Below are 54,758 nucleotides of genomic sequence, written 5' to 3'. Positions count from 1 at the left end.
CTCCCAGAACTCCCCGCAGGGGTTGAGGGCGTACAGGTGGAGGGTGGTGTCCGGCAGCGGGGCGAAGGCCTGGAAGATCTGCTGGTAGGCCTGGGCCACGTGGGTCAGCCCGAAGGCGTGGATGGCCGGGGGCAGCTTCACGCCGTCGAAACCGGAGCCCCTCACCCATTCCAGCAGGGTGAGGTGGCCCGCGGGCCCCTGGGCGCCGGCGGCGCCGTCCAGGACCCGCACCGCCTCCCGCCAGAGGCGGGCCTGCCAGGCCTCCAGGCCCGGGTCGGCGGTGGCCTTGCGCCCCGCGCGCCACGCGTCGATCCAGTCCGGCCGGCTCATCTGGTATTCCTCGAAGACCCGGGCCAGCTCGGAGGCCAGCTGCACCCGCTTGAGCTGCCCCGTTTCGGCGCCCAGGTAGTCCCGCACCGGCTTCATGTCCGCCTGGGCCAGCAGGGCCCGGTCCCCCAGGAGGGCCAGCAGGGCCGCCCGGAGGAGGTCGAAGGAGAGCGGCCTGCGCCCGTCGTCCGCCAGCAGCTCCTTCCACAGGCCGTCCAGGTAGGTGAACGCGATGTTCGCCGCCACCCCCAGTTCCCGGGCCAGGGCCTGGCGCAGGTATTCCTTGAGGAGGGGGCTGGGGGCCACCAGGTGGATGGGCTTCCACACCCCCTGCGCCGCACGCTCGGCGCGCACCCGGTCGGCGAGGATGCCGAGCAGGGCTTCGGTCCGGTTGGAATAGGTGAGTTCGAGCATGGGGTCCCGGGGGCGGATTCCATTAGACTACGCGGCAGGGGCCGGGGGAAATGGGCGTCCCGGGGGCCTCTACATCATTTCGTCCGCGGCGCCAGGACGGCGATGGTGAGCCTCGATACGCAGGTGAGGTCGCCGGCGTCGTCCCGCATGTCGATGGCCCACACCTGGGTGGTGCGGCCCAGGTGGACGGGCCGGGCCACGCCGGTCACCCACCCTGAGGAAACGCTCTTGATGTGGTTGGCGTTGATGTCGATGCCCACGGCGGAGTGCCCCGCGGGCGCCACGAAGCCCGCGGCGCAGGAACCCAGGGTCTCGGCCAGCACCACGCTCACACCGCCGTGGAGGATGCCGAAGGGCTGGCGGGTGCGGTCGTCCACGGGAACCCGGGCCGTGAGGTGGTCCTCCCCGATTTCCAGGAACTCGATGCCGAGCCACTCGACGGTGGTCTTCCGGCACAGGGCGGTGAGGATGTCGAGGGAGATGGGCTGCTTCCAGATGGCCATGGGGGTCCTTGGGGTTCAAGTTGTCGCATTCAAAGGTTAACCCTTCCGGCGCCGCTTCGGCCGGGAACCGGGGACGGGGCCCTTGATCATGACGCATCCGGGGACCTTCCAAGGGGCCTTATACTGGCCTCGATGAATGCCAGCGAGGAGCCGGGATGCCGAGTCGGGAAGAGACCAGCACGCTGCTTGACCGCCTGGAAACGATCCTGGGCCGCATGGAGGCCGACATGCCGGTCATGAACGACGGCATCGCCCTCCTGGTCCAGCTGGAGTCCACCCTGCAGCGCCTGGACCGGGCGGCGGTGCTGTCCCGGGAGGGCTTCGCCCTCCGCCTGGGGGCCCTGGCGGCCCAGGGGCGCCTGCTGGAACGCCACCTTTCCGAGGCGCTCCGGGAAGCGGAAGGGTTCACATCCGAAGGAGCTTGACCTCGCCGGGCTGGAAGCTCATGGAGAGGTTCCCGTGGGCGTCGAAGTCGTGCACCTCCCGGGCGGGGCCGTGGGTGGAGAAGAGCTGGGAGCCCCGCCGGGCGGTGTTGCCCGAGACCCGGCGCAGGGCGTCCAGGTGCACGGTGAGGTACTGCGGGTTGTGGACGTCGGTGTTGGCCACCGCCACGAACACGCCCCCTTCGGGCACCGGGGTCCCCCGCGGGCCGTCGTCCACGAAGCCGAAGGCGATGCCCGGGTCCCGGGGCGAATTGAAGCCCAGGGGCACCGAGTTCTCCAGCCGGGTGAAGGTGGCGAGGTGCTCCCGGCGGAAGGTGGTCAGCCAGGCCAGCTGGTCGGGCAGCTCCCACCGGCCCGGGTTCAGGTAGTGCAGGGCGTACCGGTCGAACAGGGCGAGGCGGCCGTAGTAGGGGTCCTTGGGGTCCAGATGGTAGGCCTCGTTGGGGCGGCAGTCCAGGCCCGTGTTCATGGGCTGGACCTCGAAGACCTCCTGGCCCGAGTTCAGGAACGGAACGCCGTTGGGCATGAAGAGGTTGAGGATCGTGAGCATGCGCGACAGGGACCGGCCCCCTTCCCGCGCGGCCAGCCTGGGGGTGTCGTGGGTCTCGCCGCAGGCGTACACCGGGCACGGGAGGTTGCGGGCCTCGTACATGAAGTGGTGGGTCTTGAACTCCAGGACCCGGGGCTCCCGCAGGAAGCCGTCGCCCAGGATCATGTTGTAGCCCAGTTCCTTGGCGGTGGCGGCCCGGTCGATCTCCATCTCCTCGGCGATGAAGCAGAACTGCGGGTCCACCTGGCGCGCCCCGCGGATGATGCGCTCCACCAGTTCCCGGGGCAGGGCGTGGCCCATGTCGATGCGCGCGCCGTCGATGCCGAACTGCTTCTGATAGAAGGGGATGATGCCCGAGAGCAGCTCCCACAGGGGCTCGTTGCGCACCTTGCCCTGGTAGAGGTTGGCCTTGATGACGTCGAACAGGATGTACGGCGCGTAGTCCCGGTCCAGGTGGGGCACGGAGGCCACGGGGTGGTCCAGGTACATGCGGAAGAAGGTGACGTCGTTCCAGGCCGGCTGGGGGTCGTTGATCTGGTCCGAGAAGGCCGGCGCGACGGTGAGCCCGAAGCGCTCCTGCACGGTCTCCATGACGCCGGCGTCCGGGTTGGCCCGGAGGTGGGCCTGGAGTTCGGCCCAGCGCCCGGGGTCCGCGGCGCCGGGGTTCTCCACGAACTTAGCCAGGTGCTGACGCACCTCGGTGCTCTGGTACACCACCGGCAGGAATTCCGCCTTGGGCCGGATCTGCACCCCCAGTCCCGGAACGTAGGGGGGACGGTAGCCGGCCAGGTCCGCGTGCCGGATCCAGTAGAACCAGTCCGGATGCTCCAGGATCAGCTCCGAGTCCACGGAATTGGTCCGGGGGATCAGGTCGATCATCACGTGCATGCCCAGGATGTGGCAGGCCTCCACGAAGGCGCGGAACTCGTCCTCCACGGTGAAGTCCGGTCCCGCCACGGGGTCCTTCAGGCCCGGGTCCAGGGTGAAGAAGCTCGACACGCCGTAGGGCGAGCCCAGCTCGCCCTTCTTGTCGCGCAGGCTGAATTTCGAGATGGGCAGGAGGTACACGCAGGTGACGCCCATCTTGTGGAGCAGGGAGAGCAGCGCGATGGACTTCACGAAGGTGCCGGTCTCCCGGAGGCCGTAGAGGTCCTGGTCCTCCAGCGCCCCGGAGCGGTCGTGGTCCCAGGCGGTGGAGGTGCGCACCATCATGGAATACACGCAGGCGCGGCGGATCCAGTCCCCGCCCTCCAGCCCCGGCTCCACCCCCTGGTGGCGGCTGAGGGGCCTGCCCCACGTGCGCACGCGCCCCATGCGGGGCTCCACGAACTGCCGGATGGCGTCCCGGTAGAAGCGGTAGGGGTTCACCACCAGCTCACCCCAGGGCGTCTTGCGCAGCTCCTCGCCCTGGTAGTCGAAGCAGTTCCACAGGTCGGGGACGGTGTAGTTGAACACCTGGCCCTGGGTCCGCGCGACCTGCCCGTCCAGGATCCGAAGTAGTTCTAGCAGCTTGCTCATCCGCAGCTCCCGGCTTTCGGTGGTTGGCACAAGTCTAGCGCAACTCCTGCACGGCCCGGAGCTTCTGGCGGAGCGCCGGAAGCGCGTAGGGCTTGTGGAGGAGCCAGACGCCCGGGAGCTTCCTGGCCAGGTCCTCTACGCCCTCCTCCAGGAACCCGGTGGAGAGGATCACCGGGAGGTCGCCCCGCAGCGCCTTGAGGCGCACCAGGGTCTCGGCCCCGTTCAGGCCGGGCATGTTGTGGTCCAGCAGGACCAGGTCCACCTCGAGGCCCGCGGCCACCTGGTCCAGGGCCTCCTGGCCCCGGGAGGCCAGGAAGACGCTGTGGCCCAGGAAGCCCAGGACTTCGGGCAGGGTGCCCAGGATGATCGGGTCGTCGTCCACGAGGAGGATCCGCAGGGGTGGGCCCGGGTGCCCATCGCCTTCCTCGGCCTCGCCGGCCCAGGCGGGGCCCGGTTCCATCGCGGGAAAGCGCAGGATCACCCGGGTGCCCTGCCCCACGCGGCTGTCGATCTCCAGGGTGCCGCCGTGGGCCTTCAGGGTGCCGTACACCCCGGCCAGCCCCAGCCCCGTGCCCTTGCCCACGGCCTTGGTGGTGAAGAACGGCTCCACGGCCCGGGCCGCCACCTCGGCGGGCATCCCGTGGCCGGTGTCGGCCACCACCAGCACCACCCGCCCGTGGGCGTCCACGCCGGTGCTGAGCGTCAGCGCGCCGCCCTGGGGCATGGCGTCCACGGCGTTGACGCACAGGTTCATCAGGGCGTTGCCGAGGGAGGAGGGCTCGCCCAGCACCCGCGGGAGGTGCGGGTCCAGTTCCGTGGAAAGGCGGATCCGGGCCAGGGTGGTGCCCTGGAGCAGGTCGATCTGCGCGCGCACCAGGTCGTTGAGGTCCACGGGCCGCGCGTCGTCCAGCCCCTTGCGGGCGAAGTCCGTGAGCCCCCGCACCAGGCGGCTGCCGCGCTCTCCCGCGAGCAGGATGGTCCCCAGCGCCTTGGCCAGGGGGGCGTCCCCGGCGTACTGCTGCTGGAGGGTCGAGCCCAGGGCGATGATGGCCGCCAGGATGTTGTTCATGTCGTGGGCCACGCCCCCGGCCAGGCTCCCCAGGCTCTCCAGCTTCTGGATGTGCTGCAGCTCCCCCTCCAGCCGGCGCCGCTCGGCCTCCGCGTCCCGGGTCGCGGTGAGGTCCTGGCTCAGCACCAGCAGGCAGGCCTCGCCCCCCAGGTCGAGCACCCTGGCCGAGAGCAGCACCGGCACCGGCGACCCGTCCCGGCGGCGCACCTCCATGGCCACGGGGGCCAGGCCTCCGGTGGCCTCCACTTCGGCCCTGAGCCCGGCGCGGTCCGCGCCGGGCATCCAGAGCTCCAGTTCCGCGGTGCTCCGGCCCAGCACCTCGGCCCGGGACCAGCCGTAGACGCGGCACCAGGCCTCGTTCACGTCCAGGAAGCGGTCGTCCGCGAACCGGCTGATGGCGATGGGCTCGTGGGAGAGCTGGAAGACCTTGGTGAAGCGCTCCTCCTCCCGGGAAAGGGCCCGGTGGGTGTGTTCCAGGCCCCGCAGGAGCAGGGCGATGGGCAGCGAGATGAACGCGCTGAGGAACAGGGCGTTCACCGACACCACCCCCCAGGTGGCGAAGGCGTTGGCGGGGTTCACGGTCATGGGCCCGGCGTCGATGAGCCCCCGGGCCACCCCCGCCGCCCCCGCGGCCAGGGTGGCCGCCGCCAGCCCCCAGCACACCAGCGCGGCCCGGGGGCTGAGGAGGATGGCCGCCATCACCGGGAAGGCGCTGAGCCAGAGCATCCCCGCGCCCGCCGAGCCCAGCCGCGTGAGGAGCACCAGGGACAGGACGTACAGCAGGGCCAGGAGCCCCCACGCCCGGGTCCGGTAGGTCCATCGCGGCGCCAGCGCCGCCGCGAGGATCCACCCGTAGGCCAGGAGATCGATGACCGCCACGCTCCAGAGGCGCACCCGGACGGAGAGGAGGAAGCTGGGCACCAGCACCAGCGGGCCCAGCAGCGCCCCCGCGGCCATCATCCGCTCGAGCACCCGCAGCCGCCAGAACGCCACGTCGCCCTCGCCCATGGCGGGAACCTGGAGCGATTGCCGGAAGAGGGCCCGGAGGGAGCGGAAAGGCATCTTGGGTCCTGGCGCATGGGTGAAGATTGCGCCCATTGTGAGGCCATCGGCAGGCCTGTCCACAGGAACCTGGGGGAAAAACGACCGGGCGTGGAGACCCGGGGCCGGATGGCCGTCACAACTCCCCGGGCCGGGCTGGTCCCGGCCCCCCCTCCCGGGCGACACTGGAGCCGAGGAGCCCGCCATGTCCTGCTGTTCCGACCCGAAGGGTTCCTGCTGCGGCCAGCCCCAGGCCCTGCCCTGGTTCTCCGCGCTTTGCGACCCGGTGTTCCGCCGGCGTTTCCTGGCGCACTACGGGCGGGAGCTGATCGCGGGCGCCCTGGCCGGGGCCCTGGCGGCCTACGCCGCCCTGGCCCACGGCGACGGGATCGGGGCCCTGGGCCCGGTGCTGGGCGGGTCCTGGCTCCACCTGCACGCCGTGGCCGTTGCGCCGGCCACCCTCGCGGCCGGGATCGCCCTCGCCCTGGCCCCCAGGCCCCGGTTCGCCGCGGTCCTGCGGGTGGTGGTCTGTCTGGCCCTGGGTGGGGGCCTGAACGCGCTCCTGGAGGGCGGCTGGGCGTCCCTGGCGGTCTTTCCGGCCCTGGGGCTGCCGGCCATCGGGCTCGCCTGGTTCGTGCTCGCCAAGCTGATCACGCGCCGCTGACGTCCCCGTCCTCGGGCGCCGGACTCCCCAGCCCCAGGACGTCCTCGCTCTCCAGCAGGGGCAGTTCCTGCACGTCCCGCAGCCGGCGGCCGATGACCCGCGTGCGCCGCGCGGCCTCGTCCACGGTGGTGGATGCCTGCTGGAGCTTGCGCTGGACCTTGTCGAGCACGAGGGCGTAGCTGGTCCACTCGGTCTTCACGGCGCCCAGGAGGTTCCACACGTCGCTGGAGCGGCGCTGGATGGCCAGGGTGCGGAAGCCCATCTGCAGGCTGTTCAGGATGGACCACAGGGTGGTGGGGCCGGCGATGACCACCCGGCTGCGGGACTGCACGTGGTCCAGGAGGCCCGGGCGGCGGATCACCTCCGCGAAGAGCCCTTCCGTGGGCAGGAAGAGGATGCCGAAGTCGGTGGTGCGGGGGGGATTCAGGTACTTGTCGGCGATGTCCTTGGCGCACTGGCGGATGCGCAGTTCCAGCTGGGCCCCGGCCTCGCCGGCGGCCACGGGGTCCGCGCGCTCCTGGGCCTCCAGGAGGCGCTGGTAGTCCTCCACCGGGAACTTGGCGTCGATGGGCAGCCACACCACCTCGTCGCCCTGGCCGGGCATCTTCACGGCGAACTCCACCCGCTCGCCGCCGCCCCGGGGCGCGACGTTGGCTTCGTACTGTTCCGGGCCCAGCACCTGCTCCAGGAGCGCGCCCAGCTGCACCTCGCCCCAGGTGCCCCGGGTCTTGACGTTGGTGAGCACCTTCTTCAGGTCCCCCACCCCCGCGGCCAGGGCTTGCATCTCCCCGAGGCCCCTGTGGACCTGTTCCAGGCGCTCGCTCACGAGGCGGAAGGATTCGCCCAGGCGCTGCTCCAGGGTGCCCTGGAGCTTCTCGTCCACCGTGGCCCGCATGAGCTCGAGCTGCCCTTCCACCGTCGCCTTGAGGGCGTCCAGCTCCTTGCGCTGCGCCTCGGCGAGGCCCCCGAGGATCCGCAGCACCGAATCGTTGGCGTTCCTGAGCCCGGCGCCCACCTCCTCCCGAAGGGCCCTGGCGGAGGCCAGCCCCTCCTGGCGCGCGGCCTCCTGGCGGGCCTCGTTGGCGCGCACCAGGTTGGCGAACTGGGTGGAAAGCGTGTCCACCAGGACGTTCAGCGACGCGGCCAGTTCCTGGCGCGCCTGGCGCGCGGCGCCCGAGGCCTCCTCGCGGTTGCGGGCGAACTCCTCGCGCAGGGCCCGGTCCCCGGCATCCCGCCCGCGGCGCAGGAGCACCGCCTGGGAGGCCGCGACCAGCACCAGCACCAGCAGGATGGCGGCGAGGAGGATCGTGGTCACTTGGAGGCTGTCCATGTATTCTTCGGCCCCGCGATGATGGCACCGGCCATGGCAAGACAAGGCACGCGAGGAGAGCGATTCGGGTAATCGTTCGACGAGCGTAACGCGGGATTGCCGTGGCCGCTGCCATCACCCGTAGGGCGGCGCCTGGAAGCCCGCTTCTCGTGTGCAAGCCCCTTGAAAATATGACCTATATTTCCTGCGGGACTTGCGCTCGATAATCGGGCTTCCAGGCGCCGTCGCGAGGCCGAATAATACATGGACAGCCTCCTAGCGCCTCGCGGGCTTGCGCGCGACGCCCGGGGCGCCGGAGCCCTTGGTCCAGTACCCCTCCTCGTGGGCGAAGCAGACGTTCTCCAGGTCCAGCACCTTCTCCTGCAGGAAGGTCCGGGCGTCGGAGACGGCCTGGTTGTAGACGCTGGGGGCGATCTCCTCCAGGCAGAACTTCAGGAACATGGAAGCCTTGAGGTCGCCCACGTCCTCGCCGAAGGCCTCGGCGAGATACCGGCGCGTCGAGGCGGTGAGCCGTTGTTCCAGATCCTTGGGCAGCTTGATGACCATGCGCGCTCCGGCTACCAGGATAGGGCATCCGCCGCCTCCCGGAGGGCGTCCGGGGAGGGACGGAAGTCCAGGCCCTCGGCCCGGTCCACGATCCGCACGCCCCGCAGGGCGCTCACCAGGCCCAGGGACCGGGCCCGGGCCAGGTCCTCCCAGGCGAGGGGGGCCTCCCGCACCAGGCCCGCCTCCAGCAGGACCCGCCGCCCGACGCCGGGCAGGGCGCCGTCCTCCAGGGGGGGCGTCAGGAGGGCACCGTCCAGGTGCGCCACCAGGGTGCTCCGGCCGCCGTCGCTGAGGCGCCCCGAGGGCGTCGGGGCCAGCACCTCGTCCAGGTTCCGCGCCCGGGCCTCGGCCTGGAGCAGGTGGTTTTCAAGGTAGCTGGTGGTCTTGAACCGGGTGAGGGGGCCGGGGTGGCGCAGGATTCCGCGGGCGAGGCCGATGCGCAGGCCGGCGCCGGGCGCGGGCGTCAGGGGGCCGGTCCAGGCCAGGAGGCGCCCGTCGGCGGCCAGGAGCCGCAGGACGCCTTCCCGCGGCAGGGCGAGCCGCGCCTCCAGGTCCGGCGGGGGCGGGTCCAGGCCCAGGAAGGCGCAGCCCGCGGCCAGGCGCTCCAGGTGCAGCGGCAGCCACCGCGCCCGGCCTCCCTGGACGCGGATCGTCTCGAACAGGCCTGCCCCAAAGCGCAGGGCGCCCTGGGCCAGGTCCACGCGGGTGTCCGTCACGAGCTCAAGCATTGGACGAGGCTCCTTCCCTTGTGCACGGTCTCCTCGTATTCCGCGGCGGGGTCCGAGTCCCACACCACGCCCCCGCCCAGCCCCAGGCGCAGCTCGCCCCCCGCGGCCCAGGCCGAACGGATGAGGAGGGCGAACGCCCCCTGCTCCAGGTCGCTGCGCAGCCAGCCCAGGGTCCCGGTGTAGAGCCGCCGCGGCGCCGGCTCCAGCTCCCGGATGAGGGCCATGGCCGCCAGTTTCGGGCAGCCGGTGATGGAGCCCCCGGGGAAGAGGGCCTCCAGCAGCCCCCCGAAGGTCCACCGGGGCGGCAGCGCGCCGGAGACGCCGGCCACCAGGTGGTGGACGTTGGCGTAGCTCTCCAGGAGGGGGAAGCCGTCCACCCGCACCGGAGGCGTCCCGCAGAACCGGCCCAGGTCGTTGCGCAGCAGATCCACGATCATGGCCAGCTCCGCACGGTCCTTGGCCGAGGCCAGGAGGCCCTGGGCCGCGGCCAGGTCCAGGGCGGGGTCGGCGTGGCGCGGCGCGGTGCCCTTGATGGGGCGCGTGAGGATGCGGCCCCCCTCGATGCGCAGGAAGCATTCGGGGCTCGAGGACACGAGGGTCCACGCGGGGTCGGCCACCAGGGCCGACCAGGGCGCCGGGTTCGCCGCGTGGAGCCGGCGCGCCAGCTGGTCCAGGGCCCCTTCGAAGGCCCAGGTCTCCTGCCGGGCGAGGTTCACCTGGTAGACGTTGCCCCGGGCGATCTCCTCCCGGATGCGGGCGACCTTGGCCATGTGGGTGGCGGGGTCCCCGGTGTCGCCGGTCTTGCGGGCGCGGAAGAGCCCGCGGCCCAGGCCGTGCCGGGCCGGCCCGCCCTGGACGCCTTCGCGCACCGCCTCGTGGAGCACCCCCCGGGCGCGGTCGAACACGCGCATGCGCCGGTGGAGGGTCAGGCGCACGTCGGGAATGGGGTCCGGGTGCGGGGGCGGCGCGGGCAGGGCGGGATCCAGGGCGTAGCCGTGCTCGTAGGCCGCCAGGGCCACCAGGTCGGGCAGCACGCCGGGGGCCTCGCCCCGGCGGTGGAAGCGCAGGTCCCCGGGGGCCAGGTCCTGGAGTTCCAGCAGGGGATCCTCCCCCAGGATCAGCCAGCGGCCCTGGCCGTACAGGAACGCGAAGGGCGTTTCCGGCAGGTCCGCGAAGAACGCCGCCTCGTCCAGGACGCAGGGCCGCGCCCGCCAGGTCTCAGAGATGTCCCAGGAGCGCATTTCGGAAGATCTCCAGGCCCAGCGGCGTCAGGAAGGAATCGGGATGGAACTGGACCCCGGCCAGGGGCAGGCTGCGGTGGCGCATGGCCATGACGAGGCCGTCCTCCGTGCGGGCGCTGATCTCGAAGCCGGGGGCGCGGGTCACCACGAGGCTGTGGTAGCGCCCGGCCTCCAGGGGATCCGGGAGCCCCCGGAAAAGCCCGCGGCCGTCGTGGCGGATGGTGAAGGCCTTGCCGTGCACGGGCTCCGGCGCCCGTTCCACGCGGCCCCCGTGGGCCACCGCCAGCACCTGGTGGCCCAGGCACACGCCCAGGATGGGGATCCGGCCGGAAAACGCCCGCACCGCCTCCAGGGCCAGGGTGGCCTCCCCGGGCGCCCCGGGGCCGGGGGAGATCACCAGGAACTCCGGGTCCGCCTCCAGCAGGCCCTCCAGGGAGACGCGGTCCCGGCGCCGCACGTCCACCGAGGCCCCGGCCTGGACGAGGCACCGGGCCACGTTGTGGGTGAAGGAGTCCAGGTTGTCCAGGAGCAGGACGCGGCGCATGGCCCCCATCCTACGACCGCTTCCTCCAGGTTTCCGCGGCCCGTTTCTGCCCTTCGGCCACCGCCTCGGGGGGCAGTTCCCGCTCCAGGCGCTCCACGAACTGGGCCGAGGGCGCGTCGCCACTCGCCTTGGCCAGCAGGAACCACACGTAGGCCTCCTGGGGGTTCTTCGAAACCCCTTCCCCCGCCAGGAAGGCCGAGCCCAGCAGGGCCTGGGCCTGGGCCAGGCCCTGGTCGGCGGCCTTGCGGTACCACTGGATGGCCTCGGCGGCGTCCTTGCGCAGGCCGGCGCCCCGGGCCAGGAGCGCGCCCAGGTGGCACTGGCCGTCGGCATTGCCCGCTTCGGCGGCCTTGCGGGTCCACTTGAGGGCCTCGGCCGGATCCTTCCCGGCGCCTTCGCCCCGCTCCAGCATCCAGCCCAGGGCGGCCTGGGCCGTGGCGTTGCCGTGCTCGGAGGCCTGGCGGTACCACTTCACGGCCTGGGCCGCATCCTTGGCCACGCCCGTGCCCGAGGCGCACAGGGCCCCCATCTGGCCTTCCGCAAGGGGGTCGCCCTTCTCCGCGGCCTTGCGGTACCAGGTGACGGCCTGGGCCGGGTCGGCGGCGACGCCCTCTCCGGTCTCGTACATCCAGCCCAGCAGCGACTGGGCGCCCGCGACCCCCTGCCCCGCGGCCTTGGTGAGCAGGGCCACGGCCTTGGCGGGATCCTTCCGGCCCCCCTCGCCCCGGGCGTAGAACCAGCCCGCGAGGTACTGGGCGTTGGGGTCCCCCTGGTCCGCGGCCAGCTTGTAGTATTTCAGGGCCTCGGCAGCGTCCCGGGCCACCCCTTCGCCCTTGTCGAGCATGACGGCCAGGTTGTACTGGGCCAGGGCGCTGCCCTGGGCCGCGGCGAGGCGGTAGAACCGCGCGGCCTCGGCCGGGTCCTTCGCGACGGCCTCCCCCTGGGCGCACATCCAGGCCATCTGGACCTGGGCCTTCAGGACGCCCTGCTCCGCGGCCAGGCGGTACCACTTGGCGGCCTCGGCCATGTTGCGGGGCACCCCGTCACCCCGGGCGAACATCTCCGCCAGCGACAGCTGGGCCCGGCCGACGCCCTTTTCCGCCAGCGGACGCCAGAGGGCCATGGCGGCCGCGTAGTCCTGGCGCTGGAAGGCCTCCATCCCCTGCTTGAGCTCCCGCGGCTCCCGGGAGCACGCGAGGACCAGAAGCAGGGCCATGGGGCAGGCGGTGGAATTCAACTTCATGGGTTCTCCGGGCGTTTTTCCTATGCTGACACCCCGGAGGGGAAAAGCCTACAGGCCCATGAGCCGGCGCACGAACCTGGGAGCCAGGGTTCCGAACCCGAGGATGCGGTCGTGGTAGGCCTTCTGATCGAAGGGCCTGCGCTCGCGCCTGGCCTGGGCCTCGGCGGCGGCCCGCAGGTCGTCCATCTCCGCCGCGCCCACGAAGTAGGTGCTGAGCTGCGTGGAGGTCAGGCAGGCCCGCTTCCACTTGCCCACGGCCTCCCCCTCCTCCTGGAAGCCCTCTTCCATCATGAGCTTGAGGGCCTCGGGTTCGGTCATGCCGGCGGTGTGGATCCGCTGGTCGAGGATGGCGTTGATGGTCACGCGCAGGCGCATCTTGAGCTGCTGAAGGCGCACCTCCGGGCCTCCGAAGCCCATGCGGGCCATGACCTGCTCCCCGTAGACCGCCCAGCCTTCGGCGAACAGGCCGCTGGAGAAGACCGCGCGCACCAGGGTGGGGCCCTGGTAGAGGTTGGCGATGGCGCCCTGGAGGTAGTGCCCGGGCATGGCCTCGTGGACCGTCAGGTCCTTGAGCATCGCGTCGTTGTATTCCCGGAAGTAGGACGCAGCCCGGGCGGGGCTCCAGTCCGCGGGGGTGGGGTCGATGCAGTAGAAGGTGGTGCCGTTCTTCTCCAGGGGGCCCGGGGTCTCGCAGTAGGCCCCGGCGACGCCCCGGGCGTACTCGGGCGTCACCTTGACCCGCACGGGGCTGGTGGGCAGGGTCACCAGGTCGTGGGCGCGCACGAAGTCGGTGGCCTCGGCCAGGTCCCGGGTGGCCTGGGCGACGATGGTGGCGTTGTCGGGATGGCGCTGGGCGATGCGGTCGAGCACGGCCTTGACCACCTCGCGGTCCGCGGCTCCGGCCCGGTCGGGGAACCAGGCGCGGTGGAGGGGCCGGGCCACCTCGGCCATCTCGGCGTGGATCGTCTTGAGGCTCGCCTCGGCCCGGGCCAGGATCGCCTCGGGCGTCAGGCCCGAGGAGAGGGTCGTGCGAAGGCGCTTGCGGAAGGCGGCCCCGCCGATGCGGAAGTCGCCCTTGGACCGCGGCAGGAGGTCGGCCTTGAGCCACGCGATGAAGCCCTCCAGCGCCTGGGCCGCCTGGGCCTGGGCCGGCGCCAGGTCCTCCTTCAGTCCGGCCTGGGCCGCGGCCTCGGTCACGCCGTCCCGCACCAGCCCCAGGGTGCCCTGGAACTGCTGGATGGCGGTCTCCGTGAAGATCCGCGGGGGGTTGTCCAGATTGGCCTTCGCCGCCTCCAGGAGGGCCGGGATCGCCCGCAGCCGCCCTTTCACCGAGGCCAGCCGCTGGCCCGGGGTGGCGAAGTCCCGGGAGAGAAGCCCGTCCAGGGCGCCGCCGGGGTTGTACATCAGCGGATTGCGGCGCCACACCTCCAGCTCGGCCAGGTCCTGCAGGGTCCCGTCGAGGGTGTCCAGGAGGATCTCCCGGTCCACCCGGTTCCCGGGGGAGAGCTGCCCGGGCCGGATGCCCCGGAGCAGCCCCGCCATGTGGCGGGCCCAGGCCACCTGGGCCGCGACGCCCCGGGCGCTGAGGTCCTGGAGCCGGTCATCCCAGCGGTGGTCCCCCAGCTGGGTGGCGCCTTCCGGGGAAAACCGCAGGGTGTCCTCCACGATGATCCGGGCCAGGGACTGGAAGGTGGCGTCCTGGGTGGGGGCGGCCTGGAGGACAAGGCCGGCGAGGCAGGCTGGGAGCAGGGATCCGAGGCGCATGGGCAATCTCCGGGGGGTACCCGCAAGGATACCAAACGAAGCGAGGTTCATAGACCCCCCGCCCCCCGGAACCGCCCATTTCCCATCAAATTGATTTCACCAATCAATTTGATGTCCGGTCCCGGGGCCCAAGGCCTTTGGAATCCAACCCGCACGGGGGCGGCACACCCCTTGCACCCTCCAACCGTGACATCGGCCGATTCAGGCCCTCTTCATGGAATCCGGCAGGAGGCTTCCCCATGGAACAACGTACCCTCAACCCCCGCACCCGCGTGGAAAGGCGGGCCGAACCCCCCACGTATCGCCAGCAGGTCACCCGGGCGGTCGACCCGGCCACCTTCGAGATGATCGGCGCCGTCCCCCAGACCCCCGAGGCCCTGGTGCCGACGTTCGTGGAGCGGGCCCGGCGCGCCTCCGACGCCTGGGGCCTCGCGGGCTGGGACGAGCGGGCCCGCGCCCTCGGCAAGCTGCGCGCCCTCATCGCCGGGCGGTCCATGGAGATCGCCGGCACCATTTCCCGCAGCATGGGCAAGCCCCTGCTCGAGGCCCTCCACTTCGACGTGGCCATGGTGCTGGACGCCCTGGACGACTACATCCAGCACGCCGAGCTCTACCTGGCCGACGAGAAGGTGGACCTGCCCCCGGGCTTGGACCGCCACAAGACCGCCCTCATCCGCTACGCCCCCCGGGGCGTCGTGTGCGTCATCTCCCCCTGGAACTTCCCCTTCGAGCTGGCCATGTCCCCGGCCGTGGCGGCCCTGGCCGCGGGCAACGCCGTGATCCTCAAGCCCACCTCCGCCGCGCCCTTGGTGGGCGATCTCATCGAGAAGCTCTTCGTCGAGGCCTTCCCGGAGTGGCCCGGACTGGCGCAGGTGGTCCACGGGCCCGGCAAGGTGGGCACGGTCGTCGCCACGGCGCCGGGGGTGGACTTCGTGTGCTTCACGGGCTCCACCTCCGTGGGCCGGGAGCTCCAGACCCGCCTGGCGCCCCTGCTGCGGCCCTGCCTTCTGGAACTGGGGGGCAGCGATCCGCTCATCGTGTGCGCCGACGCCAACCTGGAGCGGGCCGCCAACGCCGCGGTCTTCGGGCGCTTCAGCAACAACGGGCAGGTGTGCGCCGCCGTGAAGCGGGTGTACTGCCATGAGTCCATCAGCCGCTCCTTCGTGGAGAAGGTGCTCGCCAAGGTGGCCGCGCTCAAGGCGGGCCCCTGGGACGATCCCGCCTCGGACGTGGGCCCCCTGGCCAACGACCGGGCCATCAGCAGCCTCCGGTCCCTCCTGCACGACGCCCTGGACAAGGGCGCCAAGTTGGCGGCGGGAGGCTTCCCGGCCATCCAGGCCGGCTGGTACTGGCAGCCCACGGTGATCACCAACGTGGATCATTCCATGCGGATCATGAAGGAGGAGACCTTCGGGCCCATCCTCCCCATCTGCACCGTCAAGGACGACGAGGAGGCCATCGAGCTGGCCAACGACAACGACTACGGCCTGGACGCCTACGTCTTCACCAACGACATGCGCCGCGCCCAGAAGATCGCCAACCGCCTCCGGGCCGGATCCGTGGACATCAACGACGTGGTGGTCAACTACGTCATCCGGGACCTCCCCTTCGGAGGCGTGAAGCAGTCCGGCCAGAACCGCCACCACGGGAAGATCGGCCTGCGCCTGTTCACCGACTACAAGGGCATGGTCATCGACGACGGCTCGGCCGACACCGAACCCGGGTGGTTCCCCTACACCGAGGCCAAGCTGGAGCAGGCGAAGGAGCGGTGTTCCCGCCCTTGACCCCGGGTCGGCCCCCCCTGTTGGTGCGCAATGGCCTAGACTAGGAACCAAGGGAGTTCCATGGCGCACAAGGGTGTCCTCGTCATTTCAGTCGAACCGGAGAGCCTGGCCTGGGAGGCCGGCCTCCGGGCCGGCGACACCCTGTTGGAGATCAACGGGGAGCCGGTGCTGGACCAGCTGAGCTACCAGTTCCTCATCAGCCAGCGGGACGAGACCCGCCTGGACTTCAAGCGCCCCGACGGGAGCCTCGGCTCGGCCCTGGTGGAGAACGGGGAGAACGGCATCGGCCTGGACCTGGCCCAGGACCAGGTGAAGGTCTGCAAGCAGAACTGCATCTTCTGCTTCGTGCTCCAGATGCCCAAGGGGTACCGGAAGTCGTTGTACCTGAAGGACGAGGACATCCGGCTCTCCTTCCTGTACGGGCATTTCAGCACGCTGTCCTCCAGCGACGACGCGGAGCTGGACCGCATCGTGCGCGAGCGCCTCTCCCCCATCCACGTGAGCGTCCACGCCACGGACCCCGTGGTGCGGGCGAAGGTGGTGGGCAACCCCCGGGAGGGGAACATCCTGCGCAAGATCGACCGGCTCCTGGAGGGGGGCGTGGACATCCACACCCAGGCCGTGCTGGTGCCCGGCATCAACGACGGCGAGGTGTGGGAGCGCACCGTGCGGGAACTCTGGGAGCGGCGGGCCTACCAGACCGAGGGTCCCTGGGCCGGCAAGGGCGGGGTCCTGAGCCTGTCCTGCGTCCCCGTGGGGCTCACGGCCCACCGGGACGGCCTGCCCACCATTCCCGACGTGGACCCCGCCTTCGCGGCGGCGTGGACCCGGCGCTGGATCCCCGAGGTGCGGCGCCACACGGCGGAGAACCACGGGGAGCCCTGGCTGCTGCTGGCCGACGAATGGTTCACCCGCGCGGACATCCCCGTGCCGGGCCGGGCTTTCTACTCCCAGTCCTGGGCCCAGCTGGAGAACGGCGTGGGCCTCGTGCGCAAGTTCCTGGAGCACACCCGGCGCTTCGTCCGGACCCCCAAGGCCCGGGCCTTCGGGGGCCGCAAGGTGCTGGTGCTCACCGGCAGCAGCTTCGCCCCGGTGCTCAACCGCACCCTGGCCCAGGTGAACCGTCTGTGCGGCAGCGAGCTGCGGTCCGTGGCGGCCGCCAACAACGCCTTCGGCACCAATGTGACCGTGGCGGGCCTGTTGTGCGGCCGGGATCTGGCCTACGCCGCCCACGCCGACCGGGACGCCCACGGCGGCAACCCCCGCTGGGTGGACGCCGTGGTGATCCCCAGCGCGTCCCTGCGGGTCCACACCGGCCCCACCGACCAGTACGCCCTGGACGACGGCAGCGAGCCCACCCCCGCCAACCAGTTCCTGGACGACATGACCCTGGCCGAGCTGGAGCGCGAGGTGGGGGTCCCCGTGGTCCCCAGCGGCGCCAACCTCTCCCAGCTCCTGGACCACCTCCGCGCCAGCGACCGGTTCCACACCGCCGGCATGAACCTGCCCCAGGGGGCGTACAACCCCTAGGCGCCTGGCAGCTGTCAGGGCCGGGCTCCTCCATCCCGCCCCGTTTCGTTGTCGCCGGCAAGCCGGCGCCAACGATTGAATTGGCCAGGGATAGAGGGGATGGACGAGGGTGAGGAAGGATAAGGGAGAATCAAAATCAGCTTCGTTTCAGGCTTTCCCGCGAAAGCCCAGCCGCCGGCCCTCCGAATCCCCTTGATCCCGTGGGCGTTCGGCGAAAAAATACCCATCGCCCCCCGGCAAGTTCAACGCGCGGTCCAAACCCGGCCGGATTCCCCTTCGGGAACCCGGGCCGGCCCACCGGAGACAGGTCCATGACCCCCGACGCCCTCCTCGCCTTCATCATCGTGGCCTCCCTGGCCGCCATGGTCCTGGTGCTGGCGGTGGTGTTCGGCAACAACCGCCGCCGCCGGGAGCGCCGGCGGCGGCGGCTGTTCGCACCCATCGAGCGCCGCAAGAAGGCCCGGCGGCAGAAGTCCATCGGCCCCTACCTGGCCTGGCGGGTCAAGCTCCTGCGCGGCCGGAAATGAGAACGGGCCGGAAGATTCCGGCCCGTTCCCTCGGATCCCTGGGGATCGTCTAGCTGGTGGGGGTGCGCTTCTTGACCGCGGCCACCACCTTCACGTCGCCGCCGTCCAGGCCGGTGCCGACGAATTCCGGACGGAGGGCGGTTTCCCGCTTGGCCCGGTCGCTGGCGACCTTGATCTGGTCGAGGACGTTGACGGCATACTGGTACGCCTGCTCCTCATCCACCCGCAGGAAGACCTTGCGCATGCCCGAAGGCTGCAGCTGGACCACGGGGGAGAGCTTGTCGGCCAGCTCGGAGAGCTGGATCTTGTCGTTCTGGAGCATGAGATCGCCGTTCTGGTCGATGGTGACGACCAGAGGGGGATTCTTCGGATCGGGCGGGGTGGGACGATCCACCTTCACCACCTGGGGCACCACGACGGGCAGGGCCTTGGAGAGGCCGGGCACCATCACGATGAACACGATCAGAAGCACGAGAACGATGTCGATGAGGGGCGTAACGTTGATATCGCTTTTGGCTTTGCCCTTAGGGCCACCGGCGTCCATTATTTGGCCCCCCCAGTGCTCTTGTCCTCGCTGGTGACGATGGAGGCCTCGTCGGCCCCGCCCTCACGGCAGATCTGGAAGAGCTCGTCCACGTTTTTGAAGGGAATGTCGGCGTCGGCCTTGATGAACACGCGCCGATCGGAAAGGTACATCATCGACTGCTTGATGTATGCGATGAGCTGCTGCTTCTTGGCGTCATCCTTGTAGGTGAACGTCAGAGCGTTGCCCTTGGCATCCTTGGCGTCCTTGTCGTCCACCATGATCGGGGCCGGGCCATCGATGACGCCCTTGGCGTCGCGGTGGGCGGGGAGGATCAGGGTGAGGTACTTGGCACCTGCCTGGGTTTCGGGTTTCAGACTGTGCTTGGACAGCGGGAGCCGCACAGCGTTGTTCACGGCGGGCGTGATCACGATGAAGATGATCAGCAGCACCAGAACGATGTCCACAAGTGGGGTTACGTTGATATCCGCTTTAACCCCAGACTTGCCACCACCACCTGCATCCATGGTGACCTCCTAGATAGGTCCGGGGAATCCTTCTCAGGGTTCCCCGGGACCGGGGTTAAATTCTTAGGCCTGCTGGCTCTCGCGGCGGATGAACTCGTCGATCATCTGGCTGGCGGCGTTGTTGATGTTGGTGACCATCTTGTCCTGCTGGGCGGTGTAGAGGTTGTAGATCCACACGGCGGGAATGGCGGCCATCAGACCGAGGGCGGTGGTGCCCAGGGCCTCACCGATGGAACCGGCCAGGGCGTTGATGTCGCCGGCGCCCTTGGTCTTCAGGTCGGAGAACACCTTGATGATGCCGATGACGGTGCCGAGCAGGCCGATGAAGGGGGCCAGGGCGCCGATGGTGGCCAGGCCGAGCATGCCCTTCTTGAGCAGGTCGGTGACTTCGGCGGTGCCGCGGACGATAGCGCGCTCAACGGGCTGGATCACGTCGTGGGACTCGTGGAGGGCCTTGAGCTGCTTCTCGTACTGGAAGATGTCCAGGCCGTGCTTGAGGACCAGGGCGATGTGGCTCTTGTTGTGGGTGGTGGCGGCGCGCTTGGCGGCCTCGAAGTCACCGCGGCGGAGGGTGTCCATGAAGAGCTTGAGGAACTTGCGGGAGGCGGCGTTGGACTGGGCGTAGACGATGCCGCGCTCGATGGCCGTGTAGATCTGGAGGAGGATGAGGAGGATCAGGATGCCGATGATGACCTTGTTCACCGGGGAAGCGGCTTCCCAGATCTGCTTGGGGCCGAAGGCGTTTTCAGCGGCTTCTGCGATGGCGAGGAAGAAGGGGGAGGCAAGCAGGCTCATTTGGATTCCTTATGGGATGAGGTGGCTTGAGAGGGGGCCTCGGGAGAGGCGGAAGGTTGCGTTCTGGAGTCCTGGATCACGGGATCCAACGTGGGCGCGGGGGCCTGTGAGGGTGCCGGTTGCAGGTTCAACGCACCGGGCTTCGAGGCGCCGCCGCCGAAGGCGACGAGCGTTGCTGCGAGGGCGATGGCTAGACCAGCACCCAACCATGCGGGACGGGACATGTTCGGCACGTCCCTACTTCAGCCTGAAGGGCATGGTCAGCTTGAACCGCGCCGTCTGCGCCACGCCGTTGAGCATGGCGGGCTCGAACTTCCAGCCCATGGCATAGTTCTCGGCGGTCTGCCGAAGCTGGGCCGGGCCTTCCACGGCGTGGGCGGCGATGGGGATGCCATCGGGACCCACGGTGATCTCCACCACCACGGTGCCCTGGATGCGGGCGATCTTGGCGAGGGCCGGATACGGGGGCGCGGGGGGCTGGAACTTGATCTTCATCTGGCTGAAGTCGAAGTCCACCACGTGCGAGGTGCCGGCGCCGGCAACGGACATGCCGCCGGTGGCGGGGCCCGCCGAACCGCTGACGCCGCCGCCCGGAACGCCGGAGCTGGAGCTCTGGCTGGAGGCGTAGCGCAGGGTGAGGTCCTGCTTGGGAAGCTCCCGGGGCGCGACCTCAGGCACCATATCCTGGTTGGGATTGATGGGCGGCGGCGGAGGCGCCTCCTTCATCTGGATCTTGGGGGCCGGGGCGGCGGGGGCCGCGGGGGCCGGCGGGGGAGGCGGGGGGGGCGGCGGCGGCGCTTCGGCCTGCTCGGTCAGGTCAACGCCCATGGTCTTGATGACCTTCTTGCCGGCCTCCGTCTGGGTCGCCAGCATGTACCCGAACGCACCGAAGACGGCGTAGGACACGAGGGTCATGGGGATGGTGACCAGGGGACTCGCGCCGTGCACGGCCGAGTTCCCCGAAGACAGGTTGGACCTGTATACGAGGTCCTCCAGGGTCTCCTTGGAAGCGCCGTTGGGAGGAGGGTTGGTCTTGGGGTCTTTGCTCATGCGACTCCCGAAAAAAGCTGAAATGAGAAAAAAATGGAGCCGGATCTGTCTTGAGAACAGAAACGGCTCTTAACCAAAGGTCGAATGATCCGGGGCAGGCCCAGCGGTTAAGATTACAAGCTGCCTGATCGGCGTCAAGTGCTGAAATCCGCATTGGCAGGGGATTTAGGACGTTCGCCACACTTTTTCCAACATCGTGACACGGACCCCCATCCTGGGGCATTTCCGTGATATTCACGTGACAGTTCATAGGGGTTTGTCACAGACATGTCACATGCCATTTCAAGGTTCATCCAGGATTCATCTTCCGGCGACGCCCGGTCCGGCCGTTTCGACACGACCCGGGGCCCCGTGCTCACGCCGGCCTTCATGCCCGTGGGCACCCAGGGCACCGTCAAGGGCATCACGCCCGCGCAGCTGGCGGAGATCGGCCCCCAGGCGATCCTGGGCAACACCTACCACCTGGGCCTGCGCCCCGGGGACGGGCTGGTGCGCGACCTGGGCGGGCTGCACGCGTTCATGGCCTGGCCCGGCCCCATCCTCACGGATTCCGGCGGCTTCCAGGTCTTCTCCCTGGCCTCGCTGCGGCGGATCAAGGAGGAGGGCGTCACCTTCCAGAGCCACATCGACGGCTCCACCCACTTCCTCTCGCCCGAACGGAGCATGGAGATCCAGCGCAACCTCGGCTCGGACATCGTCATGGCCCTGGATGAATGTCCGCCCGGGCGCCTTGACCGGCCCGGCCTGGAGCTGTCCATGGCCCGCACCACCCGCTGGCTGAAGCGCTGCCGGGACTTCCCGCTGGGGGAGCGCCAGGGGCTCTTCGCCATCAACCAGGGGGGCGTCCACCTGGACCTGCGTTCGCGCCACCTCGAAGAGATCCTCGAGATCGACGCGGCCACGCCCTTCCAGGGCTTCGCCGTGGGCGGGCTCAGCGTGGGCGAGCCCAAGGAGGAGATGAACGCGCTCCTGGCCGACTTCGTGCGCCTCATGCCCGCCGACCGGCCCCGCTACCTCATGGGCGTGGGCACCCCCGAGGACCTCCTCTTCGGCATCGAGCACGGCGTGGACCTCTTCGACTGCGTCCTGCCCACCCGGGAGGCCCGCCACGGGACCCTGCTCACCTCGCGGGGACGTGTGAAGATCAAGAACGCCCGGCACCGGGAAAGCGACCGCCCCCTGGATCCCGATTGCAACTGCTACACATGCAAGACTTTTTCCCGCGCCTACCTGCACCACCTGTTCCGGGCGGGAGAGATGCTGGCATCCACCCTCAACAGCATCCATAACCTGAGCTACACTGTTGGGCTGACTCGAGCCGCGCGGCGGGCCATCCAGGAGGAACGGTTCCCGGATTTCGCCAACCGCACCAGGGAACATTGGAACCAAGAGGAGCCTTGAATGAATCTAGCCCTTCTACAGCAAGCCCAGCAGGGATCCCCCTTCGGTCCCATCATCCTCTTCGGCGGCATGGCCCTGCTGTTCTATTTCCTCCTGATCCGCCCCCAGAGCAAGGCCCGCAAGCAGATGGAGGAACGCCTCTCCAAGCTCAAGGCCGGCGACGAGGTGCTGCTCACCTCGGGCTTCTACGCCGTCATCGACCGGGTCGAGGACAAGAACATCTACCTCAAGCTGGGCAGCTCCATCGTCAAGGCCCGCCGCACCGCGGTGGCGGCCCTGGCCGCGGAACCCGCCCCCGAGCAGAACTGACCCCTTGATCATTTGTCTTGCCGAGGGCGGGGATTCACGTTCCCGCTCTCCTTTCGTCGGAGCCCATTCGTGACCAAGCGGAGCCTCTGGCGCCTGATCTTCACCACCCTGATCTGCGGCGCCTGCGCGTACTTCTTCGTCCCCCTCTCCAAGGTCCGGCTGGGCCTTGACCTCAAGGGCGGGGTGCACTTCGAACTCGAGGTCCAGGGCCACGAGGCCCTCGAGGCCGACCTGCGCGACACCCGGGACCGGCTCGTGGACCGTCTTCGCGAGAAGGGTTTCGCCGAAGCCGTGGTCCGCCTGGAGGGCATGACCCTCAAGGCCCAGGGCGTCCCCGCGGACCGCCAGGCCGAGGTCCAGAAGATCCTCGCCGGGTTCAGCGGCTACGACGCCGCCTTCTCCGGCGACACGGTCGTGCTGACCCAGAAGACCGGGTACCAGAAGAGCCTCAAGGACGACGCCAACAAGCGCGCCCAGCAGATCATCGAGAACCGCATCAACCAGTTCGGCGTGGCGGAGCCCGAGATCACCCCCACCGGCGCCGAAGGCAACCGCATCGTCGTGGAACTGCCCGGCGTGGGCGACGCCGAGCGCGAGCGCATCAAGGGCCTGCTCACCACCCCGGGCCGCCTGGAGCAGCGCCTGGTGGCCAAGCAGGACACCACCAACGGCATCGGCTGGCGCACCCGCGAGGAGGCCATGGGCCACTTCGCCGGCAACCTCCCCGCCGGCACCGAGCTCCTGCCCCTGCCCCTTTCGGAACGCGAAGCCCGCCGCGAAGGCAGGTCCTTCCAGGCTCCCGCCGCCGGCCAGGCCGAGCCCATCCGCTCCTGGGTCCTGGTGGAGGAGAAGGTCTACGTGGACGGCGCCGACATCACCAAGGCCGACCCCACCGTCAACCCCCAGACCGACCAGTACGAGATCAGCTACGTCCTGAACAAGAAGGGCGCCGACGACTTCTACAACCTCTCGGGCATCGCCTCGGAGGAGAACCGCCGCATCGCCGTGGTGCTGGACCGCAAGGTCGTGAGCGTGCTCTGGTGCAAGGAGAAGATCCCCGGCGGCGCCGTGCGCATCACCGGCCAGTTCTCCAAGGAGGAGGCCGACGACTTCGCCCTCAAGCTCAAGAGCGGCGCCATGCGCGCCAGCATGAAGTTCCTTGAGGAGCGGGCCATGGGTCCGAGCCTGGGCGCCGACGCCATCGCCTCGGGCGTCCGGGGCGCCCTCATCGGCTTCATCGCGGTCATCGGCTTCATGGTCTTCTACTACCGGTGGTCGGGCGTGAACGCCGTGGTGGCCCTCACGGTGAACATCATCGTGATGCTGGGCCTCATGGGTTCCTTCCACGCGGTCATCACCCTGCCCGGCATCGCCGGCTTCGCCCTGACCGTGGGCATGGCGGTGGACGCCAACATCCTGATCTTCGAGCGCATACGAGAGGAACTCGGCAACGGGAAATCCGTTGCCGGCGCCATCCAGGCCGGGTTCGACCGGGTGTTCTGGACCATCGTGGACAGCCACGTCACCCAGCTCGTTTCGGCCATCCTCCTCTTCATCTTCGGCACGGGGCCGGTCAAGGGATTCGCCGTGACCCTCACGGTGGGCGTCGCAGCCTCCCTGTTCACCAGCATCTACATCAGCCGGTTCATCTACGACTGGATCCTGGAACGCCACCCCGGCACCAAGACCCTCTCCATCTAACAGGCCCGCCCAGATGAAAATTTTCGAGAATCTCCCCCACATTCCCTTCATGAAGTATTCGAAGGTCGCCCTGATCCTCTCCTGGGGCGTGATCGTCGCCTGCATCCTGTGGATCCACCCCTGGAAGGGCGCGGACGCCCACGTGAAGCTGGGCATGCAGTTCACCGGCGGCATCGACATGATGGTGGCCTTCAAGGGCAACGTCCAGCAGGAGGACGTGCGCAACGCCCTGTACGCCGGCGGCATCCAGCAGGCCGGCGTCGTGGCCTACCAGGACAAGCCCGGCGTGGCCATGTTCTCCATCAAGGTCAAGGCCCGGAAGGGCCAGGACGAGAAGGACGCCAGCTCCCAGATCAAGCAGATCACCGCCGCCCTTCGGAGCCTGGACGCCAAGGCCGCCAGCGACCACCGCATGGACCTCAACACGGAAAGCGTCGGCGCGATCGTGGACACCTGGATCAAGGCCAACCCCCTGGGCATCCAGGGCGACGAGACCGCGATCCGCATGGCCTACGAACCCTACGTGGACAAGGTCATCAAGGCCCGCGAGAAGGCCAGCCCCATGTCCGACTACAACCAGCTCCCCTCCGACCTCCCCGGCGCCCTGCGGGCCAGCCTGGAGAAGGACTACCGCCTGGGCAACCTGACCATCCTGAAGAACGAGAGCTTCTCCCCCTCGATCTCGGGCGAATGGACCTGGAAGACCCTTTCCGCGGTGGGCTGGGCCCTGGTGGCCATCCTCGTCTACGTCCTCTTCCGCTTCACCCTGAGCTTCTCCATCGGCGGCATCGTGGCGCTGGTGCACGACATCCTCATGGCCCTGGGCCTGTTCGTGCTCTTCGGGTTCGAGTTCTCGGTGCCGGTGGTGGCCAGCTTCCTGATCCTCATCGGCTACTCCATGGCCGACACGATCGTGGTCTTCGACCGCATCCGCGAGAACAGCCACAAGCCGGAATACCGCCGGGTGGACATCACCAAGCTGGTGGACGACTCCATCAACCAGACCCTGAGCCGCACCATCCTCACCTCCATGTCCGTGCTGTTCGTGGCCATGTGCCTGTTCTTCTGGGGCGGCCACGCCCTGCGCGACCTGGCGTTCCCCCTGGTGGCGGGCGTGCTCACCGGCACCTACTCGTCCATCTTCATCGCCTCGCCGGTGGTGGTCTTCCTGGACCACAAGTTCGGCGGGAAAGAGAAGCTCAAGCAGCACGCCTGACGGGTGCGGCGCAGGTCGCCGTTCCCCCGCGATCCCGGCGAACCGGTACCTCAGCCCTTCGGGGCGGGCCGGGGCGCCGGGATCCTCGCATGCGGGCGGGTCCGGGGCCTTCAGCGGGCCTTGGGGATGACGCTGATGTGGCCGTTGGTCTCCAGGATGGCCACGTGGACCTCCTCCACCCCGCCCAGGCCCGCGGCGCGCAGTGCGGCCATCAGTTCGTGCTGGGTGACCTCCTCGGAGGCCAGGACCGACGGAATCACCTTCCCGTTGTGCACAAGCACCAGCGGAATGCCTTCCACGAACTTCTGCACCTTCTTGCTCCGGTAGGTGGCCCAGCTCACCAGGGCGTTGAGGCCCACCAGGGTGCCCGCCAGGATGAACCCCGCCGTGACCGTGTTGTCGCCCGCGTTCATGCTGTTCTGCACGGCGTTGGACAGGATCAGGAGCAGGACCAGGTCGAAGGGCGAAAGCTGGCCCACCTGGCGCTTGCCGGTGAGGCGCAGGATCAGGAGCAGGAAGCCGTAGACCAGGGCTCCCCGCAGGGCGAACTCCCACCACGGCTGGCCCAGTTTCCAGAGGCTCACACCCACCGGCAGGGCCGCCACGGGTCAGTTTCCGCCGGGCTCGTCATCGCCCCGCTTCACGAGGCGGGGGGAGCCGGAGGCGGGCTGGCTGGACATGCCCTTCCACACATAACGGGTGCCGCGCTTCTGCCCCTGCTTGAGAATGACCCCCTCGTCCTCGAGCTCGGAAAAAAACCGCCGGAGCGTGGCCGGCGCCCAGTCGCAGGTCTTGAGTCCCAGTTCCTCCTGGGCCTGGAAGCTGCTGAGGGCCCCCTGCAGTTGCAGGGTCTGGACCAGCTGGGCCTTCAGGGCCAGCAGCTCGCCCTTGGACCGCCGAAGCTTGTTCTTGTAATCAGGAATCATATCCTTCTCGAACGCCGCCACCGCCGGCGCCGGGGGCGGGGGGGCCGGCTTGGGGGCCGGGGCCTCCGCCCTCACCCCGTCCACTTCGAAAAGCAGGCCCCCGTCCAGCAGGATATCGGCGTCTTCCCGGCCGAAAAGGACCACCACCGAACCCGCCGGGATGCCCTCCCCGTGGAACGCCTCGATGATCCGGTCGCCGATCCGGGTTTTCTGTTCTTTTGAAAGGGGGTTGGATTTGATGTGTATCAAAGGCATACACACTCCTTTAAAACGGGGGTGATTTCAATTTAATCTGTATTATGAATGAGGGGGAATTCTTTTTGATCCCTTTAACGACTTTTCCACACTGGGAGTATCCATGTCCCCTGATCCGACGCTGCCTTCCCGAGCTCCTTCCACCGAAGCGCACCGATTCGAAGCCTATCTCCGGAGCAAGAAGCTCAAACTAACGGGCGAGCGTATGGAGATTCTCGCGACCATCTTCCGCAAAGACAGCCACTTCGACGCCGAGGAACTGCATGCGGAACTCAAGACGCTGGGACGCGATATCAGCCGCGCCACCGTCTACCGCACCCTGGACCTCCTGGTGCAATGCGGTCTCGTGCGCAAGAGCAGCCTGGGTTCCAGCCACGCGAACTACGAGGCGGCCCATGAGAATGAGCATCATGATCACCTGATCTGCCTGGCATGCAACAAGGTCTTCGAGTTCTACCGCGCCGACCTGGAGACGCTCCAGGACGCCATCTGCCAGGAACGCACGTTCAAGCCCCTGCACCACAGCCTGCAGATCTTCGGCCTCTGCGCCGACTGCGTGGACAAGACGGACGAGAACGCCATCCGGACGAAGGTCGCCCAGATCCACACCTAGGTGGCGCGCGGGTAAACGGCACGGGACGGCTCCGGCCGGCCTTGGCGTGGAGGAAGGATGAACCTGCTCAAGCTCCTGAAGATCCGTACCCGGCTGCTGGTCATCGTCCTCGGCTGCAGCTTCGCCCTCGTGTGCCTGGGCATGGCCGGCGTGTACTACCTCCGGGCCATGGAAGCCACCCACGGCAACGTGGAGGCCAACCGCATCGTGGCCGCCGAGGCCATGCGCACCACATTGGCCCTGCTGACCTTCTTCATCGTATGCGGCGCGGGCGCGGGGGTGCTCATCAGCGTGAGCATCCATTCCTCCATCAGCCAGATCACCCGGCGAATGCATGACCTGGCCGAGGGCGAGGGCGACCTCACCCAGCGCATCACCGTCGTGGGCGCCGACGAGCTCAGCCAGTTGGCCGGCTACATCAACACGTTCATCCTCAAGGCCCACGCCACCGTGGCCCATTCCGTGGCCGCCGCCAACGAGACCGCGGCTTCCAGCAACGAGCTCTCGGCCATCTCCCGGGACCTGGCCGGCAACGTCACCAGCCAGTGCGAGCTCGCGGAGAACAGTTCCAACCTCATGACCGACGTGGCCCGCAACCTCGACGTGACCGAGGAGATGTCCATCACCACCACCGAGACCCTGGAATCCACGGAGAAGGTCCTGGGTGCCTTCGTGGCCACCCTGGCCGAGGTGGGCGGCGTGGTCATCGCCGAAGGGGAGAAGCAGTCCCGCATGGCCGCGCGCATGCGCGAGCTGAGCGAGGACGCCCAGGGCATCAACAACGTGCTGGGGATCATCGCCGACATCGCGAACCAGACCAACCTCCTGGCCCTGAACGCCTCCATCGAGGCGGCCCACGCGCGGGAGGCCGGCAAGGGCTTCGCGGTGGTGGCCGAGGAGATCCGCAAGCTGGCCGCCAAGACCCAGGGGTCCCTGGTGGAGATCAACATCAACGTCAAGGAGGTGGTGGACGGCATCGAGGCCATGTGCGCGGAGACGGACCGGGCCTCGCAGCAGATGCTGGGCGTGTCCGACCGCACCCGCGGCCTCCTGGACGACGCGGGAACCACCGGCACCAAGCTCAAGGACTCCGTGGCCACATCCTCGGACCTGGTGCGCAAGACGACCTACATCGCCACCCGCACCAAGGATCTCATCGAGACCATGAACAGCCTGGTGGACCTGTCCAACCGCAACAAGAACGCCGCCCAGGGCGTGGAGGCGGTCTCCACGAACCTCGCCGCGAAGTCCGAGGACCTGCGCAGCTCCCTGAGCCACTTCCGGGTCGAATAGCATAGAAGAAACCGGGTCCGCCCGGTAAACTGAGGGATGCGAAAACTCACTCTCGAAGACATCCAGCGCCTCCCCAAGACCGACCTGCACGTTCATCTGGACGGTAGCCTGCGCCTCGCCACCATCCTCGAGCTGGCCCAGGAGCAGGGGGTCGACCTTCCGGGCACCACCATCGAGACCTTGCGCCCCTTCGTGGAGGTGGGCGAGGAGTGCACCTCCCTGGTGGACTACCTCAAGGCCTTCGACGTCACCCTGTCGGTGATGCAGACCTACGATTCCCTGGTGCGCACGGCGTACGAACTGGCCGAGGACGCCGCCGCGGAGAACGTCCGGTACCTGGAGGTGCGCTACAGCCCCATCCTGCACCAGCAGAAGGGCCTGACCCTGCACCACATCGTGCAGGCCGTGGTGGAGGGCCTCGCCAAGGCGGAGAAGGACTTCAACATCAAGACCGGCGTCATCCTCTGCGGCATCCGGCACATCAGCCCGGAGCTGTCCAACCGCCTGGCCGACCTCACGGTGGCCTTCAAGAACAAGGGCGTGGTGGGCTTCGACCTGGCCGGCGCGGAGGAGGACTTCCCCGCCAAGAAGCACCGGGAGGCCTTCAGCCGCGTGCTGGCCAACAACATCAACTGCACCTTGCATGCCGGCGAGGCCTACGGGCCCGAGAGCATCCACCAGGCCATCCACCTCTGCGGCGCCCACCGCATCGGCCACGGCGTCCGCCTCATCGAGAACGGGGACCTGCTCAACTACGTGAACGACCACCGCATCCCCCTGGAGTGCTGCCCCTCCTCCAACGTGCAGACCCGGGCCGTGCGCACCATGGCCGAGCACCCCATCCGCCTCTTCTACGACCTGGGCCTGCGGGTGACCGTGAACACGGACAACCGCATGGTGACCCGCACCACCGTCAGCGAGGAGTACCTCCACCTGCACGAGAGCCTGGGTTTCACCCTGGACGAAATCAAGGAGCTCATCATCATGGGCTTCAAGAGCGCCTTCCTGCCCTACGCGGTGAAGCGGGCCCTGCTCTCGGACGTGGTGAACGAGCTGAAGTCCTTCCAGCCCCACAGCCTGGAGAGCAAGAAGGAACAGCTATGACCCGCTTGTGCTACAGTTGACCAAAGAGGTCGGAATTGCTGAACCGCTTCAATGCATTTCTTGAAAACCAGGACCGGATCCTGCTGACCACCCATGAGAATCCGGACGGCGACGGCATCGGCGCCATGGTGGGCCTGGCCCACTACCTGAAGGCCCGGGGCAAGGCGGTTCGCATCGTCGTCCATCCCCACCTTCCGGAATTCCTGGGCTTCATGGATCCCGAAGGCTGGGTGGAGGCCCTGGACCTGGAAGGCCGGCACCGGGATTTGGCCGCCTGGCCCAGCGCCTGGATCATCGTGGACGCCTCGGAACCCCACCGCCTGGGCCCGCTGCTCCCGGCCTTCCAGGCCACCTCCGCCGTCACCGCCTGCCTGGACCACCACCTGAAGGACGCCCCCGCGGGGTTCGACCAGGAGTTCACGGACCCCACGGCCTCCGCCAGCGCCGAGCTGGTGTACGACCTGGCCGTGGCCCACCTGCCCCTTCCCCTGCCCGCGTCCATGGCCGACGCCCTGTATGCCGGCGTCGTGGAGGACACGGGCAATTTCCGCTTTTCCAACGCAACCCCCAAGGTGCACCGCATGGCCGCCCAGCTCATCGAGCAGGGCGTGGCGCCGGCCCGCATCTACCAGAACCTCTACCACCAGGGACGCCTGCAGAAGCTCCGCCTGACCGGTCGGGCCTTCGACAAGCTGGTCCTGCTGGGCGAGGGCCGCTACGCGCGCATCAGCCTCACCCAGGCCGACCTGGACGCCTGCGGGGCGGACCACGACGACATGGAGACCCTCGTGAACCGCCCCCTGGAACTGCGGGGCGTGGAAGTGTCCTGCCTGCTCTACCAGTTGGCCGATGGGCGCATCAAGGCGAGCCTCCGGTCCCGGGAACGGGCGAACGTGAACCAGGTCTGCCGCCGCTTCGGCGGGGGCGGCCACCGGCTCGCGTCGGGCGCCAAGCTGGACGGCCCCCTTTCCAGGGCCCAGAATGAGATGGACGCGGCCGTGCTCGCCCAGCTGGAGGCCGACCTCACCTGATCACCCCCCGGATCGCGCGCCCCCCGCCACGGTCCCATGTTCATGCCTATTCCACACCCCCTTTCACGAATCGCAGACCGCGGAATGAAACGCATGGCCCCCAAAGACAGCAGCAGCGCCCCGCACCTGGAAATCGCCCCGGACTCCCCCCTGGAAGTGGTGACGCGCTTCGAGACCGAATCGGTGCCCTTCGTGGCCAAGGCCAACGTTCCCTCAATCTTCGGGAAATACGTCGTGTACGGCTTCCTGGAGAAGATGACCGGCAAGGAGCACCTGGCCATCGTCTCCGGCGACATCGACGCCCGGAAGCGGGTGAACGTGCGCATCCACAGCGAGTGCTGGACGGGCGACGTGCTGGGCAGCCTCAAGTGCGACTGCCGCGCCCAGCTGGAATCCGCCCTGCGCTACGTGGGCGAGCACGGCGGCATCGTGCTCTACCTGCGCCAGGAGGGCCGCGGCATCGGCCTCCTGAACAAGCTCAAAGCCTACGCGCTCCAGGAGCAGGGCTTCGACACGGTGGAGGCCAACCACGAACTGGGCTTCGCCGACGACCTGCGCACCTACGAATCGGCCGTGGAGATGCTGAGGTTCTTCGGGATCCGGAAGGTGCGGCTGCTCACGAACAACCCCAGGAAGATCAACGCCCTGGAAGGGGCCGGGATCCACGTGCAGCGGGAGGCGCACCAGCTGGCGTCCAATCCCTACAACCTGAAATACCTGAAGACCAAGGCCAGCAAGTCCGGACACATGCTGGACTTCAAGGAAGACCCGAAGCTGTAGCTGGTTGGAGCCCGCATTGAACGCACCCGACGCCTTCCCACGCGGTTTCGCCAGCGACAACTTCGCGGGGGTCCATCCCCGGATCATGGAGGCCATACAGGCCTGCAACCACGGACACGCCATGGCCTACGGCGAGGACGCCGTGACGGCCCGGGCCCGGGCCGCCTTCGACGCGCTCTTCGGGCGGGAGGTCGCCACCCACTTCGTCTTCAACGGCACAGGCGCCAACGTCACCGCGCTCATGGCCTTCGCCAAACCCTACGGGGCCGTGCTCTGCTCGGACGTGGCGCACCTCTGCAACGACGAGAGCACCGCACCGGAGCGGTTCCTGGGCATGCGGCTGCTCCCGCTGCGCTCCGTGGACGGGAAGATCGATCCCGGGGCCCTGGCGGACGCCCTGGGCCGCGCCCACGGGGTGCACGGCGCGGTGCCGGTCGCCCTCACCCTCACCCAGCCCACGGAGCTGGGGACGGTGTACACCGTGGCCGAACTGGCCACCCTCGTGGATCTGGCCCACGCCCACGGCCTGGGCGTGCACGTGGACGGCGCGCGCCTGGGATGCGCCGTGGCCTCCACCGGGGTGTCCGCCCGCGACATGCTGGGGGACGTGGACGCCCTCAGCTTCGGCGGCACCAAGCAGGGCATGCTGGGCGGAGAAGCCGTTGTCTTCCTCAAGCCCGGCCTGGGCCCGGACTATCCCTTCCACCAGAAGCACGCCATGCAGCTGGCCTCCAAGATGCGCTTCACCGCCGCGCAGTTCGAGGCCCTCCTGGCGGACGGCCTCTGGATCGAGAACGGCCGCAGGGCCAATGCCGCGGCCAAGGCCCTGGAAGCCGCGGTGAAGGACCTCCCCTGCGTCCAGGTGGCCTTCCCCGTGGAGTCCAACGCCGTCTTCGCGAGGATCCCGGTGCCGATGCTGGCGCCCCTCCAGACCGAGACCTTCTTCTGGCCCTGGGACGAACGGGCCGGACTGGTGCGGTGGATGTGCGCATGGGATTCGCGTCCGGAGGACGTGGCCACGTTCGTGGCGGCGATCCGGAGCCTGGAACGTGTTGGCATCTCATAGGCCCATTGCATAGCCTGCGACGTCCTCTGGCTTCGGCTCTGATCGTCCCGTACCAGGCATTTCGGCGCATGCGAGAACCCACTGGACGCACTGCGTCGAGTCTGGGGCGCCGGGAAAAGAAGAATGAAATCAGTTCACCCAGCGCCTCAGCGAGCCCCCAGCGCCCCAGCGTTTCATCTTTTTGCCCGGTATTCGCAGCGCACCGGTTTCATGCGATGAAATCAAACAATTCCAATTGCCATCCAGCACCGACCCGATCGGGTATAAGCCATCCCCGCCCAAACATCCCGAACAGATCCGGCAGCTATTCGTCCCGCCTAGGCAGGATGAGGCTCCTCTGGACCCGCTCGAGGTTGCCGTGGAGGCGCACCAGTTTCCACGCCAGGATCATCGAGTAGCCCAGCCACACCCACAGCAGCCGCGGATCGCAGGGGGTGCGCTTGAGCGGCTCCAGGCCCAGGTCGATGCGCAGGCCGTACAGGAACCACACCACCACCCCGAACGCGATGAGCAGGTGGCCCCAGCGGATCCAGTAAGGCCGCAGGCACTCCTGGGTCTTCCACTTGAGCAGGAGCCAGCGTTCCATGACGGGGGTCTTGGCCTCGGCGAAATTCAGGGCCACGAGCTGGTCCACCAGGGGGGCGTAGTTGTGGACCTTGAGCTCGGCCAGCTCCTCCTCGCCGTTGATCCTGCGCAGGAAGGCGGAGCGGATCTTGCCGACGCATTCCTCCCAGGGGGCCTCCTCCCGGTGCAGGGCCAGGTGGAGGCGCACCAGCCCCACCCACAGGAGGGCCTGCCACAGGAGGACACCCCACAGCGACAGGCCCTGCCAGCCATGGTTGCGCGCCAGTTCCAGAAAGCGGCTCAGATCCATTCCCTAGTCCCTTTGCAGTTTTTCCAGCCACTGGACCAGCTCGGGGTCCCCTTCGGGGCTCAGCCGGATGGCCTCCTGGAGATCGAGCATACCCTGGGAGGTCTCGCCCCGCTTGAACCGCACGAAGGCGCGGTCCCGGTACGACCCGCTCTCCCCGGGGTTCAGCAGCACCAGGTGCGTGGCGGTCCAGATGGCCTCGTCCCAGTTGCCGGTGCGCGCGAAGCGCACGTGGAGGTTGCGCACCAGGCGCCCCAGGATGGCCCGGTTGGCCACGGGGGCCAGCATGGAGGGGTGGAAGACCGCGCGGCCCCCGGTGGACTGCTCCACCAGCCAGGCCGCATCCTCCTCGCCCACGGCGCGGCCCCCGTTGAAGGCGTCGAAGTAGAGGGTGCCCATGTCCAGCTGGATCCCGGAGATGAAGTGCCCCGGCAGCCCCACCCCGATGGCCCGGAAGCCCAGGCGCCGCGCCACCTCCATCCAGAGGATGGAGAGGGTGATGGGCATGCCCCGCTTGCGCTCCAGCACCTTGGGGAGCAGGGCGTTGGCGGGGTCGTCGTACGTCTCCCGGTCGCCCTGCAGGCCCACCTGCTGGAACAGGTACGTGTTGAGGGCGTCGATTCCCCCGTGGATCGTCCAGGGCAGCGGCATGTGCCCGGCCAGGGCGTCCGCCCAGGCCTCCACCGTGCTCACCACCGGGGCGGCGTCCTCCTCCCCCAGCATGGGCCCCACGGCCAGGACGGCGCCCTCCAGGAGCCGGACGCAATCCGGATCCGCCTGAAGGAATTCATGCAGGGACATGGCTACCGGTTCCTCAGCCAGGCGCGCACCACCAGGGCCAGCAGCGCCACCACCGCGCCGCCCCACAGTAGGGGCCGCCACCGGTTCCCCGCGGCCTCGAGGCGCTTCTTCTCTTCGGCCTTGCGGTAGTTCTCGGCGATGGAGAGCTTGCTCTGGGCCTCCCGGGCCTTCTCCACGGCCTCGCGCTCGCTCTTGCGCTGATCCGCCATCTCCTTGCGCACGCCCTGGTCCCCGTCCTGCTCCTGGAGCCGCACCCGCTGGAGACCGCGCCGGGGGTGGATCCGGCGGGAGGAGGGCCGCAGCATCCCCTCGTCCGCGCCCGGGTCGAAATTCCCCTGGAAGCTGTCCAGGCTCTCGGTGAGGTCCTGGATGTCCTCGCGCAGACCCATGAGGGACCCGTGCTGGCGCTCCAGCATGCTGCCCTGCATCCAGAGGAGGCCCACCTGGAGGAGCAGGAGCGAGGCGATGGCGACGAGGAGCCAGGAGGGCTGGGGCTTGGGATTGGGTTCGGTGGTCATGCGGGTTCCCTGGATAGGATGAAGAGGGTCCGGTCATCCCGGTTCTGGGACTCGAAGGCCGTGACGTCGTGGAAGACCGCCTCGCAGGCCGCCCTGACCGACCCGGTGCCCCAGATGCGCTGCACCTGCTCCTTGAAACGGCCCAGGCCGTAGAGCTCGCCGCGCTTGTTCATGGCCTCGGTGAGGCCGTCGCTGTACATCACCAGCCACTGCCGCTGGGACAGCTGGCCCTCGATCACGCTCCAGTTGCCCGGGGCGAAGGGCCGCAGGCCCAGGCCCCGGCCGCAGGACTCGATCTCCCGCGCCTCGGCCGGGGTGGACCCCTCGATGAGGAGCACGGGCGGATGCCCGGCCCGGGCGATGCGGTAGCGGCCCTCGGCATCCCACTCCAGGATGGACAGGGTCAGGAAGTCGCGCGGGCCCATGAGGCTGCGCATGGTGCGGTCCAGGGCGGGAAGGATGGCCTCGAAGCTCATGCCCTCCTGCTGGGCCGCCATCTTCAGGAGCGCCGTGGCCTGGCTCATGTAGAGGGCCGCGGCCAGCCCCTTGCCGCTGACGTCGCCCACCGCCGCCATCCAGCAGCCCGAGGGCCGCCGGCCAACCCACAGCAGGTCCCCGCCGGTCTCCAGGGCCGGGGAAAGGCGCAGCGCGGCCTGGAACCCCGGCATGGGCGGGGCCTCCGAGGTGATCAGGCTCTCCTGGATGAGGCGCGCGGTGTTGAGCTCCTGCTCGATGCGGCCCTGGTCCAGCATGCGGCGGTGCAGCACGGCGGTCTCCAGCAGCGCGCCCGCGGCCAGCGCCACCTCCCGCAGGAGCTCCCGGTCATCGCGGCCGTAGTTCAGCTCGGCGTATTTCCCGCCCAGCAGCAGGGCCGCGTGCGGCTCGTCGTTCACCAGGATGAGGGTGAGCACCTGCACTTCCAGGGCGTCCACGTGGGCCCTGAGCGCATCGCCCTGCTCCCGGATCCAGTCCGCCTCGTCCGAACCCAGGCCCAGTACCAGCTCCCGGTTCTCCCGGGCGTGGCGCACCAGGCCCAGGGGCAGCTCCAGGCGCCTCGGCCTGGCCAGTTCCTCAGCGAAGGGCTCGTCGGGATCCGGATCCTCCAGGGCGGGCAGCAGCACCCGGCGCTTGTCCACGGGCAGCAGCAGGAGGACGTGGGGCTGGTAGGCCTCGCGCACCGATTCCACCAGGCCCGCCAGGAGCGCCTCCTCGGAGAACCGCTTCTTGGTCTCGCGCAGGTTGCCCAGGATCACCTCCCGGGTCGTGTTCAGGTCGCGCCGGAACCGCCGGCGCAGGGTGAGCAGGAGCCAGCGCAGGAGCCATCCGATGGGCAGCGCCGAGATGCCCACCAGCACCCCCACCCAGGCCGAGGGGATCACCTGGATTCCCTGGGCGAAGACCCAGGCCAGGCCCCCCAGGTAGACGGCCAGGGTCAGGCCCAGGACAGTGAAGTAGGTCACCCACCGCAGGATCGCCCGGCGCACGTCGAAGAACCCGTGGCGGAAGATGGCGTAGGCGAAGGACAGCGGCAGGAGCGGCAGGGGCAGGAAGAACACCCAGCTCTCGCGGATGAAGACCAGGCTCTGCGCCTCGGTCCGCCGCAGCAGGGAGTACGCCAGGAGGTCGGCGATGATGGCGGTGGTGAAGATCAGGGCCGGAAGCAGGGCCCGGCGCTTGCGCCCCGGCATCCGGAAGGTGCCGATCCAGAAGATGACGAGGCCCGCCACGGCCACCGTGGGCGGGATCCAGCCCACGATCCTGCCCAGGACGCTGCCGTCCATGAAGCGGAAGGCCTCCTGGAACAGCTCGGACTTGTCGAAGGTCCGCAGGAGGACCCGCACCGCGAACAGGGCCCCGCCGCCCAGGGAGAACCCGTACAGCGCCGCCAGGAAGTGGCGGTTGGTGCGCAGGGGGAACGGATGGGGGAAGCGCAGGAAGAAATGGAGCCAGAGCGGCGGCGCCAGGCCGATGCCCAGGGCCGCGGCGAAGATCAGGGGCACCAGGTAGCCCGTGGCCACGCTGTCCACCCCCAGCCCCACGGAGACCGTCAGCAGCAGCGACACCACGCCCATGTAGTAGAAGTGCCGCGCGATCTTCCGGGACGGGGAGGAGATGACCACCAGGAGCCCCACGCCCCAGGCCGCCAGACCCGACACGAGGACGATGAGGCCGGTGCGGTCGAATCCCTTCACGAGGCGCACCGGAAGGCGCAGGATCTTGCCTTCCCGCAGGATGGTGTAGATGAGGATCCGGCCTTCGGGCTGGTCGTTGATGTAGCGCTGGGCCGTGGTCAGGTGCCGGGCGTCCACCTTGCGGCCGTGGATGCTGAGCAGTTCGTCCCCGTCCAGGAGCCCGGCCTCCTCCGCCACGCCGTTGGGAAGGATCTCGGCGATGACCACGCGCTTGCCCATGGCCTTCCAGGTGCACTGGTCATCCGAGGAGGCGTAGACCCAGTTGCTGAGATAGAAGGAGCCCAGGGCCACCAGCAGCGCGAAGATGCTGGTGAGGATCAGTTTCCATCGGATGGCTCGGAGGCTGTCGGACAAGGTAACCTTAGGACATGGACAATGGCGCGTGGGAGGACCGGACCTGGTGGCTGCTCGTGGGCGGCCGGAGGAGGCTGGGCCGCAAGCTCGCGCAGGCACTGGCGAAGGGACACAACCTGATTCTGACCTCCTCCCGATCCTGGGATCAGGAGGGGGCCTGGATCGCTGAACTTTCCAAACAGACTCAAGTAAGGTGCTTGCTTTGGGATGCCGCAAGTCCTGATCTTGTCCCCACGATGATGGCAGATCTGGCGGCTCTGGGGGCGGAAGGCGTGAAGGTAAATTCCTGCGTCATGGTGGCGGGGACGTTCCCGGAGAGCCCCCTGGGCTCCTGGACCGCGGCCAGCCTGGAGGACACCTGGCGGATGAACCTGAGCTTCCCCCTCCTCGCGGCCCAGCAGGTGGCGCCCCACATGGCCGACGGGGGGTGCATCCAGTTCCTGCTGGACACGGCCATCCACCGGCCCTTCTCCCGGCGCCTGCCCTACTCCGCCGCCAAGTGCGGCGTGGCGGCCCTGGTGCCCGGCCTGGCCCGGGTCCTGGCCCCCCGCGTGCGGGTGGTGGGCCATGCCCTGGGCACCGTGCTGCCCGATGCCGGCGAGGACACCGCGGCCCTGGCGTCGCGCAGCCTTCTGCGTGCCGTGGGCGCGCCGGAGGACCTCCTGAGGGCCCTGCGCTACGCCGCCTCGAGCCCCTACCTCACCGGTGAGATCCTCACCCTGGACGGGGGCACCCGCTGGGTATGATGGAGGCAGGAGTAACGGTGCGCTTCAAGGTAAATGAAATATTTAATTCCATTCAGGGCGAAGGGTCCCGGGCCGGCCGGCCCTGCCTCTTCATCCGGCTCACGGGCTGCCCCCTGCGCTGCGTGTACTGCGACACCACCTACGCCTTCTTCGAGGGCGAGTTCATGGAGCTGGAAGCCATCCTCGCCCGGGTGCGGGAGGTCCTCGGCCCTCCCCTGAAGGGCCCCAACGCCCCCTTCGTGGAACTCACCGGCGGCGAGCCCCTGGCCCATCCGGGCGCCCCCGCCCTGCTGGAGGCCCTCCTGGACCTGGGCTACGAAGTGGCCCTGGAGACCGCCGGCAGCCACGACATCCGCATCGTCGACGAGCGGGTGGTGAAGATCGTGGACCGCAAGACCCCCGGCAGCGGCGAGGTGGACCGCTGGCTGGATTCCAACCTGGACCACCTGGTGCCCGGCCAGGATGAGCTGAAGTTCGTGCTGGCCGGGCAGGAGGACTACGCCTGGGCCCGCGCCTGGTGCCGGGAGAAGGGCGTGCTGGACCGCTTCGACGTGCTCTTCAGCCCCGTATGGGGAAAGCTCGACCCGGCTTGGCTCGCCGAGCGCATCGTGGAGGACGGCCTGCCGGTGCGCTTCCAGCTCCAGTTGCACAAGCTCGTGTGGGGCGCCGAGACGCGCGGCGTCTAGTGTAGGCCACCTTCCCTCTGGGTTCCGCGTCAGCGCCGATGGAGGCCCTGTCGGTGATTCCCATTTCCATCCCATCCATCCTGTTCATCCGATCCACCCCAGTTCCAGCAGGGCCAGACGATGAGATGGGGCGTTGCGCAGGCAATCAGCAGGACCCCGACCCATCCCGGCTCTGGCCTCCCTGAAACGGGAAGGGCCTGGGTGAAAAGAATGCAAGGGATATGGCGTCGGACTCTGATCACTCCGGGCTGAGTCGCCAGCCTGTCGTTTTGCAGAATTGTTATCGATTGGCTTTGGTTGTGATAGCCGAGGTGGGTCAGGAATTTGAATCGGAATCCCGAGCGGCGACGCAGTGGTGGCCAACCTGGCAGGCCTATGCCTCTCCAAGAACGTTTTCCAGGCGGACCGGACACCGGGGGGACACGTCCCGTGACCGTAAACACTGGAATAAATAACATTCTCATCGATTAAAAGCGAATTGACACAACCTTCGGCCCTGGCTATGCTTTCCGAGCACTAACCATCATGGAGAAATTAATGACACATTTAAGGTTGCTAGTTATAACAATTATTGGAATTGGACTTTCTGGAGACTTTTCTGCATGCGCTAATATTCCAACGGGCAGTGGCCCCGAAGTCAAAGAAAGCCCATTTGAGGGACAGGACGATGGCACGTTTGGCGGTGGCGGTAATTGTACTCCCGATCAACCCGCGTGCACCCATGCTTGCACCCACCATAGCCCTGGGGTTTCAGGCTGTGGCGGAATGAATCCATGCAGTCTTCATCAACGAGCGGACACTTATGAAAGAACTGGGAACTGGATGGTCAGAACCAGCTATTACAGGGGAGGAACCGTAACAGACAATAACCAAAACAGCTATTGGTGTTGCAGGACGAGCATCCAGTTTTGTGAACACCAGGCCTGGAAAGAATGCAAATGACCCACCAGGAGCTATAAAATGAAAGTTCTTTATTTTTTATATTTCTGTTATTTTTTTGCACCGTTTTCGAGCCTCATAGGGTCAGCCAGTGGTCCAGATGCTGCTTCGAGGATCAACGCTTGTCCGACTGTAAAGATGAAAGCATTTGATTATTCAACGGTTCGCTTCACAAGTCACCCGATCGGGATCGGCGATGCCCGGGTTCAGTTTTCAAACTACAAATCCACCTGTTATGCGTTTGGAGATAAAATTTACACAATTTCAAATTCAAAAAATGAAATACTGGAAAGACCGATAGAGATTCCCGAAAGACGAGCCTGGGATGATCGCCACCAGCTTAAATTTCGTTTCGGGTATTGGTATTTCAGGATTAAAGACCATATTTTCAAAATCAACCCAGAGACAAAGAAATCCGAGTTGTTTTTTGCGCCCAAGCGAAATTTTTCACAATTTGAGATTTCTCCAACGGGCAAAATTTTATTAATCTGTTCGGGTCTTCCTCAAACAGCGGTAAACAATTGGGCGTATGCCGAACCGTTTGATTACTACATAGATAGCACATTAAAATTCATTTCTATTTTTGACCATGCTTCGATTGAACCGGAAAAGGAGATTGAAATTCCCAATCCAGTAAGGGATACCATTGAAGTGGTGGGTCACATCGCTGGACCGAGCGATTCCTTCTGGGTTTCGGACACCTTGGTCATTCATTCATGTGATTTGGGTAGAATATGGTGTTTTGATTTCTCTAATTCAAAATTGAACGAGCTTCCTCCATTTTGGGCATCGCTCGATACCAAATTTGTTCAAGAAAACATTAAATTGGCCAGAATTGCCAATTCAATCAGGAAAACCATCTATATTCCTCGGGATACCTTCCCAACAAGATTTGTATTCTTCCCTGTCGACTTCGATACGGTATATCTGATTGCGAAATGGGATAAGATAACAGATTCCCTAATTAATGATTATCTAGAAAAAGGCAAATCATCACCCATCTGCGGCGGCATGACAAAGCTGGAAACCAGAAATGATCAGCTAAAATTCTATCGAATCGATTTGTCCAAGATGAAAATCGAACTGCTGGAAGATCAGGACTATTTGCGAGAACAATTGAAACGCTTCAAGGGGCATTACCTCCTGGATTTCGACTCAACCCCCATTCCATGGCCGATCTATTCGCCACCCCCCCCTGTTGGCCCCCGCTGAAGCTCACTCGCCCCCCGCCCCTCCCCCGACCTGCGTCGCCGCCAACCAGAAGACCGCCGCGGCGGCCACCGAGAGCCCGAACACCGTGTACGCGAGGTTCGTCCCCTGCCACAGCGCCGCGAATCCGTTGCGCACCTGGCTGGCCAGGAGGTTGGCCTTGCCGCCCACCATCTCCAGCTGACGCAGGTAGGCCTTGGAGTTCTCGTCCTCCAGGGCGAAGGGCGACACGGCGTTCACCGCGGACCGGTGGATGGCCAGGGCGGCCAGGGCCCCCGCGGCGAGGATCGAACCGGCCACGGCGCGGATCCGGTCCATGCGCGGCCCCCGCGCATCCCGGAAGAGGCCGGGCCGGGGGGGCTCCTCGGCGAAGGCTTCCGCCAGGAAGCCCTCGGGCACCTCGCGGCCCCGGGCCCGGAGCTCCGCCACGGCGGCTTCCAGGGCCCGGCGCTTGTACTTCCGGTGGTGGTCGAGGAGATCCTGGAGCTGGGCGTCGGAAAGCGCGGGGATCCGGGAAAGGAACGAGTCGGACATGGGTTCCATGGTATTTGCCCGGACGCGCCTCCGGGGAGTATATTCAGGCGTTTCCCATGCATGAGGTGCCGGTATGCTCGCCTTCGCCCTGGCTGCAACCCTGTTCTCGGCGGGCGCCGAGGAACCGGTCAATCCCATCGCCCCGGTCCCCGCCCAGGCGCTGCGGTCCACCTCGGCCATCAAAGGCAAGCTCACCACGTCCGCCGACTTCCGGGCCCGCGGCAAGAGCGTCACCCTGGGCCAGAACATCTACGGCGTCAAGCTCCGCCCCCAGCAGAGTCTCATGGCCGAAATCCGCGGCGAGCGCGCCAGCCTGTTCCTGATCACCTTCACCGACAAGGTGCAGAAGCCCATTGACCGGCAGGTCACCCGGGTCGGCGGCAAGGTCATCCTCTTCAACCGCAAGAAGGAGAACCTGGATTTCGTGGTGGTGGTCTCCGGCACCGAGTCCATGACCAACGAACCCTACGAACTCGTCCTCTACGAACTCGACACCGAGGCCGCCCTGGGCAAACCCTGAACTTGACCGGAGGGGACCGCGCGGTCCCCTCCGTTCCCCTTCCCTTCTACCGGGACCACGCGGCCTTGGTCTTGGCCAGGCCGTCCAGGTACTCCTGGGGCGTCTTGGCGGCGGTGGCCAGGTCGATGGCCTTCTGCAGGGTGGTCAGGGCCTCGGCCTTTCGGCCGGCCTTCTCCAGGAGCCGGGCCTTGGTTTCCAGGTTGCTGTACACCTCCTTGGCCTTCAGGGACCGGTCGATCCACTCCATCCCCTTGTCCAGGTGCACGTTGTTGTTGAGGCAGTAACGGGCGCCCTGCAGGAAGGGGACGTGCTCTCCGGCACCGGCGCCGGCCAGGGTCTTCTCCAGGTAGGCCCAGTAGAGGCCCGGGGTGTCCAGGGTCACGTCGAAGCCCACGGACACCTTCTCCCAGGCCAGCTCCACCCGGAGGGCCTCCAGGGACTTGAGGTGGATGGAATAGTTCAGGTATTCCTCGGGCTGGGCCAGGGCCACGGGCGTGGCCTCCACCCGGAGGGCGTCCTCGGAGGCCTTGTGGTCGTAGGCGCCCCACTGCTTGGCGTTCCGGTTGAAGATGAGGGTCCAGGTCTTGGGGCCGGGGATGGCGAAGAAGGCGTAGGATCCCGCCGCCAGGTCCTTGCCGTCGACCTTCACGGGGTCGCTGAACGTGATGACGGTGGCGTTGTTGGCGCCGGTGCGCCACACCTCGCCGAAGGGCACCAGGCCGCCCCAGATGGTCCGCCCCTTGACGCCGGGACGGGAGTAGTCGATCTTCACCGTGCTGCTCCCCACGGTCTGGGTGATGCTGGCGCCGGGGCTGGGCTGGTAGGGTTTCACCATCGTCTGCTGGGCCGCAAGACCCAGCGAGGCCGCGAGGGCGGCGGAAAGGATGACGGTACGCATGAGGGCTCCTGAGGAAAAGGCTCCGTCATCATACGCCCAGAATCCCGACCTGGCGCGTCAGGTAATGGTGAAAAACCAGATCGAGGCCCGGGGCGTGGACGACCCCCGGGTGCTGGAGGCCATGGCCGCCGTGCCCCGCCACCTGTTCCTGGAACCCGGCCAGGCCCCGGCCGCCTACGAGGACCACCCCCTGCCCATCGGCCGCGGCCAGACCATCTCCCAGCCCTACATCGTGGCCTTCATGGCCCAGGCCCTGGCCCTGTCGGGCACCGAGAAGGTGCTGGAGGTGGGCAGCGGCTGCGGCTACATGGCCGCGGTGCTGGCCAGGCTCTGCCGCCGGGTGCTGGGCATCGAACTGGAGGCGGACCTGGTGCGCCGGGCCCAGGCGGCCCTGGAGGACACGGGCGTCGCCAACGCCACCCTGCGCTGCGGCGACGGGAAGCTGGGGTGGAGGTCCGAGGCGCCCTTCGACGCGATCCTCCTCAGCTGCGCCGCGGACGTCATTCCCCCCGACCTGTGGGAGCAGCTGGCGGAAGGGGGCCGCATGGTGCTGCCCCTGGCGGTGCACCCCACGCACCAGGACCTGGTGATCGTGTACAAGACCGCCGCCGGCGCCGTGACGCGCAACCTGCTCCCGGTCGTGTTCGTGCCGCTGAGGTGACTCAGTAGCCCCGGGCCCGGTCCACGGCCCCCTGGATCTCCAACCCCTCCGCGAACCGCCTCAGGTTCGGCAGCAGGTCCGGCACCATGGCCCGGGGCGTGGAGGGCCCGGAGTGGTGGGGGGTGACGGTCACCTTCGGGTGGGACCACAGGGGCGATTCCGCATCCAGGGGCTCGGGGGAGAACACGTCCAGCACGGCCCGGCCCAGGCGCCCGGCGTCCAGGGCCGCGATCAGGTCCGGGACGACCACCTGTTCGCCCCGGCCCACGTTCACCAGGGTGAGGCCGGCGTGGCCGTGGGCCAGCAGGCGGGCATCCACCAGGCCCCGGGTCTCGGGGGTCAGGGGGGCGCAGAGAACCAGCAGGCGAGCCTCGGGAAGCCAGGTGGTCAGGTCCTTGGCGCCGTGGAGGGGGAATTCCGCATCCTCCCGGGGGGTCCGCACGAAACCCCGAACCTCCAGGCCCAGTTCCCGGAGGGACCGGCCGATCTGGCGCCCGATGCGGCCGAAGCCCACCACCAGGGCCGTGCGGCCGGTGAGGTCCTCGGGGATGAGCCGGGGATTCCAGGTGCGCGCGTCCTGGGCCGCCCGGCACTCGTCGGGGCGCTGGGCCCCCGCCAGAAGGTGGAAGGCCACGTAGCGGGCCATCCAGAGCCCGAACTGGCCGTCGGCGCGGGTGATGGGGACGCCGGGGGGGATGGAGGGGTCGGCCACCAGGTGATCCACCCCGGCCCCGCTGTTCTGCACCCAGGCCAGGCGCGGCATGCGCGCGGCCAGGCCCTCGGGAAGCTTCCACACGAAGAGGCCCTCGGCCTCGGCCAGCCAGGCGGCATCCCCCGCCTCCCGGGGGTGCCACCCGCGGATGTCCAGGCGGGGTTCGGCCTCCCGCAGGGCGGGGACCCAGTCCATGTGCCGGTGGTGGATGACGGCCAGTCGTCGCATGCTCATCCCTGGTAGCTGTCCTGCGCGTGGTAGCTGCTGCGCACCAGGGGGCCGCTCTCGACCCGCTGGAACCCCATCTCGAGGCCCTTGCGCCGGTACATCTCGAATTCCGCGGGTTCCACGTACCGCTCCAGGGGCAGGTGCAGGGCGGAGGGGGGCAGGTACTGGCCCAGGGTGGCGATGTCCACGGAGGCCTCGCGCCAATGGCCCATGAGCTCCAGCACCTCCTCCGGGGTCTCACCCAGGCCCACCATGATGCCGCTCTTGACCCGCAGGGCCGGGTCGGCGGCGTCGCGGCGCCGGGCGGCTCCGGCCAGCACGCGCAGGCTCTGGGCGTAGTCCGCGTCGGGGCGCACCCGCCGGTACAGGCGCTCCACGGTCTCCACGTTGTGGTTCAGGACCTGGGGCCCGGCCTCCAGCACCGTGGCCAGGCAGGCCTCGCTTCCGCCGAAATCGGGGATCAGCACCTCCACCCCGCAGGCCGGCACCAGGGTGCGGATCCAGCGGATGGTGGCGGCGAAGTGGGAGGCGCCGCCATCCGGCAGGTCATCCCGGTTCACGCTCGTCACCACCGCGAAGGCCAAACCCAATGACGCCACCGCTTCGGCCACCCGCTGGGGCTCGCCGGGGTCCACCTCGCCGGGGCGGCCCTTGCCGACGTTGCAGAAGCCGCAGTGCCGGGTGCACACGTCCCCCAGGAGCATGAAGGTGGCGGTGCGGTGAACCCCCCAGCATTCGTGCAGGTTGGGGCACCGGGCCTCCTCGCAGACCGTCACCAGACGGTTGGACCGCACCAGGGCCTCCACCTCGGCCACCACTTCAGGGGCTGGGACCTTGATTTTCAACCAGTCGGGACGGGGGCCAGGGAGAACGGGGGGACGCGCCATAGGAGTCAATCTTAGCGCACTAGGAGGCTGCAATACTTGGACAGCCTCCTAAGCTACAATGGAATGCCATGAACGAAACCCCCCGAGAGCACCCGGCCTTCGAGGCCCCGAAGGGCTTCGAAACGAAGTTCCGCGACCTGGAGCTGCACCTGGCCTCCTTCGACGGCCCCCTGGACCTGCTCCTGCACCTGATCCGGGAGCAGAAGCTGGACATCCTGGACCTGCCCATGGCCTCCGTGACCCGGCAGTACATGGACTTCCTGATGCTCATGGAGGAGCTCAACCTGGAGATCGCCGCGGAGTTCGTGGCCATGGCCGCCCACCTCCTGCAGATCAAGAGCCGCATGATGCTGCCCCGGCCCCCCGCGGACGAGGGCCTGGAGGATCCCCGCGAGGACCTGGTCCAGCGCCTCCTGGACTACCAGCAGGTGAAGGAGGCCGCCAAGGAACTCTCCAGCCGCGAGGCGGAATGGCAGAAGGTGGTCTTCGCCCCGGGGCTGGACATCCGCGACCACGCCCGCATCGAGGAGGAGCCCATCAAGGCCAACCTCTTCGACCTGCTCGCCGCGTACCGCGACGCGCTGAAGCGGCTCCTGCCGCCCCCTCCCGTGCAGGTGCGCACCCCGCCCAAGACCCTCGACCAGCGCATCGCCGAAGTCACCGCCTTCCTCATGGACGGGCGCTGGGAAGCCTTCGGCGGGCTCCTCGCCACCGCCGGCTCCCGGGAGGAGCTGGTGCTCACCTTCCTTGCCCTCCTGGAGATGGTCCGCACCGGACGGATCCTCCTGGTGCAGTCGGAAGTTTTCGGAGAAATCCGGGTCAAGGCGGCCTAGACCGTGGACAACGCACCCAGCCCCTCCCTTGCAAAGGCCTTCCGCATCGCCTACGTCATCGGCCTGTTCATCTGCGTGGGCTGGCCGCTGGTGCTGCAGCTCATGCTGGGCACCGCCATCCGCCCCGGCGGGCTCGCCCCCGCGGGGGTCGTGGAGCAGCTGGGCTACACCTTCACGGGGCTGACCTTCGCGTCGGCGTTCTTCGTGACCTGGCGCTGGGCCAAGGTGCGGCGCACCTTCGGGACCCTGGAGGAGGCGCGGCGCCCGGGCGCCGTGATCCGTGAGACGATCCTCTACGCCGCCCTTTTCGAGCTCAGCTCCTTCTACGGGCTCGTCTACTACGCGCTGGGGGGCCCTGCCGCCGAACGCTACGCCCGGTCCTTCATCGCGCTGACCACCGTGATGTTCTTCGTCTTCGTACCCCGATTCCAGGCCTGGCGGGATGCCGCCGAGGAGCGCCCATGAACGAGCAACCCGCCCACGACCCGAACGATCCCTCCCTGCCCCCGGATCCCGACGCCACGCAGGTCCTCAAGACCGGGGAGCCCAGGCTCCAGGACACCCAGCCCATGCGCATCATGCCGTCCGTTCCCGCACCGGAGGCCGCCACGACCCGGTCCCAGCGCATCGCCGATCCGCTGCCGGAAGCCCGCAGGTCCCCGGCGAGGGCCAGCCGGCCCCTGCTCTGGGTCTTCGGCCTCCTGGCGGTGGCGATCCTGGGCGGCAGCGTGGCCTACTATTTCCTGTCCGCCGGCGGCGAGGCCATGGCCCCCGCCCGCGCCCGGGGCGAGGTGCCCGCGGTCCTCCTGCCGTACCTGGAGAAGGCGTCCCAGGGCGACGCCGGCGCCATGCGCATGCTGGGGACGATGTACTACAACGGGCTGAACGTCCCCATGGACCGGAAGGAGGGGGTCAAGTGGTACCGCAAGGCCGCGGCCGCCGGCAACGTCGCGGCCCGCAAGGACCTGGAACAGCTGGGACTGGCGGCGGACGAGAAGTGACCCCTTCGGAGACGCCCCTCGACAAGCTGCTGGCGGACCAGGCCTACGACGGCCTCTTCCCCAACCTCTACGACTGGATCTACGTGGTGGGCGTCTCGGAGGGCGGGGAGCTCACCTTCGAGACCGTGAACCCGCCCCTGGGCGGGGGCTCGGGGTTCCTGCTCCCGGAGTTCACGGGCAAGACGCCCGCGCAGTGCCTGCCCCCGGAAAGCGCCGCGCTCCTGATGAACCACTTCAGCCGCGTGCTGGCCGAGGAACGGCCCCTCCTGTACGAGGAGGAGCACGTGGTGGCGGGCCGGGCCCGGAGCTTCCAGACCACGCTCACGCCGGTGCGGAACAAGTGGTCGCGCATCCACCGCATCGCGGCCGTGTCCCGGGACATCACGGCCCTCAAGGAGGCCGAGGCGGCCCTCCACGCCTCCGAGGAGCGGCTCAACCTGGCCCTGGAGGGGACCCAGCAGGGCCTCTGGGACTGGAACGTCGCCACGGGGGAGGTGTACCGCAGCCCCCGGTGGTTCTCCATGCTGGGGCTGGAGCCCACGGAGGTGGCCGCCACCATGGAAGGCGGGCTCGCCCGGATCCATCCCGAGGACCGCCTCCAGGTGGAGGGGGCCATGAACGCCCACCTGGAGGGGCGCCAGGCCACCTACCAGGTGGAATACCGCATCCTCAGCCGGTCCACGGACTGGATCTGGGTCTTCGACGCCGGGAAGGTGGTGGCCTGGGACGACCAGGGCCGCCCGGCCCGCATGACGGGCATGTGCACCGACATCACCGAGCGCCGCCGGGCCGAGGAGTCCCTGCGGGCCCTGGTGGGCGGGGTGGTGCACGAGATCCGCAATCCGGTCTACGGCATCTCCATCAACCTCGACGCCATGGAGGCCACCTTCGGCGAGGAGCCGCGGTATATGCCCTTCGTGGCCGCCCTGCGGGAGAGCGCCGAGCGCATCTCCAGCCTCATGAACGACCTCAAGGACTACGGCGAGCCCCGCACCCTCAACCCCGAGCCCTGCCTGGTCAAGGCCCTCCTGGAGGAGGCCGCGCGCAGCTGCGAGCCCCAGGCGACCCGGCACCAGTGCACCCTGGGCCTCCACCTGGGCAACCCCCACCTGGTGCTCCCCCTCAACGGCCGGCGCATGCACCAGGTCTTCCGGAACCTCATGGAGAACGCCATCCACCACTCGCCCCAGGGCGGGGAGGTGGCGGTGCGGTGCCGGCGCGACCGCCGGGAGGGCCACGAGTGGTGGATCTTCACCGTGGAGGACCAGGGGCCCGGGTTCGCGCCCGAGACCCAGGCCCGGGCCTTCGAGCCCTTCTTCACCCGGCGGAAGGGAGGGACGGGCCTGGGCCTTTCCATCGTCAAGCGCGTGGTGGAAGAGCACGGCGGTTCGGTGGAACTGGCCAACCGCTCCGGGGGTGGAGCCATCGTCACCGTCAAGCTTCCGGCCCCCCGGAAGGTCGCCACCCTCATGCAGGACCCCGACCATGACTGACCCCAGGATCCTCCTGATCGAGGATGACCCCTCCGTGCGCCATGGCATGGCCGCCTTCCTCCGCGCCAACGACCTGGAGGTGCAGGAGGCCGAGAACTGCAAGCAGGCCATGGAGCTCTACCGCAGCGGGAATCCCGACGTGGTGGTGGCCGACTACAGCCTGCCCGACGGCACCTCCCTGGACATCCTGGCCCAGGTCAAGCGCCTGAACGAGAACACCCCCTTCATCATCCTCACCGCCCACGGCTCCATCGACCTGGCGGTGCGGGCCATCAAGGAGGGCGCGGAGCAGTTCCTCACCAAGCCCGTGGAGTCCAAGGCCCTGCTCCTCATCGTGCGCCGCCTGCTCCAGCAGCAGCGGCTGCGCCACCGCCAGGAGGCCGCCAACCGCGACCGGGCCGGGATCCTGAACCCCTTCCAGGGCGAAAGCCCCGCCATCCGAAGGCTGGAGGAACAGGCCCGGCGGATGCTGGAATGGGACAGCCCCATCCTCATCCTCGGCGAGACCGGCGCCGGAAAGGGCGTCCTGGCGCGGTGGATCCACTTCAACAGCCCGCGGGCCGAGGAAGCCTTCGTGAACCTCAACTGCGCCGGCCTCACCCGGGAGCTGCTGGAGAGCGAGCTCTTCGGGCACGAGCGGGGCGCGTTCACGGGCGCCGTGGCCGCCAAGCAGGGCCTGCTGGAGGTGGGCCACCGCGGCATCGTGTTCCTGGACGAGATCGGGGACATGGACCCCGCCATCCAGCCCAAGCTCCTTAAGGCGCTGGAAGAAAAGACCTTCCGGCGCCTGGGCGACGTGCGGGACCGGGTGGTGGACATCCGCCTCATCGCCAGCACCAACCTGGCCCTGGAGGACATGGTCCGCGCCCGCACGTTCCGGGACGACCTGTACTACCGCATCAGCACCCTCACCCTGCGCATCCCGCCGCTGCGGGAGCGGCCCCAGGACATTCCCATCCTGGCCGCTACGATCCTCGAGGCCGTGTCCAGGCGCATGGGCCGGCTGCCGGTGGGCCTCAGCCCCCGGGCGGAGGCGGCCCTGGTGGCCTACCCGTGGCCCGGCAACATCCGGGAGCTGTCCAACGTCCTGGAGCGCGCCATGATCCTCCAGCGGGGCGACCAGCTGGAGGCCGCGGACCTGGGCATGCAGGACCGCCCCGCGCCGCCCCAGGAGGCACCCACGGAACTGGCCACCCTCAAGGACATGGAACGCGCCCACATCGAGCGGGTCCTCCAGCGCACCGCCGGCAACGTGGCCGAGGCCGCCCAGATCCTGGGGATGGCCCGGCGCACCCTCTACGACCGCCTGAAGGTCCTGGGTCTGAACCTCGACCGCTTCTGAGCCGGGATCGGAGGGCGGAATTTAAACAGGGATTTAATCCCTTTCCATCCCCGTTCATCCCACTTTTGCAACAGATAGAGCCCTGCTCTATCTGTTGCAAAAGTGGGATGAACGGGGATGAAAAGATAGATCTTCATCACCCGGCTTCCTGATTCAAACAGCTTGTCTCGGCGCCAGCCGAAGGGGTTGTTCCCGGTTCCCGTTTCTGGGCGGCAACGTCAGCTGCCGAATCCCGGCTGAGCGGCTCTTCGCACCCGCTTTGCGGAATTTCGCACACCCCCCCGCCCGGACGAGGGGGCGCTGGGGCATGATCCCATTTATAATCAATAGATAACCCAATGCGACAAACTGGCGCGAGGTTTGCTCCTTCCGGGGCATCCCGAAGCCTACCCCCTTGTCCAAGGAGAAACCCTTATGATCCGGAATATCGTGACAGTCCTACTGGTCGCGGGCACCGTGGCCACCGGCGGCTGGGCGGCAGCGCCCGCGAAGGCCAAGCCTCTGCACCAGCGCACCATCGAGAAATACCCCGCGCCCAAGCTGCAGAACGTGAACGGCCGCGAGGTGAAGTTCCTCCTCGACCCCGCCAAGCTCAAGGGCTCCCCCGCGGAGGTGTTCGCCACGATCTGGGAACGGGTGAAGACCGCCAGCGCCAAGCACGGCTTCAAGGTCACCGAGAAGGCCGACAACGCCCTGAAGATCGAGAAGGCCTACAAGGAGTACTTCGATACCCCGGGCCAGGACCTGTTCAAGAAGGGCTACCTGCTGCGCATCACCCAGAAGTACAAGAAGGGCGTGGCGGAAGCCACGGTGGGCGTGACCATCAAGGCCGTGAATCCCGACGCCAACATCGCCATGGCCGTGCCCCTGAAGGTCGTGGGCGTGGAGAAGGTGAAGGTCGAGGCCGAGGAGAACGCCGGTCCCGGCGCGGGCGGCATCCTGGATGGCTACATCGAGAAGGGCGCCTCCTTCAGCGTCACCCTCGACAGCCTGGGCTCCCTGACCCTGGGCGATTTCGCCAAGTACATTCCTGAATTGGCCACCCTGGGCCTCCCCGCGGGGACCCGCCTCGTGGGCACCCGGGCCTACTCCGTGCGCGTGAAGCCGGGCGCGGTCGAACTGGCCGGCACCGACGACTGCGGCTTCTCCTTCGAGGGCTGGTCCACCAAGCCCGGCGAGGCGCCCTACCTCTACGACATCTCCATGGGCTACGGCGACATCGACTTCTACGACAGCCCCGCGCTCCACGAAGCCAGCGAGCAGTTCTTCCAGCAGGTCATCGCCGGCGAGCTCGCCGACCTGGCCATGGCCCAGCCCGAGAAGTGGGGCGGTTCCAAAGTGCGCAAGCTCATGAACCGGCCCCTCACCCACTGACGTCCCTTCCACCCCTTTCAGGAGAATCCCGACGATGCGAAACCTCTCACGCAGTCTCACGCTGGGCGCCCTCGCGGCCTGCCTCGCCCTCCCCGGCCTCGCCCAGGCCGGGCCCGACAAGCTCGACGCGCTCTACGGGTACCTGTCCATGCCCGCCTACATCAAGCACTACGAAGCCGACAAGAACGGCAAGGTGCTCATCAACCCCTACCTGCAGGTGGGCACCAAGGACTACCCCGCCATCCTGGACGCCAAGAACGCCCCTTACAACTGGGTGATCGACGCCGAAGGCCGCGTGGGCATCATCCAGGAAGCCGCCCATCCCCTGGGCCGCACCTACGCCAAGGGCTTCTTCCGCCCCGAGGACCGCTCCAAGCGCAAGCCCGGCACCACCGAGAACTACGGCCACGTCTCCGCCCTCGCCGGCGGCCCCAGCCGCATCAGCGGCGAGATCAACTATGACAAGGCCACCAAGAGCTTCACCATCAACAACAAGTCCGGCCGCTACTCCAAGCACAACCCCGACCGCACCCCTGAGCAGATGGCCAACGCGGCCCGCCTGATCATGGAAGTCGTCGATCCGGGCAAGACCCCCTGGGGCCCCACCTACTACCTGCTCGAGTACGCTCCCGAGACCGTCCGCGAGGAGCTCATGAAGAGCCCCAAGCTGGCCTATGACGACGCCGCCAAGAAGAGCCGCCCCCACATCATCCTGGATGTCGCCGCGGCGCCCGCCCCCGAGGCGGACAAGCCCAAGACCAAGGCCAAGAAGGCCAAGGCCGCCCACAACGACGATCCGTCATAAGCCTCGCGCCCCACTGGCCCATCGAATAGGAGCTTGGAACATATGAAGACGCTTTTCTCCCCCCGCATCGCCCTTCCCGGGATCCTTCTCTGCCTGGCAGCGGCCATGCCGCTGCCGGCGCTGAAGCCCGCCGACGTCACCGACCAGGTCCATGTCCTCAAGGGCAAGAAGAACTTCCTCACGGGCAATGACCCGATCAACGTCGACGGCACCGTCAACTGCCTCGTGGAAATCCCCGCGGGCACCACGGCCAAGTACGAGACCGACGTCAAGACCGGCCTCATCGCCATCGAACAGAAGAACGGAGCCCCCCGGTACGTCCAGTACCTGGGCTACCCCTGCAACTACGGCGCGGTGCCCCACACCGTCCTCTCCAAGGCCAAGGGCGGCGACGGCGACCCCGTCGACGTGCTGATCCTCGGCCAGTCGGTGCCCACCGGCACCATGGTCAAGGCCCGCACCCTGGGCATCCTGGTCCTCACCGACTCGGGCGAGGTGGACAACAAGCTCGTGGTCGCCATGGAGGGTTCGCCCTTCTGGAACTGCAAGAGCATCGCCGACCTGGACGCCAAGTTCCCCGGCGTGACCTCCATCATCCAGACCTGGTTCACCTCCTACAAGGGCCGGGACAAGGAAGGCAAGCTCTTCCTGTCCTCCACCGGCTTCAAGGAGCGGGCCGAGGCGATCCGCTTCCTGGGCGACGCGGTCCTGGATTACGAGCGTTCCGTGGTCACCGACGCGGACCGGCGCCCCCTGGACAAGGACGGCAATCCCAGTCTGTACCGCTGGCCCGGGGCGAAGAACCTGGGCGAATGACACCACCCTGGGGGGGGGCGTCGCCCCCCCCTTTTTTTTTGACGCGACCATCAAGGAGGCACTAACCATGCGCATCGTACTTCTGGGTGCGCCCGGGGCCGGCAAGGGCACCGTGGCCAAACAGCTCACGGCCCAGGACGGCTCCGTGCAGATTTCCACCGGGGATCTCCTCCGGGCGGCCGTTAAGGCCGGAACGCCCCTGGGCCAGCAGGCCCAGGCCTTCATGCAGCGGGGCGACCTGGTCCCCGACCGCCTCATCATGGGCATGATGGAACAGCGCTTCCAGGAAAGGCCGGACGAGGGTTTCATCCTGGACGGCTTTCCCCGCACCATCCCCCAGGCGGTGTCGCTGGGCCTCCTCCTCAAGGGCCTGGACCGACCCCTGGAGCTGGTGGTGAACCTGGCCGTCCCCGAGGAGGTCATCCTGGACCGCCTCACGACCCGCCGCACCTGCTCGAACCCCGCCTGCAACGAGATCTACAACGTCAAGTCAAACCCGCCCGCCCCGGGCGACACCTGCCGCGTCTGCGGCAGCAAGGTCGTCCAGCGCGAGGACGAAACCCCCGAGGCCATCGGCCGCCGCCTGGAGGTCTACCGGCAGCAGACCAACCCCCTCGTGGGCCACTACGAGCGCACCGGCCTCCTGATCACCGTCACGGAACTGGACACGGCGTCCATCGTGAAGACCATCGCCGGCGCCCTGGCCGCCCAGGTGGGGTGAGCCGCCCGGTGCGCGTTCCCGCAGCGGAGTTTTGCGGAATCCCGCACGGACGCCGTACCTGGAACGCCCAGGTCAAGCCACAACCACTCCAAATGCTTTACTTGAAACCATTCTCGCATTTGGCACGCATCTTCCAATCACAGGACGTTCCCGCTGGGAAACCCCCGTCTTCCACAAAGCAGGCGCGATCGCGCCACCCCCATGACCTACCGCTGGAGGTTCACATGAAGTTCTTCGTCACGCCCTTGGCCCTCGCCATCCTGGCGGGCCCCCTCGCCGCCCAGACGCCCACCGACGCCGAGAAGCGCATCGCCGACCTGGAGAAGAAGGTCGAGAAGCTCACCAAGGCCAAGTCCGAAACCAAGAAGTCCGACGACTCCAAGGACGGCTTCTTCGTCAAGTTCGGCGGCCGCTTCCACCTGGATTCCGTGTTCTTCGACGGCAACAAGAACCGCCTGGCCAACGGCACGCAGCTGCGCCGCGGGCGCGTCAGCTTCAAGGCCGGCTTCGGCAAGGACTGGGTCGCCGAAGGCGACTACGACTTCGCGGAAGGCGACGCCTCCGTCAAGGACATGTGGCTCGGCTACCAGGGCTTCAAGGACACCCTGATCCAGGTGGGCCAGTTCAAGGCGCCCTTCGGCTTCGACACCCTCTCGTCCTCCAACGCCATCTGGTTCACCGAGCGCTCCTACAGCGACGTGTGGGCTCCCGACCGCCACGTGGGCATCGCCGTGGCCAAGTGGGGCGAGCGCTGGCAGGCCAAGGTCAACTTCTTCGGCCAGGCCATCGACGACACCAACACGGCCGACACCAACGGCTCCGACCACGGCTGGGGCTACGCCGGCCGCGTCAGCTTCGCGCCGGTCCTCGTGAACGAGTCCAAGGCCATCCACTTCGGCGTGGCCCTGAGCACGCGCACCCCCATCGCCGACTACAGCACCACCACCCTGGTGCCCGTGGCGAACGAAGCCTATGCCATCGACTTCTCGGGCCGCCCCGAGGCCGGCAAGATCAGCAAGGCCAAGTTCCTCAACGCCAAGGTTAACAACGTCAAGGACTACACCCAGACCGGCGCCGAGTTCGCGGGCGTGTGGAACGCGTTCTCCTGGCAGAGCGAGTACCAGCAGACCAAGGTCAAGCGCCGGGATGCCGTCGGCACCACCGCCGCCGCCCTCGCCGCCAGCGTCGTGGACCACACCTTCTCCACCTACTACGGCCAGGTGTCCTACATCTTCGGCGGCCGGCGCAGCTACAACGCCCA

The 54,758-nt window shown here is 68.0% G+C and carries 55 protein-coding genes (2 of these 55 running past the window's edge); 30 read left to right on the top strand and 25 right to left on the bottom strand.

The genetic code is table 11. The features are described 5' to 3' along the window. On the bottom strand, positions 1 to 741 hold the 5' portion of the coding sequence (locus ACZ5LB_RS00740; RefSeq protein WP_464604254.1) for an exodeoxyribonuclease V subunit gamma. 2,760 nt of this gene lie to the left of the window's left edge; the window shows 741 of its 3,501 coding nt (coding positions 1-741); its start codon is at positions 739 to 741; its stop codon lies off the left edge, out of view. A gap of 74 nt (positions 742 to 815) precedes the next feature. After that, complete coding sequence (locus tag ACZ5LB_RS00735) at positions 816 to 1,244, bottom strand: hotdog fold thioesterase (RefSeq protein ID WP_464604253.1); 429 nt, start codon at positions 1,242 to 1,244, stop codon at positions 816 to 818. 155 nt (positions 1,245 to 1,399) lie between these two features. On the opposite strand from ACZ5LB_RS00735, the gene ACZ5LB_RS00730 reads away from it, so the two are divergent. Then, positions 1,400 to 1,669: a hypothetical protein gene (locus ACZ5LB_RS00730; RefSeq protein WP_464604252.1), complete on the top strand. Its 270-nt coding sequence runs from the start codon at positions 1,400 to 1,402 to the stop codon at positions 1,667 to 1,669. Here the strand turns inward: ACZ5LB_RS00730 and ACZ5LB_RS00725 are convergent. After that, positions 1,650 to 3,755 (bottom strand): alpha-amylase, encoded by a 2,106-nt coding sequence (locus tag ACZ5LB_RS00725; RefSeq protein WP_464604251.1) that lies wholly within the window; start codon positions 3,753 to 3,755, stop codon positions 1,650 to 1,652. The genes ACZ5LB_RS00730 and ACZ5LB_RS00725 overlap by 20 nt on opposite strands. Before the next feature lie 34 nt (positions 3,756 to 3,789). Then, a complete protein-coding gene (locus tag ACZ5LB_RS00720; protein ID WP_464604250.1) occupies positions 3,790 to 5,886 on the bottom strand; it encodes a hybrid sensor histidine kinase/response regulator in 2,097 nt (698 codons plus the stop codon). 184 nt (positions 5,887 to 6,070) lie between these two features. Here ACZ5LB_RS00720 and ACZ5LB_RS00715 point away from each other — a divergent pair, with 184 nt between their 5' ends. Beyond that, on the top strand, positions 6,071 to 6,529 hold the full coding sequence (locus ACZ5LB_RS00715; protein WP_464604249.1) for a hypothetical protein: 459 nt from the start codon (positions 6,071 to 6,073) through the stop codon (positions 6,527 to 6,529). On the opposite strand, the gene ACZ5LB_RS00710 is transcribed toward ACZ5LB_RS00715, so the two are convergent. The 7 genes from ACZ5LB_RS00710 to ACZ5LB_RS00680 form a co-directional block, all read right to left on the bottom strand. Beyond that, a complete protein-coding gene (locus ACZ5LB_RS00710; RefSeq protein ID WP_464604248.1) occupies positions 6,516 to 7,859 on the bottom strand; it encodes a DNA recombination protein RmuC in 1,344 nt (447 codons plus the stop codon). The two genes, ACZ5LB_RS00715 and ACZ5LB_RS00710, sit on opposite strands and share 14 nt — an antisense overlap. Before the next feature lie 255 nt (positions 7,860 to 8,114). Then, a complete protein-coding gene (locus ACZ5LB_RS00705) occupies positions 8,115 to 8,405 on the bottom strand; it encodes a DUF2164 domain-containing protein (RefSeq protein WP_464604247.1) in 291 nt (96 codons plus the stop codon). Between the two features lie 11 nt (positions 8,406 to 8,416). Continuing rightward, positions 8,417 to 9,133: an aminotransferase class IV gene (locus tag ACZ5LB_RS00700; protein WP_464604246.1), complete on the bottom strand. Its 717-nt coding sequence runs from the start codon at positions 9,131 to 9,133 to the stop codon at positions 8,417 to 8,419. Beyond that, the gene (locus tag ACZ5LB_RS00695) at positions 9,118 to 10,374 is read right to left on the bottom strand and encodes a chorismate-binding protein (protein ID WP_464604245.1); all 1,257 of its coding nucleotides are present in this window, start codon (positions 10,372 to 10,374) and stop codon (positions 9,118 to 9,120) included. The genes ACZ5LB_RS00700 and ACZ5LB_RS00695 overlap by 16 nt, the downstream gene beginning before the upstream one ends. Next, positions 10,352 to 10,918: an anthranilate synthase component II gene (locus ACZ5LB_RS00690; RefSeq protein WP_464604244.1), complete on the bottom strand. Its 567-nt coding sequence runs from the start codon at positions 10,916 to 10,918 to the stop codon at positions 10,352 to 10,354. The genes ACZ5LB_RS00695 and ACZ5LB_RS00690 overlap by 23 nt, the downstream gene beginning before the upstream one ends. 10 nt (positions 10,919 to 10,928) lie before the next feature. Next, the gene (locus tag ACZ5LB_RS00685; RefSeq protein ID WP_464604243.1) at positions 10,929 to 12,161 is read right to left on the bottom strand and encodes a tetratricopeptide repeat protein; all 1,233 of its coding nucleotides are present in this window, start codon (positions 12,159 to 12,161) and stop codon (positions 10,929 to 10,931) included. Between the two features lie 48 nt (positions 12,162 to 12,209). Next, positions 12,210 to 13,925 carry a DUF885 domain-containing protein gene (locus tag ACZ5LB_RS00680; RefSeq protein ID WP_464604242.1) on the bottom strand — a complete coding sequence of 572 codons (1,716 nt, stop codon included), beginning with the start codon at positions 13,923 to 13,925 and terminating at the stop codon, positions 12,210 to 12,212. Positions 13,926 to 14,164: 239 nt separating this feature from the next. Between ACZ5LB_RS00680 and ACZ5LB_RS00675 the strand changes: the two genes are divergently transcribed. The 3 genes from ACZ5LB_RS00675 to ACZ5LB_RS00665 all read left to right on the top strand — a co-directional run bounded on the left by ACZ5LB_RS00675 (position 14,165) and on the right by ACZ5LB_RS00665 (position 17,766). Further along, positions 14,165 to 15,709: an aldehyde dehydrogenase family protein gene (locus tag ACZ5LB_RS00675; protein ID WP_464604241.1), complete on the top strand. Its 1,545-nt coding sequence runs from the start codon at positions 14,165 to 14,167 to the stop codon at positions 15,707 to 15,709. A 60-nt stretch (positions 15,710 to 15,769) separates the two neighbouring features. Further along, entirely contained in the window at positions 15,770 to 17,239 is a 1,470-nt protein-coding gene (locus ACZ5LB_RS00670) for a DUF512 domain-containing protein (RefSeq protein ID WP_464604240.1), read from the top strand. A gap of 311 nt (positions 17,240 to 17,550) precedes the next feature. Next, positions 17,551 to 17,766 (top strand): hypothetical protein, encoded by a 216-nt coding sequence (locus ACZ5LB_RS00665; RefSeq protein ID WP_464604239.1) that lies wholly within the window; start codon positions 17,551 to 17,553, stop codon positions 17,764 to 17,766. 49 nt (positions 17,767 to 17,815) lie between these two features. Here ACZ5LB_RS00665 and ACZ5LB_RS00660 read toward each other — a convergent pair whose 3' ends face one another. The 4 genes from ACZ5LB_RS00660 to ACZ5LB_RS00645 form a co-directional block, all read right to left on the bottom strand. Next, positions 17,816 to 18,238: an ExbD/TolR family protein gene (locus ACZ5LB_RS00660; RefSeq protein WP_464604238.1), complete on the bottom strand. Its 423-nt coding sequence runs from the start codon at positions 18,236 to 18,238 to the stop codon at positions 17,816 to 17,818. A gap of 71 nt (positions 18,239 to 18,309) precedes the next feature. Then, positions 18,310 to 18,741, bottom strand: coding sequence for an ExbD/TolR family protein (locus ACZ5LB_RS00655; protein ID WP_464604237.1), 432 nt, complete (start codon positions 18,739 to 18,741; stop codon positions 18,310 to 18,312). A 138-nt stretch (positions 18,742 to 18,879) separates the two neighbouring features. Then, positions 18,880 to 19,611 carry a MotA/TolQ/ExbB proton channel family protein gene (locus ACZ5LB_RS00650; protein WP_464604236.1) on the bottom strand — a complete coding sequence of 244 codons (732 nt, stop codon included), beginning with the start codon at positions 19,609 to 19,611 and terminating at the stop codon, positions 18,880 to 18,882. A 237-nt stretch (positions 19,612 to 19,848) separates the two neighbouring features. Next, positions 19,849 to 20,661, bottom strand: coding sequence for an energy transducer TonB (locus tag ACZ5LB_RS00645; RefSeq protein ID WP_464604235.1), 813 nt, complete (start codon positions 20,659 to 20,661; stop codon positions 19,849 to 19,851). A gap of 267 nt (positions 20,662 to 20,928) precedes the next feature. On the opposite strand from ACZ5LB_RS00645, the gene tgt reads away from it, so the two are divergent. From tgt to secF, 4 genes are all read left to right on the top strand, one after another. Further along, positions 20,929 to 22,062, top strand: coding sequence for a tRNA guanosine(34) transglycosylase Tgt (gene tgt, locus ACZ5LB_RS00640; RefSeq protein ID WP_464604234.1), 1,134 nt, complete (start codon positions 20,929 to 20,931; stop codon positions 22,060 to 22,062). Next, entirely contained in the window at positions 22,063 to 22,371 is a 309-nt protein-coding gene (gene yajC / locus ACZ5LB_RS00635) for a preprotein translocase subunit YajC (RefSeq protein WP_464604233.1), read from the top strand. A 69-nt stretch (positions 22,372 to 22,440) separates the two neighbouring features. Then, the gene (gene secD, locus ACZ5LB_RS00630; protein ID WP_464604232.1) at positions 22,441 to 24,072 is read left to right on the top strand and encodes a protein translocase subunit SecD; all 1,632 of its coding nucleotides are present in this window, start codon (positions 22,441 to 22,443) and stop codon (positions 24,070 to 24,072) included. Positions 24,073 to 24,085: 13 nt separating this feature from the next. After that, a complete protein-coding gene (gene secF, locus ACZ5LB_RS00625; RefSeq protein WP_464604231.1) occupies positions 24,086 to 25,288 on the top strand; it encodes a protein translocase subunit SecF in 1,203 nt (400 codons plus the stop codon). Positions 25,289 to 25,398: 110 nt separating this feature from the next. Here the strand turns inward: secF and ACZ5LB_RS00620 are convergent, their stop codons facing one another. Together ACZ5LB_RS00620 and ACZ5LB_RS00615 are read right to left on the bottom strand one after the other, a co-directional pair. Beyond that, positions 25,399 to 25,893, bottom strand: coding sequence for a DUF421 domain-containing protein (locus tag ACZ5LB_RS00620; protein ID WP_464604230.1), 495 nt, complete (start codon positions 25,891 to 25,893; stop codon positions 25,399 to 25,401). Between the two features lie 3 nt (positions 25,894 to 25,896). Continuing rightward, positions 25,897 to 26,469, bottom strand: a complete 573-nt coding sequence (locus ACZ5LB_RS00615) for a tautomerase family protein (RefSeq protein WP_464604229.1) — start codon at positions 26,467 to 26,469, stop codon at positions 25,897 to 25,899. 205 nt (positions 26,470 to 26,674) lie between these two features. Between ACZ5LB_RS00615 and ACZ5LB_RS00610 the strand changes: the two genes are divergently transcribed. From ACZ5LB_RS00610 to ACZ5LB_RS00585, 6 genes are all read left to right on the top strand, one after another. Next, a complete protein-coding gene (locus tag ACZ5LB_RS00610) occupies positions 26,675 to 27,082 on the top strand; it encodes a Fur family transcriptional regulator (RefSeq protein WP_464604228.1) in 408 nt (135 codons plus the stop codon). Between the two features lie 57 nt (positions 27,083 to 27,139). Continuing rightward, on the top strand, positions 27,140 to 28,375 hold the full coding sequence (locus ACZ5LB_RS00605) for a methyl-accepting chemotaxis protein (RefSeq protein ID WP_464604227.1): 1,236 nt from the start codon (positions 27,140 to 27,142) through the stop codon (positions 28,373 to 28,375). A gap of 36 nt (positions 28,376 to 28,411) precedes the next feature. Then, positions 28,412 to 29,479, top strand: a complete 1,068-nt coding sequence (gene add, locus ACZ5LB_RS00600) for an adenosine deaminase (RefSeq protein ID WP_464604226.1) — start codon at positions 28,412 to 28,414, stop codon at positions 29,477 to 29,479. 35 nt (positions 29,480 to 29,514) lie between these two features. Beyond that, positions 29,515 to 30,510, top strand: coding sequence for a DHH family phosphoesterase (locus tag ACZ5LB_RS00595; protein ID WP_464604225.1), 996 nt, complete (start codon positions 29,515 to 29,517; stop codon positions 30,508 to 30,510). 93 nt (positions 30,511 to 30,603) lie between these two features. After that, positions 30,604 to 31,290, top strand: a complete 687-nt coding sequence (gene ribA, locus ACZ5LB_RS00590) for a GTP cyclohydrolase II (protein ID WP_464604224.1) — start codon at positions 30,604 to 30,606, stop codon at positions 31,288 to 31,290. A gap of 16 nt (positions 31,291 to 31,306) precedes the next feature. Continuing rightward, positions 31,307 to 32,356: a threonine aldolase family protein gene (locus tag ACZ5LB_RS00585; protein ID WP_464604223.1), complete on the top strand. Its 1,050-nt coding sequence runs from the start codon at positions 31,307 to 31,309 to the stop codon at positions 32,354 to 32,356. Between the two features lie 304 nt (positions 32,357 to 32,660). Here ACZ5LB_RS00585 and ACZ5LB_RS00580 read toward each other — a convergent pair whose 3' ends face one another. Genes ACZ5LB_RS00580 through ACZ5LB_RS00565 form a run of 4 tightly spaced genes read right to left on the bottom strand, consistent with a single transcriptional unit; the run spans position 32,661 to position 37,092 of the window. Continuing rightward, positions 32,661 to 33,230, bottom strand: a complete 570-nt coding sequence (locus ACZ5LB_RS00580) for a hypothetical protein (protein ID WP_464604222.1) — start codon at positions 33,228 to 33,230, stop codon at positions 32,661 to 32,663. Between the two features lie 3 nt (positions 33,231 to 33,233). Then, positions 33,234 to 34,028: a SirB1 family protein gene (locus ACZ5LB_RS00575; protein WP_464604221.1), complete on the bottom strand. Its 795-nt coding sequence runs from the start codon at positions 34,026 to 34,028 to the stop codon at positions 33,234 to 33,236. Positions 34,029 to 34,030: 2 nt separating this feature from the next. Then, the gene (locus ACZ5LB_RS00570) at positions 34,031 to 34,546 is read right to left on the bottom strand and encodes a hypothetical protein (protein ID WP_464604220.1); all 516 of its coding nucleotides are present in this window, start codon (positions 34,544 to 34,546) and stop codon (positions 34,031 to 34,033) included. Continuing rightward, positions 34,543 to 37,092 (bottom strand): SpoIIE family protein phosphatase, encoded by a 2,550-nt coding sequence (locus ACZ5LB_RS00565; RefSeq protein ID WP_464604219.1) that lies wholly within the window; start codon positions 37,090 to 37,092, stop codon positions 34,543 to 34,545. Before ACZ5LB_RS00565 ends, ACZ5LB_RS00570 begins: the two co-directional genes overlap by 4 nt. Before the next feature lie 14 nt (positions 37,093 to 37,106). Between ACZ5LB_RS00565 and ACZ5LB_RS00560 the strand changes: the two genes are divergently transcribed. The 3 genes from ACZ5LB_RS00560 (at position 37,107) to ACZ5LB_RS00550 (ending at position 40,675) form a co-directional block, all read left to right on the top strand. Further along, positions 37,107 to 37,838 carry an SDR family oxidoreductase gene (locus tag ACZ5LB_RS00560; RefSeq protein ID WP_464604218.1) on the top strand — a complete coding sequence of 244 codons (732 nt, stop codon included), beginning with the start codon at positions 37,107 to 37,109 and terminating at the stop codon, positions 37,836 to 37,838. Further along, complete coding sequence (locus ACZ5LB_RS00555; RefSeq protein WP_464604217.1) at positions 37,838 to 38,524, top strand: radical SAM protein; 687 nt, start codon at positions 37,838 to 37,840, stop codon at positions 38,522 to 38,524. Before ACZ5LB_RS00560 ends, ACZ5LB_RS00555 begins: the two co-directional genes overlap by 1 nt. 960 nt (positions 38,525 to 39,484) lie before the next feature. Beyond that, entirely contained in the window at positions 39,485 to 40,675 is a 1,191-nt protein-coding gene (locus ACZ5LB_RS00550; protein WP_464604216.1) for a hypothetical protein, read from the top strand. A gap of 3 nt (positions 40,676 to 40,678) precedes the next feature. On the opposite strand, the gene ACZ5LB_RS00545 is transcribed toward ACZ5LB_RS00550, so the two are convergent. Continuing rightward, complete coding sequence (locus ACZ5LB_RS00545) at positions 40,679 to 41,206, bottom strand: hypothetical protein (RefSeq protein ID WP_464604215.1); 528 nt, start codon at positions 41,204 to 41,206, stop codon at positions 40,679 to 40,681. Between the two features lie 73 nt (positions 41,207 to 41,279). On the opposite strand from ACZ5LB_RS00545, the gene ACZ5LB_RS00540 reads away from it, so the two are divergent. Continuing rightward, a complete protein-coding gene (locus ACZ5LB_RS00540; protein WP_464604214.1) occupies positions 41,280 to 41,726 on the top strand; it encodes a hypothetical protein in 447 nt (148 codons plus the stop codon). Between the two features lie 46 nt (positions 41,727 to 41,772). Here the strand turns inward: ACZ5LB_RS00540 and ACZ5LB_RS00535 are convergent, their stop codons facing one another. Continuing rightward, positions 41,773 to 42,624 (bottom strand): DUF2911 domain-containing protein, encoded by an 852-nt coding sequence (locus ACZ5LB_RS00535; RefSeq protein WP_464604213.1) that lies wholly within the window; start codon positions 42,622 to 42,624, stop codon positions 41,773 to 41,775. Between the two features lie 64 nt (positions 42,625 to 42,688). On the opposite strand from ACZ5LB_RS00535, the gene ACZ5LB_RS00530 reads away from it, so the two are divergent. Beyond that, positions 42,689 to 43,285 carry a protein-L-isoaspartate(D-aspartate) O-methyltransferase gene (locus tag ACZ5LB_RS00530; RefSeq protein ID WP_464604212.1) on the top strand — a complete coding sequence of 199 codons (597 nt, stop codon included), beginning with the start codon at positions 42,689 to 42,691 and terminating at the stop codon, positions 43,283 to 43,285. Position 43,286: 1 nt separating this feature from the next. Here ACZ5LB_RS00530 and ACZ5LB_RS00525 read toward each other — a convergent pair whose 3' ends face one another. Together ACZ5LB_RS00525 and lipA are read right to left on the bottom strand one after the other, a co-directional pair. Next, on the bottom strand, positions 43,287 to 44,225 hold the full coding sequence (locus tag ACZ5LB_RS00525) for a D-2-hydroxyacid dehydrogenase (RefSeq protein WP_464604211.1): 939 nt from the start codon (positions 44,223 to 44,225) through the stop codon (positions 43,287 to 43,289). 2 nt (positions 44,226 to 44,227) lie between these two features. Next, complete coding sequence (lipA, locus tag ACZ5LB_RS00520) at positions 44,228 to 45,112, bottom strand: lipoyl synthase (RefSeq protein ID WP_464604210.1); 885 nt, start codon at positions 45,110 to 45,112, stop codon at positions 44,228 to 44,230. Positions 45,113 to 45,180: 68 nt separating this feature from the next. Here lipA and ACZ5LB_RS00515 point away from each other — a divergent pair, with 68 nt between their 5' ends. The 10 genes from ACZ5LB_RS00515 to ACZ5LB_RS00470 form a co-directional block, all read left to right on the top strand. Further along, complete coding sequence (locus ACZ5LB_RS00515) at positions 45,181 to 45,945, top strand: segregation and condensation protein A (protein ID WP_464604209.1); 765 nt, start codon at positions 45,181 to 45,183, stop codon at positions 45,943 to 45,945. A gap of 3 nt (positions 45,946 to 45,948) precedes the next feature. Beyond that, complete coding sequence (locus ACZ5LB_RS00510) at positions 45,949 to 46,410, top strand: hypothetical protein (protein WP_464604208.1); 462 nt, start codon at positions 45,949 to 45,951, stop codon at positions 46,408 to 46,410. Further along, a complete protein-coding gene (locus ACZ5LB_RS00505; RefSeq protein ID WP_464604207.1) occupies positions 46,407 to 46,946 on the top strand; it encodes a hypothetical protein in 540 nt (179 codons plus the stop codon). The genes ACZ5LB_RS00510 and ACZ5LB_RS00505 overlap by 4 nt, the downstream gene beginning before the upstream one ends. Then, positions 46,943 to 48,439, top strand: coding sequence for a PAS domain-containing sensor histidine kinase (locus ACZ5LB_RS00500; RefSeq protein WP_464604206.1), 1,497 nt, complete (start codon positions 46,943 to 46,945; stop codon positions 48,437 to 48,439). The genes ACZ5LB_RS00505 and ACZ5LB_RS00500 overlap by 4 nt, the downstream gene beginning before the upstream one ends. Then, a complete protein-coding gene (locus tag ACZ5LB_RS00495) occupies positions 48,432 to 49,781 on the top strand; it encodes a sigma-54-dependent transcriptional regulator (RefSeq protein ID WP_464604205.1) in 1,350 nt (449 codons plus the stop codon). The genes ACZ5LB_RS00500 and ACZ5LB_RS00495 overlap by 8 nt, the downstream gene beginning before the upstream one ends. 429 nt (positions 49,782 to 50,210) lie before the next feature. Further along, positions 50,211 to 51,155: a hypothetical protein gene (locus tag ACZ5LB_RS00490; RefSeq protein WP_464604204.1), complete on the top strand. Its 945-nt coding sequence runs from the start codon at positions 50,211 to 50,213 to the stop codon at positions 51,153 to 51,155. A gap of 34 nt (positions 51,156 to 51,189) precedes the next feature. Next, positions 51,190 to 51,960 carry a hypothetical protein gene (locus ACZ5LB_RS00485; RefSeq protein ID WP_464604203.1) on the top strand — a complete coding sequence of 257 codons (771 nt, stop codon included), beginning with the start codon at positions 51,190 to 51,192 and terminating at the stop codon, positions 51,958 to 51,960. A gap of 42 nt (positions 51,961 to 52,002) precedes the next feature. Beyond that, a complete protein-coding gene (locus ACZ5LB_RS00480; RefSeq protein ID WP_464604202.1) occupies positions 52,003 to 52,776 on the top strand; it encodes an inorganic diphosphatase in 774 nt (257 codons plus the stop codon). Between the two features lie 67 nt (positions 52,777 to 52,843). Continuing rightward, entirely contained in the window at positions 52,844 to 53,497 is a 654-nt protein-coding gene (locus ACZ5LB_RS00475; RefSeq protein ID WP_464604201.1) for an adenylate kinase, read from the top strand. Between the two features lie 224 nt (positions 53,498 to 53,721). Continuing rightward, positions 53,722 to 54,758 carry the 5' portion of an OprO/OprP family phosphate-selective porin gene (locus ACZ5LB_RS00470; RefSeq protein WP_464604200.1) on the top strand. 292 nt of this gene lie beyond the right edge of the window, so the window shows 1,037 of its 1,329 coding nt (coding positions 1-1,037); its start codon is at positions 53,722 to 53,724; its stop codon lies off the right edge, out of view.

It is taken from the genome of Mesoterricola sp. MK458, from assembly GCF_055384935.1.
The sequence above is the reverse complement of the archived record's forward strand: the minus strand, read 5'-3'. Positions and strand labels throughout refer to the sequence as shown.

What these genes read in the sequence shown, in the direction of transcription:
- ACZ5LB_RS00715 (WP_464604249.1), top strand. Translation starts at nt 6,071, where the DNA reads ATGTCCTGCTGTTCCGACCCGAAGGGTTCCTGCTGCGGCCAGCCCCAG.
- ACZ5LB_RS00495 (WP_464604205.1), top strand. Translation starts at nt 48,432, where the DNA reads ATGACTGACCCCAGGATCCTCCTGATCGAGGATGACCCCTCCGTGCGC.
- ribA (WP_464604224.1), top strand. Translation starts at nt 30,604, where the DNA reads ATGGCCCCCAAAGACAGCAGCAGCGCCCCGCACCTGGAAATCGCCCCG.
- ACZ5LB_RS00685 (WP_464604243.1), bottom strand. Translation starts at nt 12,161, where the DNA reads ATGAAGTTGAATTCCACCGCCTGCCCCATGGCCCTGCTTCTGGTCCTC.
- ACZ5LB_RS00605 (WP_464604227.1), top strand. Translation starts at nt 27,140, where the DNA reads ATGAACCTGCTCAAGCTCCTGAAGATCCGTACCCGGCTGCTGGTCATC.
- tgt (WP_464604234.1), top strand. Translation starts at nt 20,929, where the DNA reads ATGTCACATGCCATTTCAAGGTTCATCCAGGATTCATCTTCCGGCGAC.
- ACZ5LB_RS00665 (WP_464604239.1), top strand. Translation starts at nt 17,551, where the DNA reads ATGACCCCCGACGCCCTCCTCGCCTTCATCATCGTGGCCTCCCTGGCC.
- ACZ5LB_RS00525 (WP_464604211.1), bottom strand. Translation starts at nt 44,225, where the DNA reads ATGCGACGACTGGCCGTCATCCACCACCGGCACATGGACTGGGTCCCC.
- ACZ5LB_RS00550 (WP_464604216.1), top strand. Translation starts at nt 39,485, where the DNA reads ATGAAAGTTCTTTATTTTTTATATTTCTGTTATTTTTTTGCACCGTTT.
- lipA (WP_464604210.1), bottom strand. Translation starts at nt 45,112, where the DNA reads ATGGCGCGTCCCCCCGTTCTCCCTGGCCCCCGTCCCGACTGGTTGAAA.
- add (WP_464604226.1), top strand. Translation starts at nt 28,412, where the DNA reads ATGCGAAAACTCACTCTCGAAGACATCCAGCGCCTCCCCAAGACCGAC.
- ACZ5LB_RS00730 (WP_464604252.1), top strand. Translation starts at nt 1,400, where the DNA reads ATGCCGAGTCGGGAAGAGACCAGCACGCTGCTTGACCGCCTGGAAACG.
- ACZ5LB_RS00540 (WP_464604214.1), top strand. Translation starts at nt 41,280, where the DNA reads ATGCTCGCCTTCGCCCTGGCTGCAACCCTGTTCTCGGCGGGCGCCGAG.
- ACZ5LB_RS00505 (WP_464604207.1), top strand. Translation starts at nt 46,407, where the DNA reads ATGAACGAGCAACCCGCCCACGACCCGAACGATCCCTCCCTGCCCCCG.
- ACZ5LB_RS00610 (WP_464604228.1), top strand. Translation starts at nt 26,675, where the DNA reads ATGGAGATTCTCGCGACCATCTTCCGCAAAGACAGCCACTTCGACGCC.
- ACZ5LB_RS00690 (WP_464604244.1), bottom strand. Translation starts at nt 10,918, where the DNA reads ATGCGCCGCGTCCTGCTCCTGGACAACCTGGACTCCTTCACCCACAAC.
- ACZ5LB_RS00475 (WP_464604201.1), top strand. Translation starts at nt 52,844, where the DNA reads ATGCGCATCGTACTTCTGGGTGCGCCCGGGGCCGGCAAGGGCACCGTG.
- ACZ5LB_RS00650 (WP_464604236.1), bottom strand. Translation starts at nt 19,611, where the DNA reads ATGAGCCTGCTTGCCTCCCCCTTCTTCCTCGCCATCGCAGAAGCCGCT.
- ACZ5LB_RS00560 (WP_464604218.1), top strand. Translation starts at nt 37,107, where the DNA reads ATGGACAATGGCGCGTGGGAGGACCGGACCTGGTGGCTGCTCGTGGGC.
- secF (WP_464604231.1), top strand. Translation starts at nt 24,086, where the DNA reads ATGAAAATTTTCGAGAATCTCCCCCACATTCCCTTCATGAAGTATTCG.
- ACZ5LB_RS00720 (WP_464604250.1), bottom strand. Translation starts at nt 5,886, where the DNA reads ATGCCTTTCCGCTCCCTCCGGGCCCTCTTCCGGCAATCGCTCCAGGTT.
- ACZ5LB_RS00485 (WP_464604203.1), top strand. Translation starts at nt 51,190, where the DNA reads ATGCGAAACCTCTCACGCAGTCTCACGCTGGGCGCCCTCGCGGCCTGC.
- ACZ5LB_RS00735 (WP_464604253.1), bottom strand. Translation starts at nt 1,244, where the DNA reads ATGGCCATCTGGAAGCAGCCCATCTCCCTCGACATCCTCACCGCCCTG.
- yajC (WP_464604233.1), top strand. Translation starts at nt 22,063, where the DNA reads ATGAATCTAGCCCTTCTACAGCAAGCCCAGCAGGGATCCCCCTTCGGT.
- ACZ5LB_RS00680 (WP_464604242.1), bottom strand. Translation starts at nt 13,925, where the DNA reads ATGCGCCTCGGATCCCTGCTCCCAGCCTGCCTCGCCGGCCTTGTCCTC.
- ACZ5LB_RS00700 (WP_464604246.1), bottom strand. Translation starts at nt 9,133, where the DNA reads ATGCTTGAGCTCGTGACGGACACCCGCGTGGACCTGGCCCAGGGCGCC.
- ACZ5LB_RS00670 (WP_464604240.1), top strand. Translation starts at nt 15,770, where the DNA reads ATGGCGCACAAGGGTGTCCTCGTCATTTCAGTCGAACCGGAGAGCCTG.
- ACZ5LB_RS00710 (WP_464604248.1), bottom strand. Translation starts at nt 7,859, where the DNA reads ATGGACAGCCTCCAAGTGACCACGATCCTCCTCGCCGCCATCCTGCTG.
- ACZ5LB_RS00615 (WP_464604229.1), bottom strand. Translation starts at nt 26,469, where the DNA reads ATGCCTTTGATACACATCAAATCCAACCCCCTTTCAAAAGAACAGAAA.
- ACZ5LB_RS00580 (WP_464604222.1), bottom strand. Translation starts at nt 33,230, where the DNA reads ATGGATCTGAGCCGCTTTCTGGAACTGGCGCGCAACCATGGCTGGCAG.
- ACZ5LB_RS00515 (WP_464604209.1), top strand. Translation starts at nt 45,181, where the DNA reads ATGAACGAAACCCCCCGAGAGCACCCGGCCTTCGAGGCCCCGAAGGGC.
- ACZ5LB_RS00675 (WP_464604241.1), top strand. Translation starts at nt 14,165, where the DNA reads ATGGAACAACGTACCCTCAACCCCCGCACCCGCGTGGAAAGGCGGGCC.
- ACZ5LB_RS00705 (WP_464604247.1), bottom strand. Translation starts at nt 8,405, where the DNA reads ATGGTCATCAAGCTGCCCAAGGATCTGGAACAACGGCTCACCGCCTCG.
- ACZ5LB_RS00535 (WP_464604213.1), bottom strand. Translation starts at nt 42,624, where the DNA reads ATGCGTACCGTCATCCTTTCCGCCGCCCTCGCGGCCTCGCTGGGTCTT.
- ACZ5LB_RS00695 (WP_464604245.1), bottom strand. Translation starts at nt 10,374, where the DNA reads ATGCGCTCCTGGGACATCTCTGAGACCTGGCGGGCGCGGCCCTGCGTC.
- ACZ5LB_RS00530 (WP_464604212.1), top strand. Translation starts at nt 42,689, where the DNA reads ATGGTGAAAAACCAGATCGAGGCCCGGGGCGTGGACGACCCCCGGGTG.
- ACZ5LB_RS00480 (WP_464604202.1), top strand. Translation starts at nt 52,003, where the DNA reads ATGAAGACGCTTTTCTCCCCCCGCATCGCCCTTCCCGGGATCCTTCTC.
- ACZ5LB_RS00575 (WP_464604221.1), bottom strand. Translation starts at nt 34,028, where the DNA reads ATGTCCCTGCATGAATTCCTTCAGGCGGATCCGGATTGCGTCCGGCTC.
- ACZ5LB_RS00545 (WP_464604215.1), bottom strand. Translation starts at nt 41,206, where the DNA reads ATGTCCGACTCGTTCCTTTCCCGGATCCCCGCGCTTTCCGACGCCCAG.
- ACZ5LB_RS00555 (WP_464604217.1), top strand. Translation starts at nt 37,838, where the DNA reads ATGGAGGCAGGAGTAACGGTGCGCTTCAAGGTAAATGAAATATTTAAT.
- ACZ5LB_RS00570 (WP_464604220.1), bottom strand. Translation starts at nt 34,546, where the DNA reads ATGACCACCGAACCCAATCCCAAGCCCCAGCCCTCCTGGCTCCTCGTC.
- ACZ5LB_RS00645 (WP_464604235.1), bottom strand. Translation starts at nt 20,661, where the DNA reads ATGAGCAAAGACCCCAAGACCAACCCTCCTCCCAACGGCGCTTCCAAG.
- ACZ5LB_RS00725 (WP_464604251.1), bottom strand. Translation starts at nt 3,755, where the DNA reads ATGAGCAAGCTGCTAGAACTACTTCGGATCCTGGACGGGCAGGTCGCG.